Raw genomic sequence first — 55,990 nt, forward strand, 5'->3', positions numbered from 1 at the left:
GCCTTCTCGCCGACGTAGCTCTTGGCCCGCTGAACCTGGTTCTGCACGGGGTCGAGGTGCCAAACCTTCAGCCACTGCGTCTTGATCTGCTCGTAGCGTTCGCGTCCGGCACGCGTGCCGAGCACGTAGCCCACGCCGAGTCCGACGACGATTCCGATCTTCCCCTTCATGGGGTTCTCCTCACGTTGTTCCACTCGAGCCGGGGGCGTATGCACCGCCGGCCAGGTCTCCCAGCGTAACGCCATATGCCGAGATCGGCATCTACTGGGGAAAGGGGTTGACAGCGGCCCGGCTCAGCCCCAGAGGAGGGCCCGTCGCACGCGTTCTGTTTCATCGACGGCATCGGGGATGACCTGAGCCAGCCCCGTCCCCGACAGCCAGGCGCCGACGGCGCCGAGCCCGTCGATCTTCGCGACAGCCGCCCGGACGGACCGGCGCCGCTCGCCGGCGCCGAGCAGCGAGACCGGCTGCGATTGCGTGAAGCGGGATCGCTGCGCGGCGATGAGACTCTCCGGTGCGAGGTGAACGCCGAGAAGAGCGGATGCCTCGGACAGCGCGAGCTGCGCGGCGGCATCGTCGTCGAGAGCGGCCGTGGCCGCCGGCTCGCCCTGCGATCCGAAGGAGACCCGGACGATATGGCGGCCCCCGGCGCTCTCGCGGAGCCACTCCCATTTGACGGTGGCGTGCGTGAGCGCCTTTCCGGTGTGGCTGCCGGGCACTGTGAGCACACCGGTTCCGCGGGGCGCGGCATCCAGCACCGGAGCATCGATGAGGAGCGAGACGATCTCGATCTCCGGCGCCTGGCCGGGAGTTCCGAGACCGGGCACATGATCGGCGAGCAGGTCGCGGGCGACGGGTTCCGCGGTGGCGACGATCACGGCATCCGCGACGATCGTCTCGACCGTCGGCTCCGCACCCTCCTCGGATGCGTCGTCGTCGCCGGCGACGGTGACGATCCAGGAATCACCCTCACGGGCGATCTGCTCGGCCGCGGCCTCCGTGCGGATCGTCGCCCCGAGCAGCGCAGCATCCGCGGCGAGCGCATCGATGAGCGTGTGCATGCCGCCCGAGAGCGCCTCGACCGCCGATCCCGGCGCCTTCCTCGCCCGCTCAGCCCGATCGGCGATCATCTGCGCGACCGCGACGGACAGCGACCCGGTTCGGGTGAGCGTCTCGTTGAGTCCGGGAGCCGCGATCTCCGGATCGACGTCATCCGGGTGCGCGGAGTACACGCCCGCCGTGACGGGCGCCACGAGCAGGTCGCGAACCTTGGCGCCCATGCGCGTCTCGACGAGGTGGCCGAGGCTGCGGTCCTTGCCGATCGTCAGCAGCGGACGCACACGGTCGAGGTAGGCGCGCCACGCGCCGCCCCAGCCGATGATGCGGCGCACGTCCTCGGCGAAGGGGTTGGCCGGGATGCCGAGCACACCGCCCTTGGGCAGCGGAGCCGGCGCGATGCCGGGAGCGCCGACGAGCCAGGCACCGACAGGATTCGGGGTGACGACACGATCTGTCAGAGCCAGCTCATCGATCAGTTCGCGGACGTGACCGCCGCGCGTCGCATAGCTCTCGGCTCCGGCATCCACCATCACACCGTCGAGCTCAGCCCGCCGGATGGCACCGCCGAGAACGTCCGCGGCCTCGAGCAGAGTGACCCGCATACCGACCTTGGCGCATTCGCGCGCCGCGACCAGCCCGCCGACGCCGCCGCCGACGACCACGACGTGGCGCGAAGCCGCGCGGGCGGCGAGGTCCTCGGGGGCGTCCGTCATGCGCCCAGGCCCTGCTGGGCGTGGGCGAGCTCGACGATGCGCGTCAGCTGGTCGGGGTCGGTCTCCGGCGGAACGCCGTGACCGAGGTTGAGGATGTGGGCGCGCGCGGAACGGCCGCGGCGCAGAACCTCGAGGACGTGCTTCTCGAGGATCTCCCACGGAGCCTGCAGCAGTGCCGGGTCGATGTTGCCCTGCAGCGTCACATCCGGGCCGAGGATCGCCGCGGCCTCATCCAGCGGCATGCGCCAGTCGACGCCGACCGCCGAGGTGATGCCGTCGAGGCGCATGTCGCCCAGGAACGGTCCTGTGCCGACGCCGAAGTGGATGACCGGCACGGGAAGGTCGATGACCGACGCCTTCGAGTGCGGTGCGATGTGCGCGCGGTAGTCGTCCGGGTTCAGAGAGCCCGCCCACGAGTCGAACAGCTGCACCGCCGAGGCGCCCGCGTCGATCTGGGCTTCGAGGAACCGGCGCGAGACGCGGGAGAGCCAGTCGGCCAGACGATTCCAGGACTCGGGGTCAGCGTGCATCATGGCGCGCGCTCGCAGGTGCTCCTTCGACGGGCCTCCCTCGATGAGGTACGCGGCCAGCGTGAAGGGCGCACCGGCGAAGCCGACGAGAGGGGTGTCGCCCAGCTCTGCCGTGATGATGCGGATGGCCGCGGTGATCGCCTCGTGATCGAGGTCGGCGGGATCGATCGCCGTGATGCGGTCGACATCGGCGCGCGTGCGCACCGGGTTCGCGAACACCGGGCCCCGGCCCGGCTCGATCTCGACCTCGACGCCCGCCAGACGCAGAGGGATGACGATGTCGCTGAAGAAGACGGCCGCATCGACCTTGTGCCGGCGCACCGGCTGCAGGGTGATCTCGGCTGCGAGCTCCGGGGTCAGGCAGGCATCGAGCATCCGCGTACCGACCCGCAGCTCGCGGTACTCGGGAAGGGAACGACCGGCCTGACGCATGAACCAGACCGGGGTCTGCTCGGGGCGGTCACCGGCGAGAGCGCGCAGCATCGGAGAGTGTGTGGCAGCCATGCCTCCATCCTCCCATCCGTACTGAGGAATCGTCCCTTCAGCTCCCTCTACGGTTCGCGGCGTAGACTGGAGGGGTGCTGCTGTGCGTGACGGCGAGTCACAAGACCGCCTCCTTCGAAATGCTCGAACGATTGAGCCGCACCCCTGACGACGTCGCCCCCAATCTTCTGGGTCTGGCTTCGTGCGTGCAGGGGGCCGTCGTCGTCGCCACCTGCAACCGCTTCGAGGCGTACATCGAGGTCGACGAACCGGTGACCGCGGCCGGCGCCGTCGGCGTCGAAGCCGTGCTGGAAGCCATCGAGCAGACCGCCGGCATCCCCGCCGAAGAGCTCGAGGGCGCCTATGAGGTGCACTCCGGCCGCCATGTCGCCGAGCATCTGTTCGCCGTGGCATCCGGTCTCGAATCGGTCGTCCCCGGTGAGGGCGAGATCGCGGGCCAGGTTCGCCGCGCCCTGAAGTCCGCCCGCAAGGAGGGCACCACCTCCCCCGAGCTCGAGCGTCTCTTCCAGCGCGCCAGCCAGGCCCAGCGCAAGGTCAAGAACGTCACGGCGCTCGGCCGTGCCGGCCGCTCGCTCGTGCGCCTCTCGCTCGAGCTCGCCGACAGCCGCATCGCCGACTGGTCCGCCGAGAAGGTGCTGCTCGTCGGAACCGGCGCCTACGCAGCCGTCACCCTCGCGACCCTGCGCGAACGCGGCGCCGTCGACATCTCCGTCTACTCCCCTTCGGGCCGTGCGGCCGTCTTCGCCGAGAAGCACGACATCACCGCCGTCCCCGAAGACGACTACGCCCGCATCGCCTCGCGATCCAGCCTCCTCATCACCTGCACCAACGCCGCCGAGGAGCCGGTTCTCGGCCCGCAGCACCTGCAGGCGCCCACCGGTCCCGTCCCCGCGGGCTGCCCCATGGGGCAGAACTCCCAGCTCGTCATCGACCTGGGAATGCCCCGCAACGTCGACCCCGCCGTCGCCTCGCTCGAAGGCGTCGCCCTCCTCGACCTCGAGACGATCCGCCTGCACGCCCCGCTCGAAGAGCTCCAGGCCACCGATGCCGCGCGCTCCGTGGTTCGCGAGGCCGCCGACACCTTCAACGTCGTCGGCGACCGCCAGAGCGTGACCCCCGCCGTCGTCGCGTTCCGAACGCACATCCTCAGCCTCATGGAGGCCGAGATCGACCGGGCCCGCGCCCGCGGCGATGAGGACGGCCGGGTCGAGCAGGCCATGCGCCACCTCGCCGGGGTCCTCACCCACACACCCACGGTGCGCGCCCACGAGCTCGCCGCCGACGGCCGCAGCGCCGAGTTCATCTCCGCCCTCGAGACGATCTACGGCATCACCCCCGAGGCCCCGGCCGCGGCATCCGACATCGCCTGACTCCGCCGAGAGAGCTCGGGCGCGTGCTACGGTGGCGTCGCTCGAATCTCGAAACCGGAGTGAACTGTGTCATCAGCCTCGACGCCCGCGCGTCTGCTCGCCCTTCTGTCCGCGGGAGTCCTGGCTCTCGCCCTCGCAGCCTGCAGCTCATCCGCGCCGACGGCTGAATCGTCGAGCGCCGAGCCCGCACCGGTCGAAACCGTCGAACCGGCCGAGCCGACGGCCGAGGACATCGAGGGCCGCTGGTGCCCGACACCCGAGAGCGCCGCCACCGAGGGGTGCGTCACGATCGCCCTTCCGAACGCCGTCTACGACGACGCCGTCACGGTCGAGCTCAGCGAACCCGTCGCCGGCGACCCGGCCGATGGCTTCGCCTTCTCCACCCCGGGCGCCCCCTTCGGCACCTATTTCCCCGCCGGTTTCGAGATCCCCGGCGGCACCCCCGACTACTACCCGGGCGCCGACCTGCCCGATCAGGACCGCATCTGGAACGGTCAGACCGGTGCGCTCCTGCTGCGCGCGACACCTCCCGAGATCACGGCCGCGAACTGCGCCGATGTCTCGGGCTCCGCAGCCCTCGTCGGATGGAGCGGCGAGCTCCCGGCAGCGCCGTCGGCCATGTGGGACATCCTCGACACGATGGGCTGGGCCGCCGAGACCTACGACGCCTGCGCCACCCTGTCATGGATCGTCGTCCCTCTGACCGATTGCTGCCTGGGCGGGTACCCGTTCGCGGTCATGCTCTTCCACGAGGGCGAGTTCGCGGGGATGGCCACGGAAGAGATCTACGGACGATTCCCCGAGGTCGCCCGCGTCGCCGACGACGAGCTCACTATCACCTGGTCGTGGGTTCCCGACGGCGGATCGAACGCCGGGCCCTACGACACCGCCACGTCGACCTTCACCTGGGACGACGAGGTCGTTCGCACCGGAGACCTGCCGCCGGTCTCGTTCTGAGTGCGGCGCGCTGCACGACCGCAGCAACGTCTGCGCCAGTACGGTCTAAGCCAGCAGCGCGCAGTCCGGGGCGGCCGCCGCGAGGCGGGCATCGAGCGTCAGCAGACGGCACTGCGCCGCCCGCGCGAGCACGACGTACATGGCGTCGTAGGCGCTGATGTTGTGGCGCAACGCGTAGACGGCCGGAAGGGACGCGACCATCGGCACCTGCTCGACCCCGAGGTCCTCGAACTCACGGAAGGCCCGCAAAGCGAGTTCGTCGCTGGTCTGCCCGCTGAGGGACCACCCGCGGACGACGGATGCGACTTCCGCCGTCAGATGCTGCGGTGCGATCAGCTCGTGACCGTCGAGCAGCACGGCCGCCCGTCGCCCCTGTTCCGTTCCGAACAGGATCTCGGCGACCGCGGATGCGTCGACGACGAGCGTCATCGACCGGGCCGCTGCTCGGCGAGCACTTCTGCCGCCGGCTGGAGCACCGCGGGCCCGCGACTCGCGATCCGCTCCAGAAGCTCGGCTCGGCTCGGACGCGTCGCGAGACGGTCGAGCTCGCGCAGCAGATAGTCGCTGAGGGAGCGGCCCTCCAGGGCTGCCTTCGCCTTGAGCGCTCGGCTCGTCTCCTCCGAGACGTTGCGGACCTGGATTGTAGTCATGCATTCAGCATACGTCGCATGCAGTTTGCATGTCGAGGACGTTCGAACAGCCGGCACCGCCGTTTCCGCGATTTCCACTCCGTTACGAGACTTGTCGCATGGCCCTTCGCATCGCCGGAGACACCGCCGCCGACGATCTACTTGACCGACACCCCGCTCGCCCTGCGCGATCGCACCGCTTCCCGGGTTCGGAGAGCAGAAGGCCAAGATTTTCCTCGCGCCCCTCGGCAAGCAGTACGGGTTCACCGGTTCCGGATGGCGCGAAGCCTCCGCTCCCTACGGCGACGAGGGCGCCTCCCGCAGCGTCGCAGACATCGTCCCGACGGGATCGCTCGCGCTCGTCCGCGCGAACAAGGAGGCGGTGAAGGCGACCGCTCAGGCTGCGAAGCAGAGGCCCGCTCCCGGTGTCAAGGGCGCTGCACGATCACCGCCCCTCGCGCAGACTCAACCCATGTCGACCAATGTGCGCCGCCTCGCCTGTACGCCCGATGACGTCTTCCGCGTCCTCGCGGACGGATGGATCTATCCGGGCTGGGTTGTCGGAGCATCCCGCATGCGCGACGTCGAGGAGACCTGGCCGCAGGCCGGTGCGCGGCTGCACCATTCCGTGGGGGGTCTGGCCGGCACTGCTCGACGACACGACCAGCAGCGTCATGTGGGACCCGCCGCGGCGGATGGTCATGACGGCGCGCGGTTGGCCGATCGGCGAGGCGCGGGTCACGCTCGATGTGCGCGATTCCGAAGGCGGATGCCTCGTGCGAATCCGTGAGGACGCCATCAGCGGCCCGGCGACCCTTGTTCCCGAATTCCTCCGCGACGCGATGCTCCGCGTGCGCAACGCCGAGACCCTGCACCGCTTGGCCTATCTCGCCGAGGGGCGCGCCGGAGACTCTCAGCTCCCGTAGCGGTCGGCGATCTCCTGCGTGAGCGCGGGCCAGACGCGCTTATGGTCCTCGCCGAAGGGCACCCCGGAGAGGAACGCCGCAGCGATGTCCCGCGATCGATCGATGAAGAGGAAACTGCCCTGCGCTCCGAAGTGCCCCGCGGTCTCGGGCGGGAAGGTGTCGGCGAGCCAGTGCGGCGACTTCTCGGCCTTCAACTCGAAACCGAGCCCCCACTGGCAGTCGGCGTAGGCACCGTAGCCGGGAACGATGCCCCGCAACCCCTGGTGCGATGGGCTCAGTGCCAGGTTTCGGAACGAGGCGGGGATCAGTGTCGGACGCAGCACCTCGCGCCCGAAGATCAACAGGTCGTTGATCGAGGCCCGCCCGCCTGCGGAGGGACGCCCCGTCACGTCCGTCTCGGCCATCCCGAGCGGACGGTTCACCTCGCGCGCCATCCATTCGCTGAACGGGATGCCGACGGCATCCGCCACGTGCGCGGCCAGGGCGTCGAACCCGGCGTTCGAATAGATGCGCCGCTCACCGGGAGCCTTCTGCGGCTCGGCGCCCTCCATCGGCAGACCGCTCGTGTGATCGAGCAGGTCGAGCACCGTCGATCCTGCGGGGCCGGCAGGATCATCGAGGTCGAGCAGGCCGTGATCGATCGCGACGAGAGCACCCCACGCCGTCAGCAGCTTCGTCACCGAGGCGAGCGCCACCACGGCGTGCGGGTCGCCCTGCACGGCGAGCGTCTCATCAGGGCTCGTCACACCGACGAGAGCGGTGTGCGGGAAGCCGTCGGTCGCGGCGAAGGTCGTCGTCTCCATTCCTCTATCCTGCCGTGCTTCCCGGAGTGCGGCGTGGCATGATCGAGCCATGCAGCCCACCTCGGACGACATCGGTGCGGTGATCGCCCGAGCGAAATCGGCCAAGCGTCGCCGTGACGCGCAGACGCTCGTCGCGCTGATGCAGCAGGTCTCCGGCCGCGATGGGCGCGCGTGGGGGACGATCATCGGGTTCGGCGCCTGCCACTATCGCTATCCGACGGGCACGGAGGGCAATTCGCCACTACTCGCGTTCGCCCCGCGCGCGAGCGCGACGACGATCTATCTGCTCGATGGCGTCGATGCTCATGCGGATGCCCTCGCGGTCCTCGGGCCGCACACCACCGGCGCCGGATGCCTGTACATCCGCGACCTGGAGATGATTGATATCTCCGTGCTCGAGAGCATCCTGCATCGCTCTCTCGCCTGGATCGAGGCCGGCGGCTCAGAGGGCATGGCACTCACGGCGACCGACTGAGAGCAACGAAAGCGTCGAGCTCCCGCCCTGCACGCAGGACGGGAGCTCGATGGAAGGGCTTCGCGGGTCAGGCGCCCTTGAGACGCGCGGCCAGGTACTCGTTCAGCTCGGCGACGGGAACGCGCTCCTGCGCCATCGTGTCGCGGTCGCGCACGGTCACGGCGTTGTCCTCGAGCGAGTCGAAGTCGACCGTGACGCAGAACGGGGTACCGATCTCGTCCTGACGGCGGTATCGGCGGCCGATGGCGCCCGCGTCATCGAAGTCGATGTTCCAACGGCCGCGCAGCGAGTCGGCCACCTCTCGAGCCAGCGGCGACAGCTTCTCGTTGCGCGAGAGCGGGAGAACGGCGACCTTGACCGGCGACAGCCGCGGGTCGAGCTTGAGCACCGTGCGGGTGTCGGTTCCGCCCTTGGCGTTGGGGACCTCTTCTTCGACATAGCTGTCGACGAGGAATGCCATCATGGAGCGCGTCAGGCCGAAGGACGGCTCGATCACGTAGGGCGTGTAACGCTCGCCGGATGCCTGGTCGAAGTAGCTCAGGCTCTGACCGGAGGCTTCGGAGTGGCTCGACAGGTCGAAGTCGGTGCGGTTCGCCACCCCCATGAGCTCGCCCCACTCGGAGCCGGCGAAGTTGAAGCGGTACTCGAAGTCGATGGTTCCGGCCGAGTAGTGCGCGCGCTCGTCGTCGGGGACGTCGAACCGGCGCATGTTCTCCGGGTCGATGCCCAGGTCGACGAACCAGTTCCAGCAGGCCTCGACCCAGTGCTCGAACCATTCCTGGGCTTCGGCCGGCGGCACGAAGAACTCGATCTCCATCTGCTCGAACTCGCGGGTGCGGAAGATGAAGTTTCCGGGCGTGATCTCGTTGCGGAACGCCTTGCCGACCTGGCCGATGCCGAACGGGGGCTTCTTGCGGCTCGCGGTGAGCACGTTGGAGAAGTTCACGAAGATGCCCTGCGCGGTCTCGGGACGCATGTAGTGCAGGCCCGACTCGTCGTCGACGACTCCGAGGTAGGTCTTGACCAGTCCGGAGAACGACTTCGGCTCGGTCCACTTGCCGCGGGTGCCACAGTCGGGGCAGGCGATATCGCCCATGCCGTTCTCGGGCTTGCGGCCCTTCTTGGCTTCGAAGGCCTCGAGCAGGTGGTCTTCGCGGTGGCGCTTGTGGCACTGGAGGCACTCGACGAGCGGGTCGCTGAAGGTTGCGACGTGACCGGATGCCTCCCACACGCGCTTGGGGAGGATGATCGAGGAGTCCAGGCCCACCATGTCGCCGCGTCCGCGGACGAAGGTCTGCCACCACTGCCGACGGATGTTCTCCTTCAGCTCGGTTCCGAGGGGGCCATAGTCCCATGCTGAACGGGAACCGCCGTAGATCTCACCCGCTTGGAAGACGAACCCGCGGTGGCGGGCGAGGCTGATGACCTTGTCAAGACGGGACTGTTCGGCCACGGTGGCTCCAATGGTCGCAAGAGGGAGTGGATGATGCGGATCGCGGACATGCCGCGCCTGCTTCCATCTTATCCGCGCCCTCGCGGGGGTTCAGCCCTCGACGGATGCTGCGAATGCCGCTGCAGCCGCCCGGCCGAGCCAGGCGGGATCCCCTCCGGGGCGTGCGAACGGCACGAGCCGCCCCGCCGCACTGTCTTCGACAAGCTGCTGCGCACGGGCGATGCGGGTCGCCGGCCGCTTCGCGGTGGCGATCCAATGCCGGACCGCCTTTCGATAGCCGGCGGTGGCCGCTTCGAGGAACGCCCGCGTCGACGCGGACGCGTCGATGATCGCCTGAACCTCCGGTTCGAGCACGGCTTCGCCGTTCTCATGCGAGTACGTGCCGGTGCGTTCGGCCGCACGGGATTCGAATGCGGCGATCCCTGCCGGGGCCATCCGGCCCTCGATGATGAGTCGCTCGACGTGCGCGACGTTGACCTTCGACCATGTGCTGCCGCGCTTGCGCGGCGTCCACCGTTGCCGGCGCCGATCATCATCGATGGGCTGCGACACCGAGTCGATCCATCCGAAGCACAGCGCCTCGGGCACGGCATCCGCCCACGTCATTCCACGGTCGGCGACGTGCTTCTTGCGCGTCTCGACCCACAGCTCTGTCTCATCGGCATGATGACGTTCCAGCCACCGTCGAAATTCCGCCGCGTCGTCGAAGAAGACTGCCAGCTTCTCCTCCGAGCCGCTCGGTTGCCCCATCGCGTCGTCCATGCCCGCCAGGATGCCACCGGCCTCCGACATCGCGACGCGCGAATGCCGGGTCAGCGATTCGGGAAGGCCTGCCCGCCGCCCGCGGCGAGCGCCCCGGCGACGATCTCGATGTGCTCGTGCATCATCTGCTCGGGCATCTCCGTCAGCATCCCGTCCCAGTAGGAGAGCACCGCTCCACGCCCCTGCATCATGCCCTCGGGACGGGCGAACGCCCACAGGTGCAGATGGGCCGCGCCATCATTCCACCGAGAGAAGTGGCATCGGGCGACCGACGGGATCCTCTTCACCGCTTCGGAGATGCGCTGCATGAGCGGCCCGAGCCCCGCGAGCACCTCCGCCGGAGCATCCTCCAGCAGCCAGTGCTCGCGCGGTTGGACGGCGCCGATGAACGGCAGCCCTCCGGTTTCCCAACCGCCATCGATGCGCCAGTGCTCGTCCTGCCAGATCGTGAACTCGCTCGGCCGACAACTGCGGCACGTACTCGGGTCGGCCTCCCCGCCGCGCGGCCTCTCCGGGATGAGAAACGGTTCGAGGGGTTGCATCGCGACGCTCTCATAGGCTTTGGCCGGTCCGCCCGTCATCCAGGCGCCGTCCGGCGTCTCGCCGACTTTCTGCAGCCGGTGCCATGAAGTGTCGGCCGGATGCTGCACGAACTCGGTATCTGCGCTCACTCGAGCATTCAACCAGAGTCGCCGCTCCTTCATCTCACTCGGTGAAGAGGTACCCGCGCGCGGTGTCGAAACCGGCGATCTTCAGGCCGCGCTTGAGGAGTGGCTCCATCTCGCCGCGCAGGCGCAGACGCCATTCGTGCGCGGCTTCGGGATCGCTATCGCGCATCGCCTCGATGTCGGCGGGGATCTCGAGCGTCGCGACGACAGCGTCGTCGGCCGGGGGCTTGGCGATGTCGGCGAGCGCCCAGCGCACGTCGAGGCGGTCGCTCGCGTCGCCGGCGTCTCCGCCGCCGAAGATGCCGTAGTGGTTGACCGAGTACCCCGTCACGCGCGCGCCGAGCACGGTGAGGAAGAAGTGGGCGTTGCGGGCGACCAGCGGGTCGAAGGTCCAGGTGATGTGGCCGACGTCGCGGGAGAAGGCCCACTGCCGCTGGTGGCCCTTGAGCTCACGGCCCCAGCCGCGGCCGCGGTACTCCGGCAGCAGCGCGGTGATGTGCGAGTGCATCGTGCGCTCTCCGGGGACGCCGAAGAAGGCGATGGATGCTCCGACCATGCGCTCGTCACCGGCCTCGTCGTCGAACAGTCCGACGACGTAGTTGCCCGATTGCTGGAGCGCACGCAGTGTGCCGGCGTCGATGACGCGCTCAGGGCCTCGGATGCTGTCGAGCAGGGCCTGCGCCTGGATGATGAGTTCAACGGTGTCGAGTTCACGGATGCTTCGCACTCCCCCAGTCTGCCCCGCGAAACCCCTGAGACGGAACCCGAGGCGCGGGAACAGCCGCCGGCGCCGGAATGTCAGCGCACGACATCGCCGCATAACAGTGCAGTCACGGCCAAGGCATTCACGGTTGTGAACGCAAACATTTAGATGTTTAATGGTTCCCACAGGCACAGATGCCCGGCATCCGGCCTCACCGTCAGTCACATGACCCTCAAAGGGGAGAACACCTCATGGCCACCACACGATTCACCCGCACCGCCGCGGTCGTCACCGTCGGCGCACTCTCGGCCTTCGGCCTCGCCGCGTGCAGCTCGTCCGACTCGGGCACCGCAGACGGCGAGCCGATCACGATCGAGTACATGCACCGCCTCGACAACGGCGAGAACATGGCCACGGTCGCCGAGATCACCGAGCGCTGGAACGAAGAGCACCCCGACATCCAGGTCAAGACGACCAAGTTCGACGGCGCCGCGACCGACATGATCCTCAAGCTCGAGACCGACGTGAAGGCCGGCAACGCGCCCTGCCTCGCCCAGGTCGGCTACTCCGAGGCCCCCCAGCTCTACGTCAAGGGCCTCCTCATGGACGTCACCGAGCACGCCGAGAAGTACAAGGACAACTTCTCCGCGGGCGCCTACGCAGGCATGCGCGTCGGCGACGTCGTCGTCGGCCTCCCCCAGGACGTCGGCCCCCTCGTCTACTTCTACAACGAGGCCGAGTTCGAGAAGCTGGGCCTGACCCCGCCGACCACGCTCGACGAGCTCAACGCCGACTCCGCCACGGCCGCAGCCGCCGGCAAGTACATCACCGCCTTCTCGGCGGACGAGGCCACCCACTGGCTGGCCGCGCAGTCCGCCGCAGCCGGCGACACCTGGTTCTCCACCGAGGGCGACGAATGGGTCGTCGACACGGAGGGCGAGGGCTCGCAGGTCGTCGCAGCCCTCTGGCAGGGCCTGCTCGACAACGATCACACCCTCAAGGCCGACCGCTGGGGCGAGCCCTTCACCGCCGCCCTCAACGACACGACCCTCATCGGTCACATCGGCGCAGCGTGGGAGGCGGGCTTCCTGCTCGACACCCTCGACGGCACCGAGGCCGAGGGCCAGTGGCGCATCGCGCAGCTGCCCGACTTCGGCGCTGGCCAGCTCTCCGGCCCGGACGGCGGCTCGGGCGTCGCAGCGCTGAAGGGCTGCGAATACCCGGCCGAGGCCATGGAGTTCACCAACTGGTTCAACACCCAGATCGACGACCTCTCGTCGCAGGGCCTCGTCGTCGCGGGCAACGGCACCCCCGAGACTCCCGAGAAGATGCTGCGCCAGTTCGGCAACCAGGACGTGCTCGCCGAGCTGTCGACCGCGACCGCGAACATGAACCCGGACTTCCCCTACGCACCCGGCTTCTCGACCCTGTCGTCGATGCAGGAGACCGCGGCCGGTGTCGTCGCCGGTGACAAGAAGGTCGCCGACATCTTCACCACTGCGCAGAACACGGCCGTCAAGGCGCTGACCGACCTCGGTCTGCCGGTCGCCGAGTAACAACCCGCTCTGCCCGACAGAGCAAGCAAGCGCCGGCGGAGGGCACGATAACGTGTCCTCCGCCGGACCATTTTCCCGAAAGGTGAGATCACACCGTGACCACTACTGCTGAGGCCGCGCCCCGACGGCCGCGCATGAAGAAGGGATTCCGCGCCCGCCAGGAAGCGCGCAACGGCTGGCTGTTCATGGCCCCGTTCTCCCTTCTGTTCATCCTGGTCTTCCTCGTGCCGCTGATCATCTCCGTGCGCTCCGCGTTCTTCTCGCAGGTGTCTTCCGGCGGCGGCCTGTTCGGCGGCGGAGAAGCCGTCGACACCTTCGTCGGATTCGACAACCTCGCCGCCGCGGCATCCAATGAGGCCTTCTGGCTCGGCATGGCGCGCGTCGTCGGTTACGCCGCGTTCCAGATCCCGGTCATGATCATCGCGGCCCTCGCCCTGGCCCTGCTGCTGGACTCGTTCCTCGTGCGGCGCCCGGCGTTCTTCCGGCTCTCGTTCTTCCTCCCCTTCGCGATCCCCGGCGTCATCGCCGCCATGATCTGGCTGTACATGTACACCCCCGAGGTGTCGCCGTTCATGCCGTTCCTGCCCGAGGGAACCGACTTCATGGCCCCCGGCACGATCCTCGCCTCGATGGCCAACATGACCACCTGGACCTACACCGGGTACAACATGCTGATCTTCCTCGCGGCCCTCCAATCGATCCCGCACGAGCTCTACGAGGCCGCCCGCCTCGACGGAGCCAACGGCCTGCAGATCTCCATGAAGATCAAGGTCCCGATGGTGCGCGGCGCCGCCCTCCTCGCCGTTCTGCTGTCGATCATCGGTACGATCCAGCTGTTCAACGAGCCCATGATCATGCAGGGCGCGAACCGTTGGATGGGCCTGGACTACACACCCATGATGCTCACCTACAACTCGATGATGGGTCAGATCTCGCCATCGGGCAGCGGTCCGGCATCCGCATACTCGCTACTGATGGCCGTCATCGCCGGCGCCCTCGCCGTCGTCTATGCCCTCCTGCAGCGGAAGAAGGCCAACTGACATGAGCACCACCCGCCTGATCACCGCACCCGAGCGCGCCAAGAAGGCGCGCCCATCCAAGGTCTCGCACCCCGACATGCCCCCGCGCTCCATCGCGCCCGGTCCGGTCGCGAAGACCTTCGGCATCATCGCGCTCGTCGTCGCGACGCTGTACTTCCTCGTCCCCGTCTACTGGGTGATCGTCGCATCCACCAAGAGCAACTCCGATCTGACGCGCACGTTCGGGTTCTGGTTCGCCGAGTGGAACCTCGACGCCAACTACGACAGCCTCATGAACTGGACCCAGGGCCTGTTCTGGCGCTGGGTGGGCAACTCGATCCTCTACTCGACGACCGCGGGCATCATCGGCACGCTGTTCGCGATCATGGCCGGATACGCCATCGCGAAGTTCGTCTTCCCGGGCAAAAAGCTCGCGGTCGGCATCATCATGGCCGGCCTCCTGCTGCCCGTCGCGCTGCTGACGGTGCCGCTGTACATGGAGTTCCAGGCCCTCGGGCTCGCGAACACCATGTGGGCGATCATCATCCCCTCGGCCGTCTCGCCGTTCGGCGTGTTCCTCGGCATGGTCTACGCCGAGACGTCGGTGCCCACCGAGTTGCTCGAGGCCGCCCGGATCGACGGTGCGAGCGAGGCGCGGATCTTCTTCACCATCGTGCTGCGTCTGCTGTCGCCGGCCATGGTGACGATCTTCCTGTTCATCTTCGTCGCGACGTGGAACAACTTCCTGCTGCCGTTGATGATGATCTCCAGCGCCGAGCTCAAGCCCGTGACCCTGGGCCTCTACGGCATGATGAGCTACTTCGCCCCGCAGAAGGGCGCCGTCATGCTCGGTGCGCTGCTGGGCGTCATCCCGCTGATCATCCTCTTCTTCAGCCTGCAGCGCTACTGGCGCTCGGGTCTGGCGGCCGGCGCCGTCAAGGGCTGACAGCCGCATTCACGAAGGGCTCGCGACCTGCTGGTCGCGGGCCCTTCGTCGTTCGCAGACCGGGAGCTCGCGAACCCGCGCCTCCTGCGATGGAAGACGAGAAGGGCGGGATGCCGAAGCATCCCGCCCTTCTCGAATCAGCGTCAGGAACCGATGAACTCCTCGACGGGGCCGTATTCGGCCTTCTCGCGGATCTCGACGGCGCTCGCGAGGCCGTCGGTGTCGAGCACGACGATCTCGTTCGCCCCGGCCTTCCACAGCGGACCGGGTGCGTAGAGCGTGACCTGGGGACCACGGTCCCAGAGGCGGCCGAGCAGGAAGCCGTTCAACCAGACCAGGCTCTTGACTCCGCCGGGCAGGGCGATCCAGGCATCCGCCGGGGTCTCGACCTCGATCGTCGCGACCGCGACGCCGTCGGCGCCGGCAACGCCCTTCGCGCTCGGAGCATCGAAAGGAAGCGCCCGGTGAGTCCAGCCGTGCACGAAGCGACGGCCGTTGATGCGAACCCCTCCGACGATGCCCTTACGGGCACCGATCTGCGGGCCGTAGTTGATGCGGCCGAGGCTCTCGACGAGCAAGGTCAGGATGCCGCGGCGCGCACCGCCGGGGATGGACAGCGTGTGCTCGCCGTCGTGCTCCATGACGCCGATGCGCTCGTCGTCGATGTAGACCACGGCGCGGTCGGCGAGACCGTCGATCGTGACCGTGCTGTCCGCGGGCACGTCGATGCGTGCCTGGTAGACGACGATGCCGTCCTCGACGCCGAGCTGCTCGAACGTCTGCGGCATGGCGCTCGCCTCGCCGACGGCGGGGAGCGTCTCCAGAAGCGCGCGCAGGCCCATGGTCGGAGTCAGCGCGACCGTCTGCGCGGGCTGCACCGGGTTCGCTGCCGGGACCGGCGGCAGCTCGTTCTCGTGGAACGGCGCGAAGGCCGCGCGCAGCGCGTCGAACTTCGCGTTGGTCGAGCCGTCCTCGCCGATCGGGGCGTCCGAGTCGTAACTGGTGATGGTCGGCTCGATCATGCCGAAGTGGTTCGCGCCGGCCCACAGACCGAAGTTCGTGCCACCGTGCGCCATGTACATGCTGACCGAGCCGCCCGCTGCGAGCAGCTCGTCGACCGTGCTGATCATGCTCTCGGCCGAGCGCACGTGGTGCTGCTCGCCCCAGTGGTCGAACCAACCGCCCCACAGCTCCGAGCACATCAGGGCCTGGCCCGGCTTGCGCAGCGCCTCGGCCTCGGCGACGCCGGTGCCGAAGGTGAACGTCGCCATCGCGCCATCGATCGCACCGTGCGCGATCATGTCGCTCGTGTGGCCATCGGCGGTCGTCAGCAGTTCGACGATGCCGCGCGAGGTGAGTGCGTCGCGCTGGTGGCGCATGTAGTCGTGGTCGCTGCCGAACGAGCCGTACTCGTTCTCGATCTGCACCGCGACGATCGGTCCGCCGAAGGCCGCCTGCAGTGGGACCATGCGCGGGATGAGCTCGTCGTACCAACGGTCGACGGCGGCGAGATACGCCGGGTCGCTCGAGCGGATCGATTGGACGCGACCGGTCAGCCAGAACGGCAGACCGCCGTTCGACCACTCGGCGCAGATGTAGGGGCTCGGACGCAGGAAGACGTCGAGGCCGACCTCGCCCGCCAGGCGGATGAACCTCTCGAGGTCGCGCCAGTCGGTGAAATCGACGTCGCCTTCGGTGCGCTCGTGGAAGTTCCACGCCACATAGGTGTCGACCGTGTTCGCGCCCATCGCGGCGAGACGGCGCAGGCGATCCTCCCATTGGTCGGGGTGCACGCGGAAGTAGTGCATCGCTCCGGACAGGATGCGGTGCGGCTTGCCGTGGCGCAGCAGCTGCCCCTCCTGCCACACGATCGCCGGGCTCTGGCCCGCGGCCGGCGAGACTGCTTCATTCATCAGGGACTCCTGCGTGACTATCGCACCCGGGGTCGCCCGGCGCGTGATGGATGCCTGTCGAGCATGACCGCGCGCACGCCACCGGAAGAGATCATCCGTCCTGAGAGGCGTCACTGCGCTGTCTGGCATGACAAAAACTGTTTGCGTTCACATTATCTCATCACCGGGCGAAATTCTCCTCGCCTTGAGGGCTCTGAATCACTAGCATTAGAGGCATGTCACCCCGACGGTCCCCCGCTGATCGCGCTCCCAATCAGAACGATGTCGCGCGCCTCGCGGGCGTCTCCGCGCAGACCGTCTCCCGCGTCATGTCCGGGCAGAGCAATGTGCGCCCCGAAACGGCCCGGCGCGTGCTCAGCGCCGTCGAAGAGCTCGGCTACCGCGTGCATGCCGCCGCGGCATCCCTCGCCTCCGGACGCACCCGCATCCTCGGCGTCATCGTGCTCAGCACCAACCGTTACTCCACCGCCGCGCTCGGCGTGGGAATCGAACGCGTCGCCGCCGAGAACGGCTACACCGTCACCACGGCATCCGTCTCGGATCACGCCCCGATCGAAGAGATCGAGGCGGCCTTCGACCTGCTCGAGCGCCAGGGCGCCGAGGGAATCGTGCTCGGCGTGCCCGTTTCCCTCGACCACCCCGGAATGAGAGCGCGAACAGAGCGCACCCCCTCGACCCGCAACGTGCGCGTCTCCGCCGACGAGGACGCAGCCTTCGCCGTCGACCAGACCCGCGTCGCGCGCCTCGCCGTCGAACACCTTCTCGACCTCGGCCACGAGACCGTCTGGCATGTCTCGGGCGATGAGTACTGGACCGAGAGCGTGCAGCGCCGCGAGACGTGGGAGCAGGTCCTGCGCGAGCACGGGATCGAGCCGCCGCCCGTGCTTCCCGCCGACTGGACGAGCGAATCCGGTTACCGCGCCGGACGCACCCTCGCTGCGATCCCCGGCGCCACCGCCGTCTTCGTCTCGAGCGACGAGATGGCATTCGGTGTCATGCGCGCGCTCCACGAAGCCGGACGCAGCGTTCCGGACGACGTATCGATCGTCAGCGTCGATGACATCGCCCTCGCCGCCTACGCCTCTCCCGCCCTCACCACGGTGCGCCAGCCCTTCGAAGAGGTCGGCGCGGCAGCCGCACGCCGAGTCATCGCGCAGATCGAGGGCGAAGCGCCCGTGGGCGAGATCCCCCGAGTCGAGCCCGAGCTCATCCTGCGCGCCTCGACCGCACCGCCCAACCTGCATCAGGACTGACGGCCCCCGACCCCGATCGGCACCGATAGCCTGGGGGCGTGACGGCGGACGACGATAAAGCCAGGAAAAGGCTTTCACGCGCTCCGAATCGGGCGCTGACCGTTGCCGTCCTCGCCTTCGCCGGTCTGTGCTCGTCATTCATGTTCACGCTCGTCGTGCCCCTGCAGGCCGAGCTGCCCATTCTGCTGAATGCCTCCCGTGCCGACACCACATGGGTCGTGACGATCACGCTTCTCGTCGCCGCGATCGCCACGCCGATCTCCGGTCGACTCGGCGACATGTACGGCAAACGACGCATCGTGCTCGTGCTCCTCGCCCTCCTCGTCGTGGGCTCCGTGATCGCCGCCGTCTCGGGATCGATCGTCGGCGTCATCATCGGGCGAGCTCTGCAGGGCGCCGTGACGGGCGTCATACCTCTCGGGATCGCGATCATGCGCGACATCCTCTCGGCCAAGCACCTGGGAACCGCGGTCGCCCTCATGAGCGCGACGATGGGCGTCGGCGGAGCCCTCGGCATGCCGCTGGCCGCCTACCTCGCGCTCAACGCCGACTGGCATGCGCTGTTCTGGCTCGCCGCCGCGCTCGGCGTCATCGGCCTCGTGCTCGTGTTCTTCTTCGTTCCCGAGGACGTGCTCCTCTCCCCCGGCCGCCTCGACCTGATCGGTGCGCTCGGCCTGGCGATCGGGCTCTCGGGCCTGCTCCTCTACGTCTCCCGCGGCGCGGAATGGGGATGGACGTCGCCCCTCGGGCTCGGCTTCGTCATCGGAGGAGTCCTCGTGCTGCTGCTGTGGGGCCGGTACCAGCTGCGCACCGCGGAGCCGCTGCTCGATCTGCGCGTCGCCGCCCGCCCCGCCGTTCTGCTGACGAACATCGCGGCGATCGGCATGGGCTTCGCCCTGTTCTCCTCCAACGTCACCTTCCCTCAGATGCTCGAGTTGCCCGTCGAGACGGGCTCCGGTTTCGGGCTCGACATGCTGACCGCCGCGTTCATCGTCATGCCCGCCGGTCTCGTCATGATGGTGATCTCGCCGCTCTCGGGATGGCTCGAGCGCACCATCGGGCCGCGTCCGCTGTTCACCGCCGGAACGGCCGCGATCGTCCTCGCCTACACGTATGTGCTGATCTGGTCGTCGGAATGGGTGCACATCCTCATCGCCAACGCGATCATCGGCGTCGGGATCGGCTTCACATTCGCCGCGATGCCGATGATCATCATGCGCTCCGTGCCGGCGAACGAGACCGGTGCCTCGAACGGACTGAACGCGCTCTTCCGCTCGGTCGGCACCTCGAGCGCCTCCGCCGTCATGGGCGCGGTACTCGCGGCGATGAGCGTCGAGGTCGACGGGATCGCGATCCCGACCCGCGAGGCGTTCGACGTGTGCTTCTGGCTGGCGATCGGCGCGGGCATCGTCGCGCTCGTGCTCACGCTGCTGATTCCGAAGTCGCCGCCCGTCGAACCGCGCCCGTCGCTGCCGCGCTGAACCGACGTTGCCGACAGAATGGATGACATGGCAACACAGCTCAGCCGGATGACCCCGCAGCAGTCACGCGCCTGGCTCGCCCTGATCAGCACCGCCGAGCTTCTGCCCGCCGCACTCGATGCGCAGCTGCAGCGCGACGCGCAGCTCACGCACTACGAATTCATCCTGCTCAGCGCCCTGCAGCGCAGCGGCGCCATGCGGCTGAGCGATCTCGCCGCAGCGACCAACGCCACGCTCCCCCGCACCTCGAAGGTCGTGTCACGGTTGCAGAAGCGCGATCTCATCGCCCGTGAGGAGAACACCGAAGACCGCCGGTCGGTGCGACTCACGATCACGAAGCAGGGGCGCCGCCGACTCGTGCTCGCGACACCCGACCACTTCGCCACGGTGCACGAACTCGTCCTCGACCGGCTCGACGAGCAGCAGCTGGCCGCGCTGGCAGAAGCCCTCGAGCCGATCGTGGCGGGGCTGGATCCTCAGCGGAAGTTCGGCCCGTTCTGAGCCGGGAACCCGCACCGGTCAGTGCGTGTACTCCATGAGCTCGACGCCGAGCGTGCGGAACGCATCGTGCACGCGCAGGCGGTGGGTGATCGACAGATCATCGAAGCCGACCGTCATCGCGTAGGAGATGCCGGCACGGGGCCCGGCGAGCACACCGGCCTCGGAGCGGATGCCGCGGTCACGGCCGGTCTTGTTCACGAACAGGAGCCCGTGCGCGTCGTGATCGTGCGCGAACGGGTCGAGGCCGGTGGCGGATGCCACGAGACTGAGGTCCTGGTTGAGGCTCAGCCATTCCGAGACCTGTGCGCTGACGGCGGCATCGACGACCCGTGAGTTCACGAGGGCGGAGAACAGCGCGGCGAGTTCACGGGTCGTTCCGACCGCAACGTGGGGCGCGTCGTCCGGGCCCCGCTCATCACGAATCCGGTCGAGGACTGCGGTCCTGCGCAGCGCGAGGGACTCGAGGCGCGCGCGCACCCGGTGCAGACCGACACGGTTGAGGAGGATGTTCACCGCGATCGGGTCGCCGGCCGTGGCCGCGAGGATCGCGAGGTCGCCGAGCGGGAGTGCAGGGGCGCGCAGGTTGCGCCAGATCCCGGAGACCGTCACCGGTTCGGTGTCTGAGCGCTCGACGATCTCGAGCGCATCGAGGGAACCGCTCTCGAACGCTGCGGCGACTTCGATCAGCAGAGGCACGACGCCGAGCCCACCGATCGGCATCGTCACGTGGTCGTCACCCGCGAGAACCTGCTTGCCGCTGTCGAGGTCGGACACGTGCACCGAGACATGCGCTCCGGATGCTGCCAGCTGCTCCAGTGCCCGCAACGTCGCATCGAACGACCGCCGCCCTCCGGGAGGCCGTTGCGGTCGACGGCGTCCGCCGCGCTGTGTGCTGCGGAGCACATCGGACGGCGTCGGCTCGGGAGAAATGCCCACGCGTGTTCCTTCCCATGACGGGTATACAGGGAAAAGCCGTCACGAGGGAGACGCCCCCAGCGGCACTGGCTATCGTAGCCCTGCATACCCGCCCAGCGTCACCACCTGTGGAAAATCACCAGATCGTCACCCGCTCGTCGCTCGGCAGGTAGAGGCCATCGCCCTCCGTGACGCCGAACGCCTCGTAGAAGACGTCGATGTTGCGCACGATCTGGTTGCAGCGGAACTCGTTCGGCGAGTGAGGGTCGATCGTGAGCAGACGGATCGTCTCGGCCTCGCGGCTCTTCTGCTGCCAGACCTGGGCCCAGCTCAGGAGCAGTCGCTGCACGCCGGTCAGCCCGTCGATCACCGGGTCGTCTGCTCCGCGGAGCGAGAGCTCATAGGCCTTCAACGCGATACCGAGGCCGCCGAGGTCGCCGATGTTCTCGCCGATCGTCAGCGCACCGTTGACGGTGTGCTCGTCGGCGAGCCCTGCGGGGACGAGCGCGTCGTACTGGGCGATGAGAGCGGCGGTGCGCTGTTCGAACGCCGCACGGTCGGCGTCGGTCCACCAGTCCTCGAGCTTGCCGGTGCCGTCATAACGGCTGCCCTGGTCGTCGAAACCGTGGCCGATCTCATGGCCGATCACCGCGCCGATGCCGCCGTAGTTGGCGGCTGCGTCGCGCTCGACGTCGAAGAACGGGTACTGCAGGATCGCCGCGGGGAAAACGATCTCGTTCATCGACGGGTTGTAATACGCGTTCACCATCTGCGGCGGCATGTGCCACTCGGTGCGGTCGATGGGAGCGCCGACCTTGTCGATGTTGCGGTCGTGCTCGAACGTCGAGGCCCGTCGGACGTTGCCGAACAGATCGGCGTCGTCGATCTCGAGGGCGGAGTAGTCGCGCCATACCTCGGGGTGCCCGATCTTCGGGGTGAACGCGTCGAGCTTCGCGAGCGCGCGCTCACGCGTATCGGGGCTCATCCACTCGAGCGTCGCGATGCTCTGCCGGTAGGCCTCGATGAGGTTCGCGACGAGCTCGTCCATCGCGGCCTTCGCCGTGGGCGGGTAGTGCCGCTCGACGTAGACCTTTCCGATCGCCTCGCCGAGTGCGCCTTCGGTGAGCGAGACGCCGCGCTTCCAGCGCTCGCGGATCGTCGGCACGCCGGTGAGCTCGGTGCCGTAGAAGGAGAAGTTCTCCTGCACGAACGCGGCAGGAAGGTAGGGGGCCGCGGCGTGCACGGCCTGAGCGCGCAGCCAGTCCTTCCACGCATCGAGACGCTCGGCGACGAGCAGGCCGCCGAGGCCGGCGAAGAAGCTCGGCTGCGAGACGACGATCTCATCGAAGGCTGCGGTATTGGTCGGTGCGACGGCTTCGCGCCACCCGGCGAGGTCGACGCCGACGAGGGCCTGCAGCTCGTCCCACGTCTGCAGGTTGTACGTCTCGACCGCGTCGCGGCTGCGTACGTTGTCCCAGTGGTGGGCGGCGAGCTCGGTCTCGAGCGCGATGGCGCGATCTGCGCGTGCCGCGGCGTCATCGAGGCCGGCGAGCGCGAGGAGCCGTTCGAGGTGCGCGCGGTAGGCGGTGCGCGTCTCGGCGAAGTTTTCGAGACGGTAATAGCTCTCATCGGGCAGGGAGAGGCCTGCCTGAACGAGGATCGGCACGTATCGCTCGGGGTTTCCCGGGTCGCCGTCGATGTAGAGGCCGATGAGGTGGGCGCGACCGTCGCGCTCGTAGGCGCCGGCGAGGCTCAGAAGTGCCGGGATGCCGTCGATCCCGTCGATCTCGGCGAGGGTCTGCGCGAGCGGGGAGATGCCGTCGGCGTCGATGCGCTCGGTGTTCATGAAGCTCGTGAACAGATCGCCGATCTTGCGCTCGAGCGTGCCCGCGGCCGCGTTCTGCGATTCTTCGATGATGGTGCGCACGTCGTCCTGCGCCTGTTCGGCGAGGAGGTGGAAGGACCCCCAGCGCGCCTTGTCGTCGGGGATCTCGGTGCGGTCGAGCCACCGCCCGTTGACGTATCGGTAGAGGTCGTCCTGCGGACGGATCTCGGTGCTGAACTCTTCGGTCGCCAGACCTGCGGGAAGGACATCAGTCATGCATCCACTCTATGCGCGGCATCCGACATCGCCCCGGCATCCACAGACGTCTTCGATACGCTGGTTTCTTCCGCCGTCCGAGAAGGAGCCCGCCCGCATGACCACCCAGATCCGCATCGGAATCGTCGGCTACGGCAACCTCGGCCGCGGTGTCGAGGCAGCCATCGAGCGCAGCGAGGACATGACTCTCGTCGGCGTCTACACCCGCCGCGATCCCTCCGACGTCGCGACGCGCGGCAGCGATGTGGCCGTGCACCGGATGGAGGCCCTCGACGAGGCATCCGACGACATCGATGTGCTGATCCTCTGCGGCGGCTCGAAGAACGACCTGCCCGTGCAGTCGCCCGCCCTCGCCGCCCGCTTCAACCTCGTCGACAGCCTCGACACGCACGCGCGCATCCCCGAGCACTTCGCGGCGGTCGACGCCACGGCGCGCCCCGCCGGCACCACGGCGCTGATCTCCGCCGGCTGGGACCCGGGGATGTTCTCCCTCAACCGCGTCTTCGGCGAGGCTCTGCTGCCCGATGGAGACACCTACACGTTCTGGGGACGCGGCCTCAGCCAGGGCCATTCCGACGCGATCCGCCGGGTTGCGGGCGTCGCCGGCGGCGTTCAGTACACCCTGCCGAGCGAGGATGCCGTCGCGGCCGTCCGCCGCGGAGACCGCCCGGAGCTCACCACCCGCCAGAAGCACACGCGCGAGTGCTTCGTCGTGCTCGCCGAGGGCGCCGATCCCGCGGTCGTCCGCGAGGCGATCGTGACGATGCCCGACTACTTCGCCGACTACGACACGACGGTCACGTTCATCAGCGCCGAGGAGCTCGCCCGCGACCACGCGGCCATGCCGCACGGCGGTTTCGTGATCCGCAGCGGCGTGACCGGAGACGGGGCGACGCAGACGATCGAGTACGGCCTGACGCTCGGCAGCAACCCGGAGTTCACGGCGAGCGTTCTCGTCGCCTACGCCCGTGCCGTGCACCGCATGAACGCCGACGGCCAGGTCGGCGCGCGCACGGTCTACGACGTCGCGCCCGGCCTCCTGTCGCCGAAGTCTCCCGAGCAGCTGCGCGCCGAGCTCCTCTGATCCCCGTCCTTGTCCGCACCCCTCGTTAGGCTCGTGGGGTGAGCAGACCTCTGACGCTGAACCGCGAGATCCTGCGGCTGGCGGTGCCGGCGCTGGGCGCGCTCGTCGCCGAGCCGGCGTTCCTGATGGTGGATGCCGCGCTCGTCGGGCATCTCGGAACAGTGCCCCTGGCGGGGCTGGGCATCGCGAGCGCCGTGCTGCAGACGATCGTCGGGCTGATGGTGTTCCTCGCCTACTCGACGACCCCGGCAGTCGCCCGCCGGTTCGGCGCCGGCGAGCACAAGGGCGCCGTCTCCGTCGGCATCGACGGCATGTGGCTGGCGCTGGGGCTCGGCGCGGTTCTGGCGATGGTCGGCGCGCTGTCCTCGCGGACGCTCGTCGACCTGTTCGGAGCATCGGCCGCGGTCTCGGAGCAGGCCGACACCTATCTGGTCATCAGCATGTGGGGTCTGCCGGCGATGCTCATCGTGTTCGCGGCGACCGGCCTGCTACGCGGCATGCAGGACACGGTGACCCCGCTGTGGATCGCGGGCTTCGGCTTCGCCGCCAACGCCCTGCTGAATCTGCTGTTCATCTACGGCTTCGGCTGGGGCATCGCCGGATCCGCGATCGGCACCGTCACAGCGCAGTGGGCGATGGTCGCGGCATACGTCATCATCATCGGCCGCCTCGCGCGCAGGCACGAGGCCTCGGTGCGCCCGCAGCGCGACGGCGTGCGCGGATCAGCCCGCTCGGGCGGCTGGCTGTTCCTGCGCACCGTCAGTCTGCGTCTCGCTCTTCTTCTCACCGTCAGCGCGGCGACGGGTCTCGGCACGGACGAGCTGGCCGGCTGGCAGGTCGTGTTCACGATCTTCTCGGCCGCCGCCTTCGCATTGGATGCCCTGGCGATCGCCGCGCAGGCGCTGATCGGCAAGGGCCTCGGGGCGGGCGATCTGCCCGGTGTGAAGAAGATCCTCGGCCGCACGGTCGCCTGGGGCGCGTGGTTCGGCGTGGCCGTCGGAGCAGTCATCGCCGCGCTCTCCGGCCTGATCGGCCTCGCCTTCACCGGCGATGCAGAGCTCGCCCGGCTCATCATGCCGGCGCTGCTCGTGCTGGCCGTGGCGCAGCCCGTCGCCGGGATCGTCTTCGTGCTCGACGGCGTGCTCATGGGGTCCGGCGATGTCCGCTATCTCGCGCTTGCCGGCGTCCTCAACCTCGTGCCGTTCCTCCCGGCGCTGTGGATCATCGTGGCTGTCGGAGTCACCGGCACCGCGGGTGTCACCTGGCTGGCCGTCGCGTTCTTCGGCGTCTTCATGCTCGCCCGTTTCGCAACGCTCGGATGGCGGGTGAAGACCGGCCGATGGTTGAGCCGGGCGTGACGCCACGATGCCGCAGGCGAGGGGCATCCGTCAGACTGGATCCATGATTTCTCCGTGGCCGCACGACTCCCGCACAGTCGAGCAGTGGCTGCACGCGACGCTGTGCTCCTGGTCGACAGCAGATCAAGAAACGCGACTGCACGGCCTCGAGCGCATGCGCATCGATGCAACACTCGACGGCCTCGACCTGCGCCGGCTCTACCTCGACGCCCGCGATCTCGATCTGCGAGTCGAAGTGCAGCCGGAGGATTCACCGGGCACGCGCTCGGAGGCGACGACCGAAGAACCGGAGCCTCTCATGCGCGCGAGCGGGCTGCTCAGGGAGTTCCGCTTGCATGCTTCCCCGCTCCGCTTAGAAGGAGCGCCGATCGACGTCGATCTGCGTGCACGGGACGTCCCGATCGAATGGGCCGTGTTCGCCGAGCCGCTCGTGAAGAACGAACCGGCCAGCGACCGGATGCTCGCCCCTCGCGCCGCCGGCGGACGGGCGTCCCTCGACGCGTCGATGCGCACGGCCGACATCGCCCCGCTGATCGCCGAGATCGCTCGGCCGTTCCTCGCGCAGGCCGATATCGCTCTGCGCAGCGTCTCGCTCGATGTGCGGGGCTCGGGGGCCTCTCGACTCACAATCCGTGCGTCAGCGCGGGTGCGATGGAAGCTGCTGACCGCATCGGTGTCGGCCAGCGTGAAATTGCGCGTGTCGCCGGATGCTGTCGTCGAAGTTCGATCACTGAAGATCCGCAGCCGCAATCCGCTCATCGCCATCGCGCTGCTCTTCGCACGGACGCATATCAACGATGCCGTCGGCGAAAGCCTCGACCTCAACGCGGGGTTCTCGGCCGCAGGCGTGAGCGGGCGCTTTCACAGCGTCTCGATCACGGGCGGTGAGCGCGTCGTGCTCTCGGCCCGGTTCGGCTGAGGCTCAGGCGTAGCGCCGGCACCACTCGTACATGATGACGGCGCCCGCGGCGCTGGCGTTGATCGAGCGGGTCGAGCCGTACTGGGTGATCTCGATGTGCCCGGATGCCGCGGCGAGGGCTTCCGGGGTGAGACCCGGGCCCTCCTGGCCGAACAGCAGGACGCAGTGCTCGGGGAGCTCAGCCCGGTCGACGGGGACCGCGCCATCGACGTTGTCTACGGCGATGATCGGAAGTCCCTCACCGGCGGCCCATGTGGCGAAGGAGTCGACGTCTTCGTGGTGGAGGACGTGCTGGTAGCGGTCGGTGACCATGGCTCCGCGCTTGTTCCAGCGGCGGCGACCGATGATGTGCACGGTGTCGGCGAGGAACGCGTTCGCGCTGCGCACGATCGAGCCGATGTTCATGTCGTGCTGCCAGTTCTCGATCGCCACGTGGAAGCCGTGCCGCTTCGTGTCGAGGTCGGCGACGATGGCCTCCATCGTCCAGTACCGGTAGCGGTCGATGACGTTGCGGGTGTCGCCGTTCGCGAGCAGCTCGGGGTCGTACCAGTCGCCCTCCGGCCACTCGCCCTCCCAGGGGCCGAGGCCGTGGGTGGTGCGCTCAGGGGTTTCGGTCACTCAGCAAGCGTAGTCCGGATGCTGCGGCGACCCGTCGCCGGGAACGTGAGAGGCCGGTGAGCGGTCACCGCTCACCGGCCTCTCATCGAATCACGGGGATTCAGGCGTAGCGACGACGCCAGGTGAAGAACACCGCGATGCCGCCGAGCAGCAGCAGGACGGATGCCGTCAGCACGTACGGCGTGACGCTCTCGCCACCGGTCGTGGCCAGCTCGTCGCCCGCAGGGGTCTGAGCGGCCGGAGCCGCCGCAATGTCGTCGCCCGGAGTCTCATCGACGGCCGGGCCTGTCGGAGCATCCGGGTCCACAGGAGCCGGATCCACCGGGTCAACCGGGTCAACCGGATCAACCGGATCCACAGGGTCAACCGGGTCAACCGGATCCACAGGGTCAACCGGGTCAACCGGATCAACCGGATCCACAGGGTCAACCGGGTCAACCGGGTCAACCGGGTCCACCGGATCCACAGGGTCAACCGGGTCCACCGGATCCACAGGGTCAACCGGATCCACCGGATCGTCATCCGCCTCGACGGTGAAGTCGACCGAAGCGGCAACCGAGGTCTCAGCGTTGAAGGTCTGCGTGACGGAGAGCACGTACGATCCGGTGCCATCGGTGGCGATCGTCTCGGTCCAGGTGCCGTCTGCGGCGACCGCGGCGTGAGCCTCGACGGTCGCACCGATGGCCGCCTGCGACAGCGCGGCCGCGCCGAGCGCACCGGTGACGGGAGCCTTGTCGCTGACGACGACCGTGACGGTCGCGCCCGGCAGAGCCGTTCCGGACACCGTGGTCGGAGCATCCGTCGCGGTGAAGACCGCATCGGCGGCGATCGAGGTGATCACGGGCGAATCGGGGGCGACGCGCACCGTGAGGGTCGCGGTCGGCGAAGGGACACCGGCGACGGTCTGCGTGATCGAGAGCGTGTACGAGCCGATCGAGAGGTCGACGTCCGCGCTCCACGTGCCGTCTGCGGCCACCGTCGCCTCGCCGAGTCCGGCGATCGTGATCACCGCTCCGGGAGTTCCCGTGCCCGTCAGCGCGACGGTTCCCTCGGTGCCGCCGACGGCCACGACCGTCTCCGGGCCGGTGACGACCGGCGCGGCAACAGCCTCGGGCTGCACCGTGATCGCGAACGCGACCGGCTCGGAGCGGCTGAAGCCGTTGACCGCGGTCAGCTCGTAGGAGTACGTTCCGGGTGCCATCGGCGCGGTCAGGGCTGCCGCGCCCTTGTCGACCGCGATGCTCGCGGAGGCATCGCCCGAAATCTCGAGCTCGAGGGCGTTGCTCGGCATCGCGACGGTGACGGCCGATCCGGCGTCCACCGTCGCCCCCGATGCGATCGCGGGAGCCGGCTCATCGATGTCGAGGGCGATCGTGTATCCGCCGGTCAGCTCGAGAGCGTCGTCCAGGCGCGTGTACCAGGCCCAGTCATCGCCCTGCGCAGGCGTCTCGCCCGGCCCGCCGCTGACGATGCCGACGGCGTTGTTGCCCTGGAAGACCGCACCGCCACTATCACCGCTGGAGGTCTCAGCACCGCCCAGGAAGCCGTGCACCCACTTGCCGGAGACCTGCAGGTAGCCGTCGAGCATCTCGATCTCGCCGATGCTGCCGTCCGTGTACGGCATCTTCACCTTCGTGCTGCCGGTGCTGAAGCCGGTCGTGCGACCCGACTTCGAGACCGTGCCGGAGACGGGGTCGGAGACGCCCGTGATGGCGATCGTGCTCGCCGCGAGGTCGTTCGCGGCCGACGTCGTCCAGTCGGTGACGGCCGGCAGCAGGTTCAGGTTCGTGTTCGTGATGTCGATGACCGCGATGTCCGTCGACGTCGGAGTGTTGTCCGCACCCGGGGTGTTGCCCGGGCCGCCGAACTGCGAGAAGCCGAACTTTCCGGCGAGCGCCGTGCCGTTGGACTCGATGCCCTTCCCACCGCCGGCCGTGTCGCCGGTGGGCTTGGTGAGGTGCACGAAGTCGTTCGTGCCATTGCCGCCGCAGTGGCCGGCGGTGATGAGAGCGGGTGCGCCCGTCGGGCTCCAGGCGGTGAAGCCGATCGAGCACAGAGCGACCTGACCGGCCAACTGCTCGGTCGGCACGCCGGCGTATCCGGCTCCGCCGACGACGTCGGTGTTCGCCCGTGCGACGACCTCGCCGAGGTACGCCACCTTGTCGACGTCGAGCTTGTCGGTGAAGGCCACGAGGGCGTCATCGCCGATGTAAGTCTCGTTGACGAAGACGACCGAGTCGCCATCCGTCGTCCGACCGTAGCCGACGACGCTGTCCTCGTCACGGGTCTCGGTCAGGATCTCGGCTGCGGCGGTCGCCGCGAGCGCGATCGGATCCGCCGGAGCGGTGTCTTCTGCGGAGGCCGGCGCGGCAGCCAGAAGACTGCCGAGGCCGACGGTGAATGCCGCGGCAAGCGCGACAGGACGTCGTGAACGCACGAGTACTGCTCCCAGTATGGGTAGAGGGGGGATTCGGGTGAGATCTCGGCACTGCCTCGGGTGACCCGTGGGTAGCGGGACGACAGCGGAATCCGATGATCTGTTTCCGACTGTAGCGGAACACCGGCTCACGCCCGGGCGTGTCCTAGCGCCGCCGGATCACGCGGCCCTCGGCGTAGGGTGGAGCCGTGGCATCCCCAGCAGCAGACGACTACCTCAAGACCGTTTACGCGCACACCGAATGGCAGGATGCCCCGATCACGCCGTCGCAGCTCGCGGGCAAGCTGGGCATCGCCCCCTCGAGCGTCACCGAGATGGTGAAGAAGCTCGCCGCCGCCGGTCTCGTCTCGCACGTGCCCTACGGCGCCGTGCGCCTGACCGAGGCGGGCACGACCCGCGCCCTGCAGATGACCCGCCGTCACCGACTGATCGAGACGTGGCTCGTGCGCGAATTCGGCTACGGGTGGCACGAGGTGCACGACGAGGCCGAGGTGCTCGAGCACACCATCAGCGACCGTCTGCTCGAGGGAATCGACGCGCTTCTGGGCCGCCCCCGCTTCGACCCGCACGGCGATGCGATCCCCGACGCCGACGGCTCCGTCGAGCGCGTCCCCTTCGTGCTCCTCGCGGATGCCGCCGCCGGGCACACCGGCCGCGTGCTGCGCGTGAGCGACGTCGACCCCGACCTGCTCTGCCTCCTGCAGGACGCCGGCATCGTCGTCGGCGCAGAGGTTCGCTCGACCACCACCGGCATCGCGGTCGACGACGCCGAGATCGAGCTGCCGGACGGCGCCGCCGACAACATCTGGCTCACGGCGTAGCATCCGCCCCCGAGCCAATAGGCTGGGGCCATGGTTGAACGCGCTGAGATCGAATGCTGGCTCACCGACATGGACGGCGTCCTCGTCCATGAGAACGACGCCATCCCGGGTGCCGCCGAGCTGCTCGCCGGCTGGGAAGCGACCGAGACGCCCTACCTGGTGCTCACGAACAACTCCATCTTCACGGCGCGCGACCTCTCGGCACGCCTGCGCGCCAGCGGCCTGAACGTTCCCGAGGACCGCATCTGGACCTCGGCCCTCGCCACCGCAGATTTCCTCGCGCACCAGAAGCCCGGCGGCTCGGCGTTCGTCATCGGCGAGGCCGGCATCCTCACGGCCCTGCACGATGCGGGCTTCATCATGACCGAGACGAACCCGGACTTCGTCGTGGTCGGCGAGACGCGCAACTACTCCTTCGACGCCATCACCAAGGCGATCCGCCTGATCAACAAGGGTGCGCGCTTCATCGCGACGAACCCGGATGCCACGGGCCCGAGCATCGAGGGCCCGATGCCCGCGACCGGCGCGATCTCGGCGCTCATCACCAAGGCCACCGGCAAGGAGCCGTACGTGGTCGGCAAGCCGAACCCGATGATGTTCCGTTCGGCCCTGAACAAGATCGGCGCACACTCCAAGCGCACCGGCATGATCGGCGATCGCATGGACACCGATGTCGTCGCCGGCATCGAGGCAGGTCTGCACACCGTGCTCGTCCTCACCGGAATCAGCGACCAGGCCGAGATCGAGAAGTACCCCTTCCGCCCGAGCGAGATCGTGAACTCGGTGGCGGATCTGCTGCCCGGGGCCTCCGTCCAGGAGTGACCATGACGCAGCAGGATCTGCTGTTCCTCGTTCTCATCCTGATCGGGCTGAGCTCGCTCACGATCGTCGTCGTGCAGATGGTGCGCTCGCGCCGCGGGCGCGATGACGGCCGCTCCGGCAACTGGTGGGAAGGCCCCTGGGACGAGGACGACCGGCGCTGAGCGGTCGCCTACCGCAGGACGAGGGCGGCGGCGCCGATGAGCGGCCCCTCATCGCCCAGCGCCGAGCGCACCACGCGCGCGGCTCGCGAGTACTCGTGGGCCGCGGATGCCCGCAGCGCTGCTTCGACGAGATCGATGTAATCATCGGAGACGCGGGAGAACCCGCCGCCGATCGCGATCATGTCGAGGTCGACGAGGGTCGCGGCATCCGCGAGCGCCTCGCCGACGGCCTGCGCCGAGCGCTCGATCGCGGCCCGTGCGATGGCGTCGCCGGATGCCGCTTCGCGGGCAAGGTCCTCGCCGGTCGCGCCCGCCCAGCCCTGCGACTGCGCCCAGGCCGCGCTCGCCGGCCCGGAGGCGATCTCCTCGAGCGTCAGCCCGTCTTGGCGGCGCACCTGCCCGAGGTGCCCGGCGTTGCCGGACGCCCCCGGCGCATAGGCGCCGTCCATGACGAATCCGCCGCCGATCCCCGTGGAGACGACGATCGACAGCGACGACTTCGCGCCCCTCGTCGCGCCGAGCCAGGACTCGGCGAGCGCGAGCGCACCGCCGTCGTGGCCGAAGGCGATGGGCACCGGACCGCCGAGGATGCCGGATGCCGCGCGCGTAACCGCATCCGCGAGCCGGTACCCTCGGGCATCCGGCATGTTGACGGGGAAGATGCGCCCCGAAGCGCGATCCACGGGTCCGGCGCTGCCGATTCCGGCGCCGATGAGCTCGGCGTCCTCGGGCATGCGGGACAGCGCATGCACGACGACGGCGGCCAGCGCGTCGTCCAGCGATGCCGCCGACGCGGCTCTGCCGGTCTCGCGCCGGCTGCGGCTGCCCCGGATGATCGAGCCGGCATCCGTGACGAGGGCGCCCTCGAGCTTCGTGCCGCCGACGTCGACGGCCAGTGCCACCCCCGTCATGATTTGACGGAACCGCTCATGAGACCGCCGATGAAGTACTTGCCGAGCAGGATGTAGACGATGAGCGTCGGAACCGAGGCGATGAGCGCACCGGCCATCGCAGCGCCGTAGTTCGCCAGCTGCGCGCCCTGCGACAGGTTCACGAGCGCGAGCGAGACCGGCCCGCCCTGCACGTTCGTGAGGAACAGCGCGAACAGGTAGTCGTTCCACGCGGAGGTGAACTGCCAGATGATCGTGACGACGAAACCGGGCAGCGACAGCGGCAGCACGATGCGCCAGTACGTGCCGAGCATCCCGGCGCCATCGACCCGGGAGGCCTCCATGAGCTCGTGCGGGATCGAGGCGTAGTAGTTGCGGAAGATGAGCGTGCAGATCGGCAGGCCGTAGATGATGTGCACGATCAGCAGCGTCGAGATGTCGCTCGGCAGGCCGAGCGAGGTCTTCATCTGCACGAGCGGGGTCATGATCGCCTGGTAGGGGATGAACATGCCGAAGAGGATGAAGGTGAACACGAGGTCGGCGTGCGGGAACCGCCAGCGCGAGAGCACGAATCCGTTCATCGAGCCGAGCATCGCCGAGATGAGCGAGGCGGGGATCGCGAGGAGGAAGGTGCGTCCGAGGGGTGCGGCCAGCGCGGCCCAGGCGGCCTTCCAGTTGTCGAACCCGGTTGCTCCGCCCTCGGTCGCCGATTCCCACGGCCAGCGCACGGGCAGGTTCCATGAGGTGCCGGGGCTGACGTCGCTCGGCGGCTTCAGGCTCGTCACGACGAGCACGTAGACGGGCATGAGCACGACGATGACGAACGCGATGAGCAGGACGTACTTCGCGGTGCGGCCCAGGCGCCTGCGGCCACGACCGGATGCCGCGGGGGCGACCGTGCGGACCGGAGCGGTGAGTTCGGTGCTGACGCTCATCGGGCGTTCCTCTCGGCACGGGCCGTGTGGACCAGGTAGGGGATGATGAACACGCACACGAGCACGAGCAGGACGGTGGCGATGGCCGCCGCCTTCGCGTAGTCGTTCGAGGTGAGCGCGACCCACATGTAGGTGTGGGGCACCTCGGTCTGGAAGATCGATCCGGTCACCGACATGATGAGGTCGAACACCTTCAGAGACATGTGCGCGACGATGACGAGCGCCGACAGGGCGACGGGGCTCAGCTGCGGGAAGATCACGTGCCGGTAGAGCTGCCATTCGGTCGCTCCGTCCATGCGGGCGGCTTCGCGCAGCTCATCGGGGATGCCGCGGAACCCCGAGAGGAACAGCGCCATGACGTAGCCGGAGAGCTGCCAGATGGCGGGCATCGCGATCGCGGCCATGCCCCAGATCGGGGTGTTCCACCATGAGTTCTGCAGGAAGCCGAGCCCCATGCCCTCGAGCAGACGGTTCAGCCCGGATGCGCGGTCGCCCTCGGCGGAGTTCAGCAGCCAGCGCCAGACGACGCCGGATGCCACGAACGACACCGCCATCGGGAAGAGGTAGATGCTGCGGAACACGCCCTCGGCGCTCACGCCTTTGTCGAGGATCCACGCCCAGAGGAATCCGAAGAGCATCGTGCCGACGATGAACACGACCGTGAAGACGGCGAGGTTGGCGAGCGAGTGCAGGAAGCGGTCCTCCTGCAGCAGCGAGATGAAGTTGTCGAGCCCGACGAACTCGGTCGCCGGCTGCAGCGAGTGCCGGTTCGTCATCGCCACCTGCACGTTCATGCCGATGAGCCCGTAGACGAAGATGCCGAGGACGATGATCGTCGGCGAGATGAGGAGCAGAGGCGGCCCCCAGTTGCGGATGCCCTTGTGCATCGCGTGTCCCTTCTGCCGCGCGGTGCGCGGGCGACGGGCGGGCGGATGCCGGGACCGGGGTCCGCGGCATCCGCCCGCCGTGCCGTGTCTTAGCCGAGCGCCTTCGTCGCGGCGGCGACGAGCGCGCTCTGCAGGGAGGCGGCGTCCTTGTCCGTGCCGAACCTGCCGATCGCGGACGAAATGTCGGTCGACCAGGAGATCTTCGCGGCGGCGCCGTGCGCGAGCGAGCTGACGACGGTGTCGGTCGTCCACGATTCGATCGCGGTCTGCTGGTAGGCGCCGTAATCGGCCGGGTCGGCGTCGGTGCGCGCCGGGATCGAGCCCTTGGCCTGGTTGAAGGCCTGCTGGCCCTCTGCCGAGCTCACCGTGCGCAGCCAGTCGTGGGCGGCTTCCTCGTGCGGTGCGCCCACGGGGAGCGTGAACGAGTCGGCGAGGAAGTCGAAGGTGCCCTCGGTTCCGGCCGACGCCCACGTCGTGTACTCGGTGCCGTACGTCCAGCCGGCCTGCACGAATGCGGCCTCGGCCCAATCGCCCATGACGTTGTAGGCGGCGGCGCCGTCGATGAGGATCTGCGTGGCGGCGTCCCAGTCGAGACCGGCGAAGTCGCTGTTGACGTACTCGAGCAGGTCGCCGTAGTGGCCGATCGCGGTCGTGACGCCCGCGTCGTCCCACGAGGTCGAGCCGTCCCAGAGGCCCGAGTAGCCGTCGGCGCCGAGGTCGGCGAGCAGAACGGTCTCGAACAGCTGCATCTGGGTCCATTCGGTTCCCAGCGACAGCGGGGACCCGACGCCGGACTTCTTGACCTTCTCGAGGTCGGCGAGCCAGGCGTCGATGTCGGCCGGGGCCTTCGTCGGGTCGATGCCGGCGGCGTCGAGCAGCTCGGTGTTGACCCAGGTGACGTTGGCGCGGTGGATGTTGCTCGGCACCGAGTAGATCTTGCCGTCGACCGTGATGCGGTCGATGAGCGATGCGGGGAACACGTCGGCGAGCGACTCGTCGGCGAAGAAACCGCTGAGGTCCTGCAGTTGTCCGGCCTCGATGTAGTCGGTGAGCTCGGCGCCGGCGTGCGCCTGGAAGGAGTCCGGCGGGTCGCCGGCCTCGAGGCGGGAGGCGAGCGCCGCCTTGGCGTTCGAGCCCGCGCCGCCGGCGACCGCGGCGTTGATGAACTCGATGTCGGGGTACTGCGTGTTGAAGACGCCCACGAGCGCGTCGAGACCGATCTTCTCAGAGCCGGCCGCCCACCAGGTGAAGACCTCGACCTGATCGGCGGAGCCTCCGCCGTTGCCTTCGCCGCTCGAGCCGCTGCATCCCGCCAGCATGAGTCCTGCTGCTGCGAGACCGGCGACTGCGGCCAGTGACTTCCGCATGTGATCCTCCGTTGGATTCGCGAACACCCGCGCCCTCGGCGGGAGTCCTGCCAGCGTAGTCTGAAAACGTTGCCAGACTCAAGGGTCGGATTGTCACGATCCGGGTGTCATTCCGTCGCAGGTCAGCGATGGAATTCAGAGGCCCCGGCACCCTCGACGAGGCCCATCGCCGCGGCGGCGGATGCCGCATCCGGCGCCTGCTCGCCCGACCCGCGCACGATGAGCCGGGTGCCGAGATCGACCCGGCGCCACGGTCCCGGCAGACCGGCGATCCGCTCGAGGAGCAGCTGCGCTGCGGCATCGCCGATCGACCAGGGATCCTGCGAGATCGTCGTGGTCGGCGGCTCCATGAGCTCGGCGAGGTCGAAGTCGTCGAAGCCGACGAGCGCCGGCGAACACCCCAGCAGGCGCAGCGCCTTGAGCACGGTCTTCGTCGTGCGGCTGTTCGTCGTGAACAGCGCCGTGGGCGGCTGCGCCAGCGCGAACATCTCGCCGAGCGCCTCGACGCACACCCCGACCTCGTCCTCGACCGTCACAATGAGCGCGGGGTCGACCCGGATTCCCGCGGCGGACAGCGCGGCGGCGTAACCGTGCTGGCGCCGCTCGGAGGTGTAGCGCCCGGAGACGTGCGCGATGCAGGCGATGCGACGATGGCCCGCTGCGACGAGGTGGCGGACGGCATCGCCCGCGCCTCCTTCGTTGTCGACCATGACGATGTCGGCGGCCATTCCGATCGGCGGGCGGTCGACGAAGACGATCGGCATGCCGGCATCCCGCTCGGGCACGAGGAACGCGTGATCGGTCTCCTCGTGCGCGACGACGATGACGCCGTCGAGGCGCCGACCGAGCACGCGCCGCAGCACCCGCTCGCCCTCGCGCGGGTCGTCGCCGCTGGATGCCACGAGCACGAGCAGGTCATGGCGCTGCGCGCGGGCCTCGACCGCCGCGATCATCTCCGAGTAGAACGGGTCGGATACGCGCGTGGCGATGACGCCGATCGTGCGCGCAGAACCGGTGCGCAGCGTGTGGGCGAACTCGTTGCGGCTGTAGCCGAGCTCTCGCACCGCGCGCTCGACGGCCCGGACCTTCGACGATGTGACGCCGCCCTTGCCCGAGACCACGCGCGAGACCGTCGACAGGCCGACCTCCGCTCGTGCGGCGACGTCCTTCATCGTCGGCCGTCTGCCGCCGTCGGTGTTCTCGCCCATGCCGCCCTCCTTCTCCGGGAGGATGTCATGAAAACGTTGCCACGTCCACGGCGTCGTACAGCGGACGAGCGCGTGCAGCGGGTTACTGCGGGTCGAGCCCGAGGTCGTCGAGGTCGAAGGCTGCGAGCCACTGCAGACCCTCGGCCTCGATCGCGGCCTGCGCGCCGGTCTTGCGGTCGACGATCACGGCGACCGCGACGACCTCCGCGCCCTCGCGGCGCAGCACCTCGACGGCCTTGAGCGCCGACTGACCGGTGGTGGAGGTGTCCTCGAGCACGACGACGCGCTTGCCCGCGACGTCCGCACCCTCGATCTGACGGCCGCGGCCGTGGTCCTTGGGCTCCTTGCGCACGACGAACGCGTCGAGCGGGCGGTCGCCGGCGACCGAGGCGTGCATCACGGAGTTCGCGATGGGGTCGGCGCCGAGGGTCAGGCCGCCGACGGCGACGACGTCGAGGTCGCCGATCAGGTCGAGCATGATGCGGCCGATCGCGGGGGCGGCGCGGTGGTCGAGGGTGAGCTTGCGCATGTCGACGTAGTACGTCGCCTTCTTGCCGCTGGAGAGCGTGAAGTCGCCGTGGAACACCGCCTCGTCCTTGATGAGGGCGAGCAGGGACTGGCGGTCGGCTTCGAGAGTCACGGCATCCAGTGTATGGCTCCTGTTCCTCGGCCGTGGTCTGTCCTAGGGTGGCGGGGACGCCGGATGCCGAGGAGGCCCTCATGTTCTCGTTCGATCCCTATGCCGAGCTCGCCGAGCTGCGCCCTGTCGCGCCGCTGCAGCTGACAAGCCCCGACTTCCGCGCCGGGTCGCCGCTGCCGCTGTTCGCGTGGTCGGCGGATCGGGGCGGTGAGGATCGCGCCCCCGCGCTGGAGTGGTCGCAGCCGCCGGCGGGGACGAAGAGCATCGCGGTGAGCTGCTTCGATCCGGATGCGCCGACCGGGTCGGGTTTCTGGCATTGGGCCGCCTACGATCTGCCGGCGGGGACCATGTCGCTGCGCGGCGGCGATGGCACGACGGCGTCGCTGCCGGGCGGTGCGAAGGTGCTGCCGAACGAGGCGCGCCTGGAGCGCTTCATCGGCGCCGCCCCGCCCGCCGGCACCGGGGTTCACCGGTACTTCTTCGTCGTGGACGCCCTCGATGTTCCGGCGCTCGACATCCCGCCGGGATCGACGCCCGCGGTCCTCGGCTTCAACCGGCACTTCCACACGCTCGCGCGCGGGGTGCTGGTGGGAACCGCCGACCCGGCCGAGCGTTGACCCCCGGCGTGCGCCGGAGCGGCGTTGTCGGCGCACGCCCGTAGGCTGGATGCATGCGCCTGGCCACCTGGAACATCAACTCCATCCGCACCCGTGTCGACCGCACGGTCGAATTCCTCGTCCGTGAGGACATCGACGTGCTCGCGCTGCAGGAGATCAAGTGCAAGCCGGAGCAGTTCCCCTATGCGCAGTTCGAGGCTGCGGGCTACCAGGTCGAGGCGCACGGGCTGAACCAGTGGAACGGCGTCGCGATCGCGAGCCGCCTGCCGATGAGCGACATCGAGACGTCGTTCGCGGGTCAGCCGGGTTTCAAGAAGGGCTATGACGGGCCGGATGCTCCGCTCGAGGCCCGCGCGCTGAGCGCGACGATCGACGGGGTCAAGGTGTGGAGCCTGTACGTGCCCAACGGCCGTGCGCTCGACGACCCGCACTACGCGTACAAGCTGCACTGGCTCGACGAGCTGCGCCAGGCCGCGGCATCCGATCTGCAGCAGAACCCCGATCTGCCCCTCGCCCTCGTCGGCGACTTCAACATCATCCCGTTCCCGCAGGACAACGGCGACCCCGACATCGCCGAGGGCGTCTCCACGCATGTCTCGCCCGAGGAGCGCGCGGCGTTCTTCGCGTTCCAAGACGCCGGTCTCATCGATGTCGTGCGCCCGCTGATCCCCGAGGGCTTCACCTATTGGGACTATCAGCGCCTGAAGTTCCCGCGCAACGAGGGCATCCGCATCGACTTCGTCCTCGGCTCGCGGGCGCTCGCCGACGCCGTCAAGGGCGCGACCATCCACCGCGACGAGCGCAAGGGCACCCAGCCCAGCGACCACGTCCCGGTCGCGGTCGACCTCGATTTCGGTGGCGATGAGGACGACGACGACATGCCGATGATCTTCGCCTGACCCGGATCGGCATCAGCGACCCCGGCCGCGCGCTTCACTCCCCCATCGGCCCCGTGCGCACGGGGCCCGGTCGCGGCGCGTAACGCAGGCTCAGCGCTCCCGCATCGCCCGCCTCGGCGTGCAGAAGGCGCAGGTTCGCCGGCGCCGCGCCATCGGGGAAGACCTTCTTGCCCTGTCCCAGCACGATCGGGTACACCCACAGCTGCAGTTCGTCGAACAGGTGTTCAGCCAGCAGTGTCTGCACGAGATCTGCGGAGCCGATGACGTGCACGTCGCGATGACGCGCCCGCATGCCGGCGATCTCGGATGCCAGGTCGTCGCCGACGCGCGTCGACCCCTGCCAATCGAGCCGGATGCCACGGTCGCGAGAGGCTACGTACTTCGGCACGCTCTCGAACAACCGCCCGATCGATCCTGCACCGTCTCCTGTCGTGTGATGCGGCCAGTACCCGGCGAAGATGTCATAGGTTCGCCGGCCGAGCAGCAGTGCGTCGAGCGTCGACATCCCCTCCGCCACCCATCGGCCGACAGCAGGATCGGGCGAACCCGCCTGCCATCCGCCGTAAGGGAAGCCGCCCGTCGCATCCTCCTCGGGGCCTCCCGGCGCCTGGGCGACGCCGTCGAGCGTGGTGAACAGGTCGATGATGACGCGTCCTCCCATCAGGCCAGCCCTTCCATGTACGCCTCCGGCCCCTGCTCGGCTGCTTCTTCGGGCATGTGCATGAACTCGAGGATGTTGCCGTCCGGGTCCTCCAGCACATGCGAGTACATGAAGCCGAGGTTCTGCGGCGGTTTGGGCTCGGCACCTCCTGCAGCGAGACCGGCGGCGAGCACGGCATCCACCTCATCGCGCGATTCGCGACTGATGGCGACCATGACCTGCGCATCGCCGGACGGATCCACCACCCGTTTCGTCGTGAACGTCGCGAAGTGTTCACGGGTGAGCACCATGAAGAACACGTCGTCGCTCCAGACGACGCACGCCGCGTTCTCATCGGTGAACAGGGGGTTGATCTCGCACCCGAGGGCCGCGTAGAAGCCCTTCGCCCGGTCGAGGTCGGCGGTGGACAGATTGATGAACACCTTCGTGGACATGCGGTCTCCTCTTCTCGACTCCCTCTGCGCCCAGCATCCTCCCCTCATAAGAAACGTGTCCACCCCTTCTGCTCTCAGCGCCCGCCATCCCCCGCGGGGCGGATGTGGCGGGCAGCGCACGGGCATAGCGTTGAAGGCATGGTCGAAGAACTCCCTGCGCTCACACCGCGCGAACGCCGTTACGACCTGCTGCTCGCCGGCGTCGTGTTCATCGCCGGCGTCGTCAGCGCGGCGCTGTCGGCCATCTCCGAGATCTACGGCGAGGCGCAGGCCCCTCTGTGGCAGGCCCTCGTGTACCTGGTGTTCGCCTCGGCGCCGCTGGCGTGGCGTCGCGTCTGGCCGGCGGCCGTGGCGGTCATCGTCTCGGTCGCGTACTTCGTGGCTGTCACGATGCATCTTCCCGAGATCTTCGCCGGCAACATCGCCGTGTTCATCGCGCTCTACACGGTTGGCGCCTGGATGCGGAACCGCCGCGGCGCGATGATCGTGCGCGTCGCGATCATCATCGGAATGTTCGTGTGGCTGCTGTTCTCCGCCTACTTCTCGGTTCTCGAGGTCGCCGCCGAGGCAGAGGTCGTCGCCGGGGCGATGTCGCCCTACGTGGCCTACATCATGCTGCAGGTGCTGATCAACGTGCTCTATTTCGCCGGCGCCTACTACTTCGGCGAGCGCACCTGGAACGCCCGCCTGCAGCGCACCGCCCTCGAGCAGCGCACCGCGGATCTCGAACGCGAACGCGAGATCACTGCCGCGCAGGCCGTGGCCCTGGACCGGGTGCGCATCGCCCGAGAGCTGCACGACGTCGTCGCGCACCATGTCTCGGTCATGGGCGTGCAGGCGGGTGCCGCACGCCTGGTGATCGATCAGGATGCGACGAGGGCGAAGGAGCTTCTCGGCGACATCGAGCAATCGGCGCGCACCGCGCTGAGCGAGCTGCGGCACCTGCTGGAGACGCTGCGCGCTTCCGGCGAGGAGCCGAAGGATACGGCATCCACCGTCTCCCTCTCGGACATCCCGCGTCTCGTGGATGCCGCGAACGCCTCCGGCATGCCGACGGTCTTCACGGTGGTCGGTGACGAGGCAGCTGTGCCGTCCGTGGTTCAGGTGAACCTGTTCCGCATCGCGCAGGAGTCGCTGACGAACGCCCGCCGGCACGCCGGGCAGGAGGCGAGCGCGGATGTGCGTCTTCGCTACCTCGGCGATGCCATCGAGCTGGAGGTCGTCAACACCGGTCGCATCGCGTTGAACCCGCGCCCCGGGCTCGGACAGCTGGGCATGCGCGAACGCGCTCTCGCCTCCGGCGGTACGATCGAATCCGCACCCCGCGAGCGCGGCGGGTGGCGCGTGCGCGTGCAGGTTCCGCTCGCGATCACCGCCGAGCTGACAGGATCCCCCGTATGACCGACCCCATCCGCGTGCTGATCGTCGACGACCACGCGATGCTGCGGGCGGGTTTCCGCACGATCCTCGACATCCAGCCCGACATCACGGTCGTCGGCGAGGCGGCGAACGGGGCGGAAGCGGTGCGCCTGGCTGCCGAGCTGAACCCCGACGTCATCAGCATGGATGTGCAGATGCCCAACATGGACGGCATCGAGGCGACGCGTCTGATCGTCGCCGACCCCGATGTGCGGTCGGCGATCGCGATCGTGACGACCTTCGACCGGGACGACTACCTCTTCGAGGCGCTGGATGCCGGGGCCAGCGGCTTTCTGTTGAAGAACAGCGGCCCCGAGGATCTCGTGGCCGCGGTCCGCGTGCTGGCGGCCGGCGACGGGATGCTGGCGCCGGAGGTGACGCGGCGGGTCGTGCAGCGGTTCGCGACGACGCCGGTGCCCGTGAGCGCCGCCCCCGCGGCATCCGTTCCCACTCTCCCGCTCGCCGAGCCGTTCACCGACCGTGAGGCCGAGGTGCTCGAGCTCATGATCGAGGCGATGAGCAATGCGGAGATCGCCACTCGGCTGTTCATCGGCGAGGCGACCGTGAAGACCCATGTCTCGCGGATCCTGCAGAAGCTCGGCGCCCGCGACCGGGTGCAGGCGGTCGTGCTGACGCTGCGCCACCGGCTCGTCGGCTGATACGCGTTCTTCTGCACCGAGCCCCGTCTACGCGTCGAGCCCCCGCCCTCCCTGCACCCGGAAAACGGGGACTCGACGGAAAGGCGGGGGCTCGGCGCAAGCGCGATCAGGAGATCACGCGACGCGGGATCGGGTGATCAGCCGTTCAGCTGGTTCGCGTGCTGGACGCGCGAGATCAGCATGTTGAAGGCCTCGAGGTAGCCCGAGAGGAAGCCGGCGGTCGAGTCGTCCGTGACCTGGCCGTCCTCGGTGAACAGCCCCGGGCGGTCCTGGATGAAGCCCTCGGGCTGACCCATGGTGACGGCGCTGAAGTGGCCGAGGATCGCACGCAGGTGCTGCTGGGCGGCAGCGGTGGCGACGCCCGAGCCAGAGGTTCCGATGACGGCGGTGGGCTTGCCGTAGAAGGACATCTCGCCGTAGGGGCGGGTCGACCAGTCGAGGGCGTTCTTCAGCACGCCGGGGATCGAGCGGCTGTACTCGGGGGTGAGGATGATGACGCCGTCGACGTCGGCGATGGCCTTCTTGAAGTCGGTCGCGACCTGCGGGAAATCACCGTCGTAGTCGGGCGAGTAGAAGGGCAGGTCCTTGATCTCAATCTCGACAAGCTCGGTGCCCTCGGGGGCGAGGTTGGCCAGCACGCGCGCGAGGCGGCGGTTGATGGAGTTGCTGGAGATGCTGCCGACGATGTAGCCGATGGTGCGGGTCACAGGAGATTCCTTCTGTTTCGGGCTCGGAGAGCCGTGGACGTTCCACAGGGTGTCAACGCGTACCCCGGCAGATTCTATTCCCCAGAATGAAAAACTTTTCCTGCACCCGCTAGCCTCACCCCTATGCCCGCCGCACCCGCCCCGCTGTCGCGACCGATCCTCGCGGGCATCATCACGGCGCTCGTCGGCTTCAACAGCTCATTCGCCGTCGTGCTCACCGGGCTCGCCGCGGTCGGGGCGACGCCGGCGCAGGCGACGAGCGGCCTGATCGTGCTCAACCTCACGATGGGCATCGCCTGCATCGTGCTGGCCGGATGCTTCCGGATGCCGATCACGGTCGCCTGGTCGACCCCCGGCGCCGCGCTCCTCGCCGCGACCGGCGCCGTCGAGGGCGGGTGGCCCACCGCCGTCGGGGCGTTCGTCCTCGTCGCGGCGCTCACCCTGCTGGCGGGCCTCTGGTCGGGCTTCGGCCGGGTGATCACCCGGATCCCGGCATCCATCGCGCAGGCCATGCTCGCCGGCGTCCTGCTGCCCCTCTGCCTCGCCCCATTCCTGGGCCTCGCCGAGAACCCCGCGGGCGTTCTGCCCGTTCTCCTCACCTGGCTGATCGCGGCCCGTTTCGCGCCGCGCTGGGCGGTGCCGCTGGCCTTCGTCGCCGCGACCGTCGTGATCGCGATCGCCCTCGCGGGCTCCGGCACGAGCGTGGATGCCGCACTGCTGGTGCCGCATCTGGAACTCGTCGCCCCGACGTTCACCACCGGAGCCGCCCTCGGCATCGCCCTGCCGCTGTTCATCGTGACGATGGCCTCCCAGAACGTGCCGGGTGTGGCGATCATGCGCAGCTATGGCTACTCCGTCCCGTGGCGCCCGGCGATGCTCGTGACCGGGATCGGCACCGCCCTGGGCGCCCCGGCCGGTGGCCACGGCATCAATCTCGCGGCGATCAGCGCGGCCCTCGCCGCAGCACCGGACGCCGACCCCGATCCGCGCCGGCGGCTGGGTCGCGGGAGTTACGACGGGCGGCGGATACCTCGTGCTCGGAGGATGCGCAGCAGCGTTCTCCGCACTCGTGATCCTCGCGCCTTCCGCCGTGATCCCCGCGGTCGCCGGAGTGGCCCTCTTCGCCGCGTTCGGTTCGGCCGTGCAGCAGGCGGTCGCGGATGCCGATGAGCGGATGCCCGCCGTGGTCACCTTCCTCATCGCGGCATCCGGCCTCTCAGCGCTCGGAATCAGCGCGGCTTTCTGGGCGCTGGCAGCGGGCCTCATCGTACGCTTCGCGCTCCGGCGATCGATCCGCTGAAACGCCCTCCCCCGCAGGACGGACGCGAAGAATCCACCGGACGGGGGATGGGGCCGCGCCGGCGATTCCGTAGCGTGGAGGCATGACCTCAGGAACCCTGCAACTGTCAGGAATCAGCAAGAGCTACGGCGAGCGCCGCGTGCTCGACGACATCACCTTCCCGGTGGCCGCCGGACACCTCACCGGATTCGTCGGCGGCAACGGCGCGGGCAAGACCACGACGATGCGCATCATCCTCGGACTGCTCACCTCGGATGGCGGTTCGGTGACGCTGGGTGGGCGCGAGCTGACGGCCGAGGCGCGACGCCAGTTCGGGTACATGCCCGAGGAGCGCGGCCTGTACCCGAAGATGAAGGTGCTCGAGCAGGTCACCTATTTCGCCCGCCTGCACGGTTTCTCGAAGGCGGATGCCACGCAACGCGCCACCGCGCTGCTCACCGAACTCGGACTCGGCGAACGTCTCGGCGACAACATCGAGGCGCTGTCTCTGGGCAACCAGCAGCGCGCCCAGATCGCCGCATCGCTCGTTCACGACCCCGAGGTGCTGATCCTCGACGAACCGTTCTCGGGCCTGGACCCGCTGGCGGTCGAAACGGTGGCGGGCGTGCTGCAGGAGCGCGCGGCGCGCGGCGTCTCGGTGCTGTTCTCCTCGCACCAGCTCGACGTGGTCGAGCGTCTGTGCGATGACCTCGTCATCATCGCGGGCGGCACGATCCGTGCGGCGGGCGCCCGGGAGCAGCTGCGCGAGCAGCACTCTGCTCCCCGCTGGGAGTTGGAAACCGCCGCGGACGTCGGCTGGCTGCGCTCCGAGCCGGGTGTCAGCGTCGTGGACTTCGAGGGCGGCAGCGCCGTCTTCGATGCCGAGTCCCCCGAGGTCGCGCAGCGCGTGCTCCAGCGGGCACTCGCCGACGGCGCCGTGAACCGCTTCGCCCCGCAGCATCCGACTCTTTCCCAGATCTTCAAGGAGGTCATCCAGTGAGCACCTCGACCCCGCCGACCCTGTCGACCGCGCAGGGCATCTGGCTCGTCGCCGAGCGCGAGATGAGCACCAAGCTGCGCAGCAAGGCGTACATCATCTCGACCGTGATCCTGCTGCTCATCGCCCTCGCGGGCGTGATCTGGGCCGGCATCGCCACGTCGAACCCCAGCAGCACGCCGATCGTGGCGACCGGATCGGCGGCCTCCGCGCTCGAGGACGTGCCCGGTTACGAGGTGACCGTGGTCGCCGATCGGGATGCCGCGGAGCAGGCCGTCCGCGACGGCGATGCCGATGCGGCGCTCGTCGAGGACGCCTCCTCCCCCACCGGCGTCACGATCATCGCCGAGTCGTCGACGCCGACGCAGCTGATGCTCATGCTGTCGGAGACCCCGCAGGTGGAGCTTCTCGCCGAGGGCGGCGATGACGGCGGTCTGCGCTACTTGCTGGGTCTGGGCTTCGGGCTCGTCTTCATGATGTCGGCGCTGTCGTTCGGCACACCGATCACGACGAGCGTCGTCGAGGAGAAGCAGACCCGCGTGGTCGAGATCCTGCTGTCGGCGATCCCGGCACGCGTGCTGCTGGCGGGCAAGGTCATCGGCAACACGATCCTCGCGATCTCCCAGATCATCCTGCTCGTCGCCGTCGGCACGATCGGGCTGATCGTGACCGGCCAGGCCGAGGTCCTGCAGCTGCTGGGCGCCCCGGTCGTCTGGTTCGCAGCATTCTTCCTGTTCGGCTTCGTGCTGCTGTCGGCGATGTTCGCCGCAGCCGGAGCCCTGGTCTCACGCCAGGAGGACGTCGGCGCGACTCTGACCCCGGTGATGTATCTGACGATGATCCCGTACTTCCTGGTGATCTTCTTCGGCGAGAACCCCATCGTGATGACCGTGCTGTCGTATGTGCCGTTCTCGGCGCCCGTGGGCATGCCGATCCGGTTGTTCTTCGACGAGGCCGCGTGGTGGGAGCCGCTGCTGTCGATGGCGATCATGCTCGCCGCCTGCGCGATCGTCATCGCGCTCGGCGCGAAGATCTACGAGAATTCGCTGCTGAAGATGGGTGCGCGGGTGAAGTTCCGCGATGCGCTGAAGGGCTGATCGAGCGATTGCGACCGGAGAGGGTTTTCTGAGTTCTCCCCAGCTCGGGAAACCTTCACCGGATGCACGCCAGCGGGTATTAGCATGGCGCGGTACTGAATTGTTTTGCTTGCACGATGGACGAGGGGGTCCGCACCGGCACTGACCCCGAAAGGCACCATGAGCACGTCCATCATCGAGCGCACCGCTTCGACCTCTGTCCCCGTCATCTCCGCCATCGCCGAGCGGTGGAGCCCCCGCGCGTTCGACGCCGAGACCACGATCGACGAAGGCAAGCTGGCCGCCGCTCTCGAAGCCGCCCGCTGGGCCCCGTCCGCGTACAACAGCCAGCCCTGGCGCTTCGCCGTGGCCCGTCGCGGCACCGAGCTGCACGCAGCCATCGTCGAAACCCTCGTCAGCTTCAACCAGATCTGGGCCCCCTCGGCCGGCGCCCTCGTCGTCGCGATCGCCGAGAACGCCGCGGCAGACGGAACTCCGATCAGCCACGCCGCCTACGATCTCGGTCAGGCCGTCGCAGGCTTCGCCGTGCAGGCCCAGGAAGAGGGCCTGTCCGTGCACCAGATGAGCGGCTTCGACGCCGCAGCGATGTCGGAGGTGCTCGGCCTCGAGGAGCGCTTCACGCCCTTCACCGTGATCGCCGTCGGCCACCTGGGCGATGCCTCGGTACTGCCGGAGGCGCTGCAGGAGCGCGAGAACGCGCCGCGCGAGCGCCGTTCGCTGGCGGAGACGCTCATCGCGAACGTCTGATCTTCCTGAGGCGCCGGTCCCCCGCACGAGGGGCAGGCCGGCGCCTCATCCGCGCAGCGCGAGGGCGAATGGCAGTACGGCGGTGGCACCGGCCTGCCGCAGACTCCGCGCCGCGACCGTCAGCGTCCACCGGCTGTCGACCTGATCGTCGACGAGCAGGATCGGCCCGGCCGGGATGTCGAGGTGCTCAGCGGTGAACCGGTCCCAGACGCCCGCGAGGCGGAACGCACTGTTGCCACCGGGCTGGCCGGAGGGCCCGCCGTTGGCCGGGGCCAGGGCTCCGAGGTAGGGCAGTCGGCCGATTCCGGCGATGCCGCGAGCCAGTGAGTCGACGAGCTGCGGGTGCGAGCGCGATGGCATCGCGACGACCGCGACCGGGCGCTCGGACCACCCCCAGCCGGCGAGCACGCGAACGCACGCGTCGAGCATCGGCTGCGGAACCGGGCCGTCTGCTGCGCCGGCGGCGAACAGGGTGCGCAGGGATCCTCCCCACCCGAGGTCGGTGAGTCGGGCGAGCGCCCGCCCCTCGGCGGCCTGCTCCTCCGCGGGAATGCGCCCCTTCACGGGAACATCCAGCCGGTCTGCGCCGGTGGGCCACATGCGCCGCGGTTCGATGGCGACGCCGACGCGGTCGAGGGAGTCGGATGCCGCGGCGGACGATGTCGTGGAGACGTCGCTCGCGAACCAGATGCCCGCGCAGTTGTCGCAGCGGCCGCACGCCGCGGCCGTCTCATCATCGAGCGTTCGCTGCAGGAACTCCATGCGGCATCCGCCCGTCTGCTCGTAATCGAGCATGTGCTGCTGCTCGGCACGACGCTCGGCGGCGATGCGCTCGTAGCGTTCGCGGTCGTAGACCCAGGGTGCGCCCGTGGAGACCCAGCCGCCCTGCACCCTCTGCACCACCCCATCGACGTCGAGGACCTTCAGGAGGAGCTCGAGCGGCGTGCGGCGGATGTCGACGAGCGCTTCGAGCGCCGGGGTCGACAGCGGCTGGTCGCCGAGGGCCGAGAGCACACGCATCGCGCGCTCCTCATCGGGCATCGAGGCGGTGGCGAAGTAATGCCAGATGTCACGGTCTTCGACACCGGGCAGCAGCAGCACATCGGCGTTGTCGCTCGCCCGGCCGGCGCGGCCGACCTGCTGGTAGTAGGCCACGGGCGATGAGGGGGCGCCCAGGTGCAGGACGAAGCCGAGATCGGGTTTGTCGAAGCCCATGCCGAGCGCGCTCGTCGCGATGAGCGCCTTGACCTCGTTGCGTTTGAGCATGCCTTCGGACTCGGCGCGCTCGTCGGCATCGGTCTGCCCGGTGTACGCGCGCACCTCGTGCCCGTGTTCACTCAGCAGCCGGGCGGTGTCGACGGCGGCGGCGACCGTGAGCGTGTAGATGATGCCCGATCCCGGCAGGTCGTCGAGGTGGCTGAGCAACCACGCGAGCCGGCTCTTGGCATCGGGCAGCCGGAGTACGCCCAGCCGCAGGGATGCCCGGGCCAGGGGTCCGCGGATCGTGAGCACATCGCTCGCCCCGCCGAGCTGCTCCTCGATGTCGGCGACGACGCGGCTGTTGGCCGTCGCCGTCGTCGCGAGCACGGGGACGCCGGCGGGCATCTGCTCGATGAGGTCGCGCAGACGCCGGTAATCGGGCCGGAAGTCGTGGCCCCAATCACTGATGCAGTGCGCCTCATCGACGACGAGCATGCCGATGCGGCGCACGAGCTCGGGCAGACGCTGCTCACGGAAAGCGGGGTTGTTCAGCCGCTCGGGCGACACGAGCAGCACGTCGACCTCATCGCGGTCGAGCTGGGCGAGCACATCGTCCCACTCGTGGGCGTTGGTCGAGTTGATCGCCACGGCACGCACTCCGGCGCGTTCGGCCGCGGAGATCTGATCGCGCATGAGCGCGAGCAGCGGAGAGACGAGCACGGTGGGTCCGGCACCCTGACGACGCAGTAGAGCCGTTGCGACGAAGTAGACCGCCGACTTGCCCCACCCGGTGCGCTGCACGACGAGTGCCCTGCGTCGACCGCCGACGAGCGCATCGATCGCTTCGAACTGGCCGTCGTGGAATACGGCGTCGTCGCGGCCGACGAGCTCGCGCAGTGCGCCGAGAGCGGCTTCGCGGGTCGCGGTGTTCGAGGATGCTGCGGTCATGTCTCCAGCCTGCCGCAGGCATCCGACATCAGGGGAATCGTGCCGGCGCGGGCCGCGCGCTCCTGCCCCGGGCGACGCCGAGCGCCGCAGTCACGATAGCCGCGATCCAGCCGATGACGAGGATGCCCATGAACCCGATGCAGACCGCATCGGTGACGTCGCCCGGCAGGACGCCCCATGCCGAGAGCACCGAGTCGATGGGCGGAGAGTCGCCGCCGTCGGCAACGGTGAGCATGATGCCGATGAGCGCGGCCCACGTCACCCATGACGCGGCGTTGTAGGCCGTGCGCGTCGAGCGAGCCTGTTTCGCCTCGCGGTCGAACGCCACGATCACCGGCGGGATGTACAGCGGGATGATCACGAACGGGAGGGCGAACATCCCGATGACGGTCATCCACCCCATCGGGGCGCCGAGCGCGCCTCGTCCGAACACCACGATCAGCGGCAGCAGCGCCGGGGCGATCCACTGGAAGACGCGTACGAACCGACCGGAGAGTCTCATGGCACCGACCGTAACCGCATCCGGTCGCGAAACGCCATGCGCCACGGATATCAGGAGAATCCGGGCGGCGGCGGAGGCGGGCCCGGCGTGGACGGCGGGTTCGGTGCGCTCGTCGGCGTGGGAGCGCCCGGGTTCGCGGCGTACGGGTTCGGTGCGTAGGGATTCGCCGCGTAGGGATTCGCCGCATACGGGGCGGGTATCTGACCGGCGCCGGCGCCGAGGGGCGCACGTCGACCGACGGTGACGGCGATCACGGCGCAGACGATCGCGGCGATCCATCCGATGAACAGGACGCTGATGAACACGATGAAAAGAATCGCGTTGAGAGATTCCGAGAGCCCCCAGGCCGTGAGCACCGATCCGCCGCTGCCGGGCGCGTCCCCGACGTCCACGAGGGTGAATGTCATCCCGATCACAGCTGCCCATGTGACCCAGCTGGCGATGTTGTAGCTGAGGCGCGTGGATTTCACCGCACGGGCCTCGCGGTCGAAAACGGCGATGATCGGCGGGATGTACAGGGCCAGGGTCATGATCGGCGCCAGGAACACCCCGAAGACGAGGAACCACCCCGGAGGCCCGCCGAACAGCAGGCGCCCGTAGAACAGCATCATCGGCAGGACAGCCGGAGCAATCCACTGGAAGACGCGAACGAATCGCCCGGAGAATCTCATGCCCCGAGGGTAGCGTCAATGGCAGAGGCGCCGCGGGATTGATCCCGCGGCGCCTCGAGCCAGCAGACTCGACCGTTTCACACCGCGGTGAGAACCAGCCCCGATCCGTCGGCGGCCACGTCGACGCGCACGGTGTCGCCATCGCGCACGCCTCCGGACAACAGCGCGGTGGCGAGCTTGTTCTGCACCTCGTTCTGGATGAGGCGGCGCAGCGGACGCGCACCGTACACCGGGTCGTATCCGCGCTCGGCGAGCCAGGACCGCGCATCCGGGGTGACGGCGAGCGCGAGTCTGCGCTCGTGCAGGCGCCGCTGCAGTTGATCGACGGCGAGCTCGACGATCTGCGCGAGGTCGTCCTCGCTGAGCGCCTGGAAGATCACGATGTCGTCGAGACGGTTCACGAACTCGGGCTTGAAGGCCTGGCGCATCAGCGTCATGACACTGTCGCGCTTGTCATCGAGCGACAGCGTCGGGTCGATGAGGATCGGCGAGCCGATGTTCGAGGTGAGGATGAGGATGACGTTGGAGAAGTCGACCGTCCGCCCCTGTCCGTCGGTGAGGCGCCCGTCGTCCATGACCTGCAGCAGCACGTCGAAGACCTCGGGGTGCGCCTTCTCGACCTCGTCGAGCAGCACGACGCTGTAGGGGCGCCGACGCACGGCCTCAGTGAGCTGACCGCCCTGCTCGTATCCGACGTACCCGGGAGGGGCGCCGACGAGCCGCGAGACCGAGTGCTTCTCGCCGTACTCGGACATGTCGATGCGCACCATGGCGTGCTCGTCGTCGAAGAGGAACTCGGCGAGCGCCTTGGCGAGCTCAGTCTTTCCGACACCGGTCGGTCCGAGGAACAGGAACGATCCGGTGGGGCGCCCGGGGTCGCTGATGCCGGCGCGCGAGCGACGGACAGCATCCGACACCGCCTGCACGGCCTCCTTCTGGCCGATCAGGCGCTTGCCCAGCTCGGCCTCCAGGTGCAGCAGTTTCTCGGTCTCACCCTGCAGCAGGCGGCCGACGGGGATGCCGGTCCATGCCGCGATGACGCCGGCGATGTCCTCCTCGGTCACCTGGTCGTTGACCATGCGGTCGGCGGTGTCGGCATCCGCTCTCTCCGCCTCCGCGATCTGACGGTTGAGCTCGGGGATCTCGGCGTAGAGGAGGCGCGAGGTCTTCTCGAGATTTCCCTCGCGCTGCGCACGCTCGGCCTCGATGCGCGCGGCATCGAGCTTCGTCTTCAGGTCGCCGACGCGGTTGAGCGAGGCGCGCTCACGCTCCCAGCGGGCCTGCAGCTCATCGAGCTTCTCCTGCTGGGCCGCGAGGTCCTCGCGCAAAGCCGCGAGGCGCTCCTTCGACGCGGCATCCTTCTCTTTCTTCAGCGCGAGCTCTTCGAGCTTGAGCCGGTCGACGTGACGCCGCAGCTCGTCGATCTCGACGGGGGCCGAGTCGATCTCCATGCGCAGGCGGGACGCGGCCTCGTCGATGAGGTCGATGGCCTTGTCGGGCAGCTGACGGGAGGGGATGTACCTGTTCGACAGGGATGCCGCGGCGACCAGCGCGCTATCGGAGATCGCGACCTTGTGGTGCGCCTCGTAGCGCTCCTTGAGTCCGCGCAGGATCGCGATGCTGTCCTCGACCGTCGGCTCGCCGACGTAGACCTGTTGGAAGCGGCGCTCGAGGGCGGCATCCTTCTCGATGAACTCGCGGTACTCGTTGAGCGTCGTCGCGCCGATGAGGTGCAGTTCTCCGCGGGCGAGCATGGGCTTGAGCATGTTGGACGCTGCGACCGAGCCCTCGCCGCCGCCGGCGCCCATGAGCGTGTGCAGCTCGTCGATGAACGTGATGATCTGCCCGTCGGAGTCGACGATCTCCTTGAGCACCTGCTTCAGGCGCTCCTCGAACTGACCGCGGTACATGGCGCCAGCGACGAGGGCGGAGATGTCGAGGGTGATGAGCTCCTTGCCCTTGAGGGATTCGGCGACGTCGCCGGCGACGATGCGCTGGGCCAGCCCCTCCACGACAGCGGTCTTTCCGACGCCGGGCTCGCCGATGAGCACGGGGTTGTTCTTCGTGCGGCGGGTGAGCACCTGGCTGACGCGGCGGATCTCGCCGTCGCGGCCGATCACCGGATCGAGCTTGCCCTGGCGGGCGCGATCGGTGAGATTGATGCCGAACTGCTCGAGCGCGGACTGCTGTTCTTCCTGGGCGGGATTGGTCATCGGCTCCTCCTGGAGGTCTCCTTAAAAGTTGAGTGGTGGTGACTCAAGTTTAGCGGAGGGCGTGGCGGGATGGCAAGGGTTCGCCGTTTGGTTATGGTGGGGCTCACAAGGGGGTCTCCTATGTCGTCGCCTGCGCACTCTCAGAGCCGTCAACGTCTCATGCACATCATCGGCTTCATCGCCATCATCGCTGCCTGCATCGTGGTCATCTGGCTCGATGTCGCCACCGGGCTCTGGCAGCAGGCCGTGATCCTGTCGGGCATCGCGGCCGGCGTGCTGACGTTCCTGCTCACCTCGCTGTTCATCGAGCGCTGGATGAACGCAGCCGCCCACAAGCGCTGGCTGCCCGTCACCCGCCTCGCCCTCATCGACATGCTGCACGCGCTCGCCGACGAGGAGCACAGCCACATCGCCCGCGGTCGCATCGTGACGCGCACGATCGACGTCTCGGGCGGCCCCGAGGGAGTGCTGCACAGCATCCATGTCGAGCGGCGCGCGATCAGCCACGCCCTCGCCCGATGGACGGGATTCCTTGCAGCCAGCGCCGACGTGCAGCCCCTCATGGATCACGTCGCAGAACTGGCCCTTCTGCTGGATGCCGCACAGGACGCCGTGCTCGCCGCCGAGCAGAACCCGGCGGATGCCGGGGCCACCGCGCGCATGAATACAGCCGTGGCCGCGGTCGACACCTCGATCGCCGCGGCAGCCGGCGAGATCCAGGAGGCCCTGTCCCGCATGCGCTCCACCGCCTGACCGATCGGCGCCGGCCGCATCAGAGGCGCTTGTCCGGCCACATGATCAATGGCCCCTGATGTCTACCGGCGCTCGGCCAGCACGGCGTCCCAGATCGCGCGGGCGACGTCGCGCTTGGAGCCGGCGGCGGATGCCATGACCGCCCCGCCGTCGCCGATGATCTCGACCGCGTTCTCGGCGACTTCGAAGCCGTGCTCGGCATCGGCGCGGTTCACGACGAGCAGGTCGACACCCTTGCGCTCGCGCTTGCGGCGGGCGCGCTCGCGCCGTTCGTCCGCGTCGGCGAGCGTCTCGGCGGCGAACGCGACGATGGTCTGGCCGTCGTGCCGGGCCGCGGCGAGGCCGGCGACGATGTCTTCGGTCTCGACGAGGTCGATGCGCGTGAGCGCACCCTCCTCCTTGGTCAGCTTGTGGTCGGCGGCGAGCGCGGGCCGATAGTCGGCGATCGCGGCGGCCATGATGACGATATCGGCGGATGCCGCGGCATCTCTCATCGCCTCGGCGACGCCTGCGGCGGTCGCTGCCGCGACGATGCGCGCTCCGCGGGCGGCCTCGAGAACGTCGGCTGAGATGTTCGCGGCGACAAGGGTGACCTCGGCGCCCCGGGCGAGGGCGTCCTCGGCGAGCGCGACGCCCTGGCGCCCGCTGGAGCGGTTGCCGAGGAACCGCACGGGGTCGATGGGTTCGCGGGTTCCTCCGGCGGAGACGACGACGCGGATGCCGGAGAGGTCTCCGGGCGCGATCGCGGCGAGCGCTTCGTCGACGATCTGCTCGGGTTCCAGCATCCGTCCCGGGCCGGAGTCGCCGCCGGTGAGCTCTCCGTCGCCGGGGCCCGCGATGCGCACCCCGCGTGCGCGCAGGGTCGCGATGTTCGCCTGGGTGGCCGGATGCCGCCACATCTCGGTGTGCATGGCGGGAGCGATCACGACCGGGGCCATCGTGGCGAGCAGGGTCGTGCCGAGCAGGTCGTCGGCGAGACCGGCGGCCATCTTCGCGATCGTTTTCGCGGTCGCCGGGGCGATGATGATGAGGTCGGCCGCCTGGCCGAGGGCGACGTGGCGGACCCGGGCCACGTCGTCGTGCACGCTGGTCGTGACGGTGTTGCGGCTAACCGCTTCCCACGTCGGCAGTCCGACGAAGCGCAGGGCGTCCTCCGTCGGGATGACCGTGACCTCGTGACCCGCCTTGATGAGCAGTCGGACCAGGTGAACGCTCTTGTATGCGGCGATGCCGCCGGTGACGCCGACCACGATGTTCATGCCTCGATTCTGCCCGAGCCCGACGCCGCGCGGGCCGCTTAGACTGTCGCGGTGTGCACCGTTGTGATCGATGTCGCCGAGCCCGGAGGGTCGCGACTGCTGGCGATCCGCGATGAGGATCCCACGCGTCCGTGGGACTCACTGGGTGAGTGGTGGCCCGAGACGCATCCGGGCGTGATCGGCATCCGCGACCGCCGGGCCGGCGGCGCGTGGCTCGCCGCCGACCTGAAGCAGCGGCGCCTCGCCGTGCTGCTGAACCGCGCCGACGATCCCGGCCTCGCGATCGATGCGGCGGTCAGTCGTGGCACGCTCCCCCTGGATTCCGTCGCGGGCCGGTCCGTGCCTCCGTCGCCGCGGATGCACGGGTTCAATCTGCTCGAGGTCACGGCGGATGCTGCGCGCATCACGTCCTGGGACGGCGAGACGCTGCGCGAGACGCCGGTGCCGGCGGGCGTGCACATGATCGCGCACGATGACCTCGACGACCCGACGACGCCGCGCATCGCCCGCTGGCTGCCGGAATTCCGCGAGCAGCCGGCGCGGGATGATGACTGGGAGGCGTCCTGGGCCGGCCTGCTCCGCGAATCGACGGCTCTCGATCCGACCGATGATCGCGCGCTGATCCGAGACAACCGCCCGCACGGCTATCCGACCGAGTCACTGCTGTCCTGCCTCGCCGCGATCGGCCACGGCGACATGCGGGTGCACGAGGCGCCGTTGCCCTGCTCCGTACGCCGAACGACCGGCTAGGCTCCTGGCCATGACCATGCCACCGCCGCAGAACCCGCAGCACGGACAGAACCCCTACCCGGCAGCGCCCGCACCGCAGCCGCCGTACGCAGGCACGCCCGCTGGGTCTGGGTACGCTCCCGTTCAGCCGACCCCGGCGACGAACGGCACAGACCTCGGCAAGGTCGGCTTCATCATCGGTATCGCGGCCATCGCGATCGGGTTCGTGCTGACTTTCCTCACCACCATCATCGCCACCAGCGGCTCGTACATCTCATCGACCTATTTCGTGATTTCGTCGGTCAACCTGTATCTGACGTTCTTGCTCGGCATCGCGGCGCTCGTGCTCGGCATCATCGGCCTGCGCCGGGCACCGTCGTCCAGGGCCCTCGCCGGCATCGCCATCGGAATCGGCGTGACCGTCATCGTCAGCCGCCTGACCTCGATGCTCATGTCCGCCATCAGCAGCCTGTACTGGTGAATCAAGAGGGCGGCGTCGCGCCCGCGAGCTGATCAGAGCTCGTCTTCGTGCGTCGCGGTCGTGACCCCTCGTTCAGCGGACAGCACACCCTACTCGGCTCGATCCTCAGCGCTGCCAGATCCAGCGGCGCCGACGGCGCAGGCGAACGGGCGCAGCCTCGGGCTCCGGGGGCGGCACGGCGGTGCGGTCGCCCGACACCCAGCGCAGCCAGAGCGCGTCGGGGTTGCCCTCGAGCACGAGCGTGCGGGTGAGCAGGGTCAGCGGGATCGACAGGATCGCACCGAGGGGGCCGACGACGAAGGTCCAGAAGATGACGGAGAAGAAGCTCAGGGTG

Annotated in this window: 55 protein-coding genes and 3 pseudogenes (2 of these 58 only partly in view); 28 read left to right on the forward strand and 30 right to left on the reverse strand. The window is 68.9% G+C overall.

The genetic code is table 11. From position 1 onward, the window contains the following. The 3 genes from ACWAUG_RS02470 to hemE all read right to left on the reverse strand — a co-directional run. Positions 1-170: the beginning of a hypothetical protein gene (locus tag ACWAUG_RS02470; protein WP_460800986.1), read on the reverse strand. 223 nt of this gene lie to the left of the window's left edge; the window shows 170 of its 393 coding nt (coding positions 1-170); its start codon is at positions 168-170; its stop codon lies off the left edge, out of view. 123 nt (positions 171-293) lie between these two features. After that, complete coding sequence (locus ACWAUG_RS02475) at positions 294-1,772, reverse strand: protoporphyrinogen/coproporphyrinogen oxidase (protein WP_460800988.1); 1,479 nt, start codon at positions 1,770-1,772, stop codon at positions 294-296. Continuing rightward, positions 1,769-2,806, reverse strand: a complete 1,038-nt coding sequence (hemE, locus tag ACWAUG_RS02480; RefSeq protein ID WP_460800990.1) for a uroporphyrinogen decarboxylase — start codon at positions 2,804-2,806, stop codon at positions 1,769-1,771. The genes ACWAUG_RS02475 and hemE overlap by 4 nt, the downstream gene beginning before the upstream one ends. A 74-nt stretch (positions 2,807-2,880) precedes the next feature. Between hemE and ACWAUG_RS02485 the strand changes: the two genes are divergently transcribed. Further along, entirely contained in the window at positions 2,881-4,176 is a 1,296-nt protein-coding gene (locus tag ACWAUG_RS02485) for a glutamyl-tRNA reductase (protein ID WP_460800992.1), read from the forward strand. A 66-nt stretch (positions 4,177-4,242) separates the two neighbouring features. After that, the gene (locus ACWAUG_RS02490) at positions 4,243-5,133 is read left to right on the forward strand and encodes an LppP/LprE family lipoprotein (RefSeq protein ID WP_460800994.1); all 891 of its coding nucleotides are present in this window, start codon (positions 4,243-4,245) and stop codon (positions 5,131-5,133) included. Between the two features lie 45 nt (positions 5,134-5,178). Here ACWAUG_RS02490 and ACWAUG_RS02495 read toward each other — a convergent pair whose 3' ends face one another. Then, positions 5,179-5,562 carry a type II toxin-antitoxin system VapC family toxin gene (locus ACWAUG_RS02495; protein ID WP_460800996.1) on the reverse strand — a complete coding sequence of 128 codons (384 nt, stop codon included), beginning with the start codon at positions 5,560-5,562 and terminating at the stop codon, positions 5,179-5,181. After that, positions 5,559-5,783, reverse strand: a complete 225-nt coding sequence (locus ACWAUG_RS02500; protein ID WP_460800998.1) for a FitA-like ribbon-helix-helix domain-containing protein — start codon at positions 5,781-5,783, stop codon at positions 5,559-5,561. The genes ACWAUG_RS02495 and ACWAUG_RS02500 overlap by 4 nt, the downstream gene beginning before the upstream one ends. 178 nt (positions 5,784-5,961) lie before the next feature. On the opposite strand from ACWAUG_RS02500, the pseudogene ACWAUG_RS02505 reads away from it, so the two are divergent. Beyond that, positions 5,962-6,171: pseudogene (locus ACWAUG_RS02505) on the forward strand (HhH-GPD-type base excision DNA repair protein); the annotation flags it as partial. A 63-nt stretch (positions 6,172-6,234) separates the two neighbouring features. Further along, a pseudogene (locus ACWAUG_RS02510) lies at positions 6,235-6,688 on the forward strand (SRPBCC family protein). Here the strand turns inward: ACWAUG_RS02510 and ACWAUG_RS02515 are convergent. Continuing rightward, positions 6,676-7,491 (reverse strand): serine hydrolase domain-containing protein, encoded by an 816-nt coding sequence (locus ACWAUG_RS02515; RefSeq protein WP_460801000.1) that lies wholly within the window; start codon positions 7,489-7,491, stop codon positions 6,676-6,678. The pseudogene ACWAUG_RS02510 and the gene ACWAUG_RS02515 overlap by 13 nt on opposite strands. Before the next feature lie 49 nt (positions 7,492-7,540). On the opposite strand from ACWAUG_RS02515, the gene ACWAUG_RS02520 reads away from it, so the two are divergent. Further along, on the forward strand, positions 7,541-7,966 hold the full coding sequence (locus tag ACWAUG_RS02520) for a DUF1801 domain-containing protein (RefSeq protein WP_298037568.1): 426 nt from the start codon (positions 7,541-7,543) through the stop codon (positions 7,964-7,966). Between the two features lie 67 nt (positions 7,967-8,033). Here the strand turns inward: ACWAUG_RS02520 and ACWAUG_RS02525 are convergent, their stop codons facing one another. The 4 genes from ACWAUG_RS02525 to ACWAUG_RS02540 form a co-directional block, all read right to left on the reverse strand. Next, positions 8,034-9,419 (reverse strand): glycine--tRNA ligase, encoded by a 1,386-nt coding sequence (locus ACWAUG_RS02525; RefSeq protein ID WP_460801002.1) that lies wholly within the window; start codon positions 9,417-9,419, stop codon positions 8,034-8,036. Positions 9,420-9,509: 90 nt separating this feature from the next. Next, positions 9,510-10,211 carry a YdeI/OmpD-associated family protein gene (locus ACWAUG_RS02530; protein ID WP_460801003.1) on the reverse strand — a complete coding sequence of 234 codons (702 nt, stop codon included), beginning with the start codon at positions 10,209-10,211 and terminating at the stop codon, positions 9,510-9,512. 20 nt (positions 10,212-10,231) lie between these two features. Beyond that, complete coding sequence (locus tag ACWAUG_RS02535) at positions 10,232-10,852, reverse strand: hypothetical protein (RefSeq protein ID WP_460801005.1); 621 nt, start codon at positions 10,850-10,852, stop codon at positions 10,232-10,234. Between the two features lie 34 nt (positions 10,853-10,886). Then, positions 10,887-11,576, reverse strand: a complete 690-nt coding sequence (locus tag ACWAUG_RS02540) for a GNAT family N-acetyltransferase (protein ID WP_460801006.1) — start codon at positions 11,574-11,576, stop codon at positions 10,887-10,889. 227 nt (positions 11,577-11,803) lie between these two features. Between ACWAUG_RS02540 and ACWAUG_RS02545 the strand changes: the two genes are divergently transcribed. From ACWAUG_RS02545 to ACWAUG_RS02555, 3 genes are all read left to right on the forward strand, one after another. Further along, positions 11,804-13,108 (forward strand): ABC transporter substrate-binding protein, encoded by a 1,305-nt coding sequence (locus tag ACWAUG_RS02545; RefSeq protein ID WP_298037577.1) that lies wholly within the window; start codon positions 11,804-11,806, stop codon positions 13,106-13,108. Between the two features lie 95 nt (positions 13,109-13,203). Then, positions 13,204-14,148: a carbohydrate ABC transporter permease gene (locus tag ACWAUG_RS02550; protein WP_460801008.1), complete on the forward strand. Its 945-nt coding sequence runs from the start codon at positions 13,204-13,206 to the stop codon at positions 14,146-14,148. A gap of 1 nt (position 14,149) precedes the next feature. After that, positions 14,150-15,073, forward strand: a complete 924-nt coding sequence (locus tag ACWAUG_RS02555) for a carbohydrate ABC transporter permease (RefSeq protein ID WP_460801010.1) — start codon at positions 14,150-14,152, stop codon at positions 15,071-15,073. Positions 15,074-15,216: 143 nt separating this feature from the next. Here ACWAUG_RS02555 and ACWAUG_RS02560 read toward each other — a convergent pair whose 3' ends face one another. Continuing rightward, the gene (locus ACWAUG_RS02560) at positions 15,217-16,986 is read right to left on the reverse strand and encodes a glycoside hydrolase family 35 protein (protein WP_460801012.1); all 1,770 of its coding nucleotides are present in this window, start codon (positions 16,984-16,986) and stop codon (positions 15,217-15,219) included. A 215-nt stretch (positions 16,987-17,201) separates the two neighbouring features. Between ACWAUG_RS02560 and ACWAUG_RS02565 the strand changes: the two genes are divergently transcribed. From ACWAUG_RS02565 to ACWAUG_RS02575, 3 genes are read left to right on the forward strand one after another with little or no spacing between them, the layout of a single operon-like run. Then, positions 17,202-18,239, forward strand: coding sequence for a LacI family DNA-binding transcriptional regulator (locus tag ACWAUG_RS02565; RefSeq protein ID WP_460801014.1), 1,038 nt, complete (start codon positions 17,202-17,204; stop codon positions 18,237-18,239). Positions 18,240-18,277: 38 nt separating this feature from the next. Further along, positions 18,278-19,720: an MFS transporter gene (locus tag ACWAUG_RS02570; protein ID WP_460801016.1), complete on the forward strand. Its 1,443-nt coding sequence runs from the start codon at positions 18,278-18,280 to the stop codon at positions 19,718-19,720. Between the two features lie 27 nt (positions 19,721-19,747). After that, the gene (locus tag ACWAUG_RS02575) at positions 19,748-20,221 is read left to right on the forward strand and encodes a MarR family winged helix-turn-helix transcriptional regulator (protein ID WP_298037593.1); all 474 of its coding nucleotides are present in this window, start codon (positions 19,748-19,750) and stop codon (positions 20,219-20,221) included. Between the two features lie 18 nt (positions 20,222-20,239). Here ACWAUG_RS02575 and ACWAUG_RS02580 read toward each other — a convergent pair whose 3' ends face one another. Both ACWAUG_RS02580 and ACWAUG_RS02585 read right to left on the reverse strand, forming a co-directional pair. Next, entirely contained in the window at positions 20,240-21,157 is a 918-nt protein-coding gene (locus ACWAUG_RS02580) for a serine hydrolase (RefSeq protein ID WP_298037594.1), read from the reverse strand. A gap of 115 nt (positions 21,158-21,272) precedes the next feature. After that, positions 21,273-23,237: a M13 family metallopeptidase gene (locus ACWAUG_RS02585; RefSeq protein WP_460801018.1), complete on the reverse strand. Its 1,965-nt coding sequence runs from the start codon at positions 23,235-23,237 to the stop codon at positions 21,273-21,275. 97 nt (positions 23,238-23,334) lie between these two features. Between ACWAUG_RS02585 and ACWAUG_RS02590 the strand changes: the two genes are divergently transcribed. The 3 genes from ACWAUG_RS02590 to ACWAUG_RS02600 are packed head-to-tail and all read left to right on the forward strand — an operon-like array spanning position 23,335 to position 26,598. Beyond that, a complete protein-coding gene (locus tag ACWAUG_RS02590) occupies positions 23,335-24,321 on the forward strand; it encodes a diaminopimelate dehydrogenase (protein WP_460801020.1) in 987 nt (328 codons plus the stop codon). Positions 24,322-24,359: 38 nt separating this feature from the next. Next, positions 24,360-25,679 carry an MATE family efflux transporter gene (locus tag ACWAUG_RS02595; protein WP_460801022.1) on the forward strand — a complete coding sequence of 440 codons (1,320 nt, stop codon included), beginning with the start codon at positions 24,360-24,362 and terminating at the stop codon, positions 25,677-25,679. A gap of 43 nt (positions 25,680-25,722) precedes the next feature. Then, complete coding sequence (locus ACWAUG_RS02600; RefSeq protein ID WP_460801024.1) at positions 25,723-26,598, forward strand: hypothetical protein; 876 nt, start codon at positions 25,723-25,725, stop codon at positions 26,596-26,598. Positions 26,599-26,601: 3 nt separating this feature from the next. On the opposite strand, the gene ACWAUG_RS02605 is transcribed toward ACWAUG_RS02600, so the two are convergent. Both ACWAUG_RS02605 and ACWAUG_RS02610 read right to left on the reverse strand, forming a co-directional pair. Continuing rightward, positions 26,602-27,216 (reverse strand): TrmH family RNA methyltransferase, encoded by a 615-nt coding sequence (locus tag ACWAUG_RS02605; protein WP_460801025.1) that lies wholly within the window; start codon positions 27,214-27,216, stop codon positions 26,602-26,604. Positions 27,217-27,316: 100 nt separating this feature from the next. After that, a complete protein-coding gene (locus ACWAUG_RS02610) occupies positions 27,317-29,653 on the reverse strand; it encodes a S1 family peptidase (RefSeq protein ID WP_460801027.1) in 2,337 nt (778 codons plus the stop codon). A gap of 188 nt (positions 29,654-29,841) precedes the next feature. Here ACWAUG_RS02610 and ACWAUG_RS02615 point away from each other — a divergent pair, with 188 nt between their 5' ends. The 3 genes from ACWAUG_RS02615 to ACWAUG_RS02625 are packed head-to-tail and all read left to right on the forward strand — an operon-like array spanning position 29,842 to position 31,457. Further along, positions 29,842-30,474, forward strand: a complete 633-nt coding sequence (locus tag ACWAUG_RS02615; RefSeq protein WP_460801029.1) for a metal-dependent transcriptional regulator — start codon at positions 29,842-29,844, stop codon at positions 30,472-30,474. A 30-nt stretch (positions 30,475-30,504) separates the two neighbouring features. Then, on the forward strand, positions 30,505-31,296 hold the full coding sequence (locus ACWAUG_RS02620) for an HAD-IIA family hydrolase (RefSeq protein ID WP_460801031.1): 792 nt from the start codon (positions 30,505-30,507) through the stop codon (positions 31,294-31,296). Between the two features lie 2 nt (positions 31,297-31,298). Further along, complete coding sequence (locus ACWAUG_RS02625) at positions 31,299-31,457, forward strand: hypothetical protein (protein WP_460801033.1); 159 nt, start codon at positions 31,299-31,301, stop codon at positions 31,455-31,457. Between the two features lie 8 nt (positions 31,458-31,465). Here the strand turns inward: ACWAUG_RS02625 and ACWAUG_RS02630 are convergent, their stop codons facing one another. From ACWAUG_RS02630 to pyrE, 6 genes are all read right to left on the reverse strand, one after another. Continuing rightward, positions 31,466-32,368, reverse strand: coding sequence for an ROK family protein (locus ACWAUG_RS02630; RefSeq protein WP_460801034.1), 903 nt, complete (start codon positions 32,366-32,368; stop codon positions 31,466-31,468). Next, a complete protein-coding gene (locus ACWAUG_RS02635; RefSeq protein WP_460801035.1) occupies positions 32,365-33,282 on the reverse strand; it encodes a carbohydrate ABC transporter permease in 918 nt (305 codons plus the stop codon). The genes ACWAUG_RS02630 and ACWAUG_RS02635 overlap by 4 nt, the downstream gene beginning before the upstream one ends. Beyond that, on the reverse strand, positions 33,279-34,169 hold the full coding sequence (locus tag ACWAUG_RS02640; RefSeq protein ID WP_460801037.1) for a carbohydrate ABC transporter permease: 891 nt from the start codon (positions 34,167-34,169) through the stop codon (positions 33,279-33,281). Before ACWAUG_RS02640 ends, ACWAUG_RS02635 begins: the two co-directional genes overlap by 4 nt. 89 nt (positions 34,170-34,258) lie before the next feature. Continuing rightward, complete coding sequence (locus ACWAUG_RS02645) at positions 34,259-35,536, reverse strand: ABC transporter substrate-binding protein (RefSeq protein WP_460801039.1); 1,278 nt, start codon at positions 35,534-35,536, stop codon at positions 34,259-34,261. Positions 35,537-35,658: 122 nt separating this feature from the next. Continuing rightward, a complete protein-coding gene (locus ACWAUG_RS02650; RefSeq protein ID WP_460801041.1) occupies positions 35,659-36,744 on the reverse strand; it encodes a LacI family DNA-binding transcriptional regulator in 1,086 nt (361 codons plus the stop codon). A gap of 82 nt (positions 36,745-36,826) precedes the next feature. Further along, on the reverse strand, positions 36,827-37,384 hold the full coding sequence (pyrE, locus tag ACWAUG_RS02655; protein ID WP_460801042.1) for an orotate phosphoribosyltransferase: 558 nt from the start codon (positions 37,382-37,384) through the stop codon (positions 36,827-36,829). A gap of 80 nt (positions 37,385-37,464) precedes the next feature. Between pyrE and ACWAUG_RS02660 the strand changes: the two genes are divergently transcribed. Together ACWAUG_RS02660 and ACWAUG_RS02665 are read left to right on the forward strand one after the other, a co-directional pair. After that, positions 37,465-38,001, forward strand: coding sequence for a YbhB/YbcL family Raf kinase inhibitor-like protein (locus ACWAUG_RS02660; protein ID WP_460801044.1), 537 nt, complete (start codon positions 37,465-37,467; stop codon positions 37,999-38,001). A 53-nt stretch (positions 38,002-38,054) separates the two neighbouring features. After that, complete coding sequence (locus tag ACWAUG_RS02665) at positions 38,055-38,900, forward strand: exodeoxyribonuclease III (protein ID WP_460801046.1); 846 nt, start codon at positions 38,055-38,057, stop codon at positions 38,898-38,900. 34 nt (positions 38,901-38,934) lie between these two features. Here the strand turns inward: ACWAUG_RS02665 and ACWAUG_RS02670 are convergent, their stop codons facing one another. Both ACWAUG_RS02670 and ACWAUG_RS02675 read right to left on the reverse strand, forming a co-directional pair. Beyond that, positions 38,935-39,561: a dihydrofolate reductase family protein gene (locus tag ACWAUG_RS02670; RefSeq protein WP_460801048.1), complete on the reverse strand. Its 627-nt coding sequence runs from the start codon at positions 39,559-39,561 to the stop codon at positions 38,935-38,937. Continuing rightward, complete coding sequence (locus ACWAUG_RS02675) at positions 39,561-39,995, reverse strand: VOC family protein (RefSeq protein WP_460801049.1); 435 nt, start codon at positions 39,993-39,995, stop codon at positions 39,561-39,563. Before ACWAUG_RS02675 ends, ACWAUG_RS02670 begins: the two co-directional genes overlap by 1 nt. Positions 39,996-40,133: 138 nt before the next feature. On the opposite strand from ACWAUG_RS02675, the gene ACWAUG_RS02680 reads away from it, so the two are divergent. Next, entirely contained in the window at positions 40,134-41,396 is a 1,263-nt protein-coding gene (locus ACWAUG_RS02680) for a sensor histidine kinase (RefSeq protein WP_460801051.1), read from the forward strand. Next, the gene (locus ACWAUG_RS02685) at positions 41,393-42,073 is read left to right on the forward strand and encodes a response regulator (protein ID WP_460801052.1); all 681 of its coding nucleotides are present in this window, start codon (positions 41,393-41,395) and stop codon (positions 42,071-42,073) included. Before ACWAUG_RS02680 ends, ACWAUG_RS02685 begins: the two co-directional genes overlap by 4 nt. A gap of 137 nt (positions 42,074-42,210) precedes the next feature. Here ACWAUG_RS02685 and ACWAUG_RS02690 read toward each other — a convergent pair whose 3' ends face one another. Beyond that, complete coding sequence (locus ACWAUG_RS02690) at positions 42,211-42,780, reverse strand: NADPH-dependent FMN reductase (RefSeq protein ID WP_460801053.1); 570 nt, start codon at positions 42,778-42,780, stop codon at positions 42,211-42,213. Positions 42,781-42,903: 123 nt separating this feature from the next. On the opposite strand from ACWAUG_RS02690, the pseudogene ACWAUG_RS02695 reads away from it, so the two are divergent. The 4 genes and pseudogenes from ACWAUG_RS02695 (at position 42,904) to ACWAUG_RS02710 (ending at position 46,900) form a co-directional block, all read left to right on the forward strand. Continuing rightward, positions 42,904-44,080, forward strand: a pseudogene (locus ACWAUG_RS02695) (benzoate/H(+) symporter BenE family transporter). Positions 44,081-44,162: 82 nt separating this feature from the next. Then, positions 44,163-45,059 (forward strand): ABC transporter ATP-binding protein, encoded by an 897-nt coding sequence (locus ACWAUG_RS02700; protein WP_460801055.1) that lies wholly within the window; start codon positions 44,163-44,165, stop codon positions 45,057-45,059. Next, complete coding sequence (locus tag ACWAUG_RS02705; RefSeq protein ID WP_460801056.1) at positions 45,056-46,153, forward strand: ABC transporter permease; 1,098 nt, start codon at positions 45,056-45,058, stop codon at positions 46,151-46,153. Before ACWAUG_RS02700 ends, ACWAUG_RS02705 begins: the two co-directional genes overlap by 4 nt. 159 nt (positions 46,154-46,312) lie before the next feature. Next, positions 46,313-46,900: a nitroreductase family protein gene (locus ACWAUG_RS02710; protein WP_460801058.1), complete on the forward strand. Its 588-nt coding sequence runs from the start codon at positions 46,313-46,315 to the stop codon at positions 46,898-46,900. Positions 46,901-46,945: 45 nt separating this feature from the next. Here ACWAUG_RS02710 and ACWAUG_RS02715 read toward each other — a convergent pair whose 3' ends face one another. The 4 genes from ACWAUG_RS02715 to ACWAUG_RS02730 all read right to left on the reverse strand — a co-directional run bounded on the left by ACWAUG_RS02715 (position 46,946) and on the right by ACWAUG_RS02730 (position 52,434). After that, positions 46,946-49,048 carry a RecQ family ATP-dependent DNA helicase gene (locus ACWAUG_RS02715; protein WP_460801059.1) on the reverse strand — a complete coding sequence of 701 codons (2,103 nt, stop codon included), beginning with the start codon at positions 49,046-49,048 and terminating at the stop codon, positions 46,946-46,948. A 28-nt stretch (positions 49,049-49,076) separates the two neighbouring features. After that, complete coding sequence (locus ACWAUG_RS02720) at positions 49,077-49,550, reverse strand: hypothetical protein (RefSeq protein ID WP_460801061.1); 474 nt, start codon at positions 49,548-49,550, stop codon at positions 49,077-49,079. Between the two features lie 50 nt (positions 49,551-49,600). Continuing rightward, entirely contained in the window at positions 49,601-50,221 is a 621-nt protein-coding gene (locus ACWAUG_RS02725; RefSeq protein WP_460801062.1) for a hypothetical protein, read from the reverse strand. Positions 50,222-50,298: 77 nt separating this feature from the next. Next, on the reverse strand, positions 50,299-52,434 hold the full coding sequence (locus ACWAUG_RS02730; protein ID WP_460801063.1) for an ATP-dependent Clp protease ATP-binding subunit: 2,136 nt from the start codon (positions 52,432-52,434) through the stop codon (positions 50,299-50,301). A gap of 120 nt (positions 52,435-52,554) precedes the next feature. Between ACWAUG_RS02730 and ACWAUG_RS02735 the strand changes: the two genes are divergently transcribed. After that, positions 52,555-53,187, forward strand: a complete 633-nt coding sequence (locus ACWAUG_RS02735) for a hypothetical protein (RefSeq protein WP_460801065.1) — start codon at positions 52,555-52,557, stop codon at positions 53,185-53,187. Between the two features lie 62 nt (positions 53,188-53,249). Here the strand turns inward: ACWAUG_RS02735 and coaBC are convergent, their stop codons facing one another. Continuing rightward, the gene (gene coaBC, locus ACWAUG_RS02740) at positions 53,250-54,446 is read right to left on the reverse strand and encodes a bifunctional phosphopantothenoylcysteine decarboxylase/phosphopantothenate--cysteine ligase CoaBC (protein ID WP_460801067.1); all 1,197 of its coding nucleotides are present in this window, start codon (positions 54,444-54,446) and stop codon (positions 53,250-53,252) included. 51 nt (positions 54,447-54,497) lie between these two features. On the opposite strand from coaBC, the gene ACWAUG_RS02745 reads away from it, so the two are divergent. Together ACWAUG_RS02745 and ACWAUG_RS02750 are read left to right on the forward strand one after the other, a co-directional pair. Further along, positions 54,498-55,196, forward strand: coding sequence for an NRDE family protein (locus tag ACWAUG_RS02745; protein WP_460801069.1), 699 nt, complete (start codon positions 54,498-54,500; stop codon positions 55,194-55,196). 10 nt (positions 55,197-55,206) lie between these two features. Then, positions 55,207-55,656, forward strand: a complete 450-nt coding sequence (locus ACWAUG_RS02750; RefSeq protein WP_460801071.1) for a hypothetical protein — start codon at positions 55,207-55,209, stop codon at positions 55,654-55,656. 105 nt (positions 55,657-55,761) lie between these two features. On the opposite strand, the gene ACWAUG_RS02755 is transcribed toward ACWAUG_RS02750, so the two are convergent. Continuing rightward, a protein-coding gene (locus tag ACWAUG_RS02755) for an AI-2E family transporter (RefSeq protein WP_460801073.1) crosses the window boundary here: on the reverse strand, positions 55,762-55,990 show its 3' end. Its footprint extends 893 nt past the window's final position; the window shows 229 of its 1,122 coding nt (coding positions 894-1,122); its start codon lies off the right edge, out of view; the stop codon is at positions 55,762-55,764.

Source organism: Microbacterium sp. GXF6406 (assembly GCF_054798215.1).

Coding starts and splice junctions, on each gene's coding strand:
- ACWAUG_RS02575 (WP_298037593.1), top strand. CDS start 19,748: ATGGCAACACAGCTCAGCCGGATGACCCCGCAGCAGTCACGCGCCTGG.
- ACWAUG_RS02700 (WP_460801055.1), top strand. CDS start 44,163: ATGACCTCAGGAACCCTGCAACTGTCAGGAATCAGCAAGAGCTACGGC.
- ACWAUG_RS02680 (WP_460801051.1), top strand. CDS start 40,134: ATGGTCGAAGAACTCCCTGCGCTCACACCGCGCGAACGCCGTTACGAC.
- ACWAUG_RS02565 (WP_460801014.1), top strand. CDS start 17,202: ATGTCACCCCGACGGTCCCCCGCTGATCGCGCTCCCAATCAGAACGAT.
- ACWAUG_RS02725 (WP_460801062.1), bottom strand. CDS start 50,221: ATGAGATTCTCCGGGCGATTCGTTCGCGTCTTCCAGTGGATTGCTCCG.
- hemE (WP_460800990.1), bottom strand. CDS start 2,806: ATGGCTGCCACACACTCTCCGATGCTGCGCGCTCTCGCCGGTGACCGC.
- ACWAUG_RS02625 (WP_460801033.1), top strand. CDS start 31,299: ATGACGCAGCAGGATCTGCTGTTCCTCGTTCTCATCCTGATCGGGCTG.
- ACWAUG_RS02560 (WP_460801012.1), bottom strand. CDS start 16,986: ATGAATGAAGCAGTCTCGCCGGCCGCGGGCCAGAGCCCGGCGATCGTG.
- ACWAUG_RS02515 (WP_460801000.1), bottom strand. CDS start 7,491: ATGGAGACGACGACCTTCGCCGCGACCGACGGCTTCCCGCACACCGCT.
- ACWAUG_RS02590 (WP_460801020.1), top strand. CDS start 23,335: ATGACCACCCAGATCCGCATCGGAATCGTCGGCTACGGCAACCTCGGC.
- ACWAUG_RS02545 (WP_298037577.1), top strand. CDS start 11,804: ATGGCCACCACACGATTCACCCGCACCGCCGCGGTCGTCACCGTCGGC.
- ACWAUG_RS02500 (WP_460800998.1), bottom strand. CDS start 5,783: ATGACTACAATCCAGGTCCGCAACGTCTCGGAGGAGACGAGCCGAGCG.
- ACWAUG_RS02665 (WP_460801046.1), top strand. CDS start 38,055: ATGCGCCTGGCCACCTGGAACATCAACTCCATCCGCACCCGTGTCGAC.
- ACWAUG_RS02750 (WP_460801071.1), top strand. CDS start 55,207: ATGACCATGCCACCGCCGCAGAACCCGCAGCACGGACAGAACCCCTAC.
- ACWAUG_RS02530 (WP_460801003.1), bottom strand. CDS start 10,211: ATGTCGGAGGCCGGTGGCATCCTGGCGGGCATGGACGACGCGATGGGG.
- coaBC (WP_460801067.1), bottom strand. CDS start 54,446: ATGAACATCGTGGTCGGCGTCACCGGCGGCATCGCCGCATACAAGAGC.
- ACWAUG_RS02715 (WP_460801059.1), bottom strand. CDS start 49,048: ATGACCGCAGCATCCTCGAACACCGCGACCCGCGAAGCCGCTCTCGGC.
- ACWAUG_RS02670 (WP_460801048.1), bottom strand. CDS start 39,561: ATGGGAGGACGCGTCATCATCGACCTGTTCACCACGCTCGACGGCGTC.
- ACWAUG_RS02520 (WP_298037568.1), top strand. CDS start 7,541: ATGCAGCCCACCTCGGACGACATCGGTGCGGTGATCGCCCGAGCGAAA.
- ACWAUG_RS02600 (WP_460801024.1), top strand. CDS start 25,723: ATGATTTCTCCGTGGCCGCACGACTCCCGCACAGTCGAGCAGTGGCTG.
- ACWAUG_RS02675 (WP_460801049.1), bottom strand. CDS start 39,995: ATGTCCACGAAGGTGTTCATCAATCTGTCCACCGCCGACCTCGACCGG.
- ACWAUG_RS02720 (WP_460801061.1), bottom strand. CDS start 49,550: ATGAGACTCTCCGGTCGGTTCGTACGCGTCTTCCAGTGGATCGCCCCG.
- ACWAUG_RS02475 (WP_460800988.1), bottom strand. CDS start 1,772: ATGACGGACGCCCCCGAGGACCTCGCCGCCCGCGCGGCTTCGCGCCAC.
- ACWAUG_RS02730 (WP_460801063.1), bottom strand. CDS start 52,434: ATGACCAATCCCGCCCAGGAAGAACAGCAGTCCGCGCTCGAGCAGTTC.
- ACWAUG_RS02635 (WP_460801035.1), bottom strand. CDS start 33,282: ATGAGCGTCAGCACCGAACTCACCGCTCCGGTCCGCACGGTCGCCCCC.
- ACWAUG_RS02630 (WP_460801034.1), bottom strand. CDS start 32,368: ATGACGGGGGTGGCACTGGCCGTCGACGTCGGCGGCACGAAGCTCGAG.
- ACWAUG_RS02555 (WP_460801010.1), top strand. CDS start 14,150: ATGAGCACCACCCGCCTGATCACCGCACCCGAGCGCGCCAAGAAGGCG.
- ACWAUG_RS02660 (WP_460801044.1), top strand. CDS start 37,465: ATGTTCTCGTTCGATCCCTATGCCGAGCTCGCCGAGCTGCGCCCTGTC.
- ACWAUG_RS02585 (WP_460801018.1), bottom strand. CDS start 23,237: ATGACTGATGTCCTTCCCGCAGGTCTGGCGACCGAAGAGTTCAGCACC.
- ACWAUG_RS02735 (WP_460801065.1), top strand. CDS start 52,555: ATGTCGTCGCCTGCGCACTCTCAGAGCCGTCAACGTCTCATGCACATC.
- ACWAUG_RS02685 (WP_460801052.1), top strand. CDS start 41,393: ATGACCGACCCCATCCGCGTGCTGATCGTCGACGACCACGCGATGCTG.
- ACWAUG_RS02710 (WP_460801058.1), top strand. CDS start 46,313: ATGAGCACGTCCATCATCGAGCGCACCGCTTCGACCTCTGTCCCCGTC.
- ACWAUG_RS02620 (WP_460801031.1), top strand. CDS start 30,505: ATGGTTGAACGCGCTGAGATCGAATGCTGGCTCACCGACATGGACGGC.
- ACWAUG_RS02650 (WP_460801041.1), bottom strand. CDS start 36,744: ATGGGCGAGAACACCGACGGCGGCAGACGGCCGACGATGAAGGACGTC.
- ACWAUG_RS02640 (WP_460801037.1), bottom strand. CDS start 34,169: ATGCACAAGGGCATCCGCAACTGGGGGCCGCCTCTGCTCCTCATCTCG.
- ACWAUG_RS02645 (WP_460801039.1), bottom strand. CDS start 35,536: ATGCGGAAGTCACTGGCCGCAGTCGCCGGTCTCGCAGCAGCAGGACTC.
- ACWAUG_RS02495 (WP_460800996.1), bottom strand. CDS start 5,562: ATGACGCTCGTCGTCGACGCATCCGCGGTCGCCGAGATCCTGTTCGGA.